38 protein-coding genes and 2 pseudogenes (2 of these 40 cut by a window edge) are annotated in these 57,671 nt (G+C 70.7%); 31 read left to right on the top strand and 9 right to left on the bottom strand.

What is annotated here, in order from left to right; all coding sequences use genetic code 11:
- From NUG21_RS17475 to NUG21_RS17465, 3 genes are all read right to left on the bottom strand, one after another.
- Nucleotides 1-1,921, bottom strand: partial view of a valine--tRNA ligase gene (locus NUG21_RS17475; protein ID WP_263391523.1) — the 5' portion only. 920 nt of this gene lie to the left of the window's left edge; only the first 1,921 of its 2,841 coding nucleotides appear in the window; the start codon lies at nt 1,919-1,921; its stop codon lies beyond the left edge, outside the window.
- A gap of 108 nt (nt 1,922-2,029) precedes the next feature.
- Nucleotides 2,030-2,455 (bottom strand): DNA polymerase III subunit chi, encoded by a 426-nt coding sequence (locus tag NUG21_RS17470; RefSeq protein WP_242081849.1) that lies wholly within the window; start codon nt 2,453-2,455, stop codon nt 2,030-2,032.
- 124 nt (nt 2,456-2,579) lie between these two features.
- Nucleotides 2,580-4,064, bottom strand: a complete 1,485-nt coding sequence (locus tag NUG21_RS17465; RefSeq protein ID WP_160948124.1) for a leucyl aminopeptidase — start codon at nt 4,062-4,064, stop codon at nt 2,580-2,582.
- A gap of 107 nt (nt 4,065-4,171) precedes the next feature.
- Between NUG21_RS17465 and lptF the strand changes: the two genes are divergently transcribed.
- Nucleotides 4,172-5,257 carry an LPS export ABC transporter permease LptF gene (lptF, locus tag NUG21_RS17460; RefSeq protein WP_019796734.1) on the top strand — a complete coding sequence of 362 codons (1,086 nt, stop codon included), beginning with the start codon at nt 4,172-4,174 and terminating at the stop codon, nt 5,255-5,257.
- Nucleotides 5,254-6,360 (top strand): LPS export ABC transporter permease LptG, encoded by a 1,107-nt coding sequence (gene lptG / locus NUG21_RS17455; RefSeq protein WP_160948122.1) that lies wholly within the window; start codon nt 5,254-5,256, stop codon nt 6,358-6,360. Before lptF ends, lptG begins: the two co-directional genes overlap by 4 nt.
- A 305-nt stretch (nt 6,361-6,665) precedes the next feature.
- Here the strand turns inward: lptG and NUG21_RS17450 are convergent, their stop codons facing one another.
- The gene (locus NUG21_RS17450; RefSeq protein WP_263391522.1) at nt 6,666-7,142 is read right to left on the bottom strand and encodes an RDD family protein; all 477 of its coding nucleotides are present in this window, start codon (nt 7,140-7,142) and stop codon (nt 6,666-6,668) included.
- A gap of 184 nt (nt 7,143-7,326) precedes the next feature.
- On the opposite strand from NUG21_RS17450, the gene xerD reads away from it, so the two are divergent.
- The 3 genes from xerD to purL all read left to right on the top strand — a co-directional run bounded on the left by xerD (nt 7,327) and on the right by purL (nt 13,721).
- Complete coding sequence (gene xerD / locus NUG21_RS17445; protein ID WP_263391521.1) at nt 7,327-8,301, top strand: site-specific tyrosine recombinase XerD; 975 nt, start codon at nt 7,327-7,329, stop codon at nt 8,299-8,301.
- 98 nt (nt 8,302-8,399) lie between these two features.
- The gene (locus tag NUG21_RS17440; protein WP_263391520.1) at nt 8,400-9,203 is read left to right on the top strand and encodes a DsbC family protein; all 804 of its coding nucleotides are present in this window, start codon (nt 8,400-8,402) and stop codon (nt 9,201-9,203) included.
- A 432-nt stretch (nt 9,204-9,635) separates the two neighbouring features.
- Nucleotides 9,636-13,721: a phosphoribosylformylglycinamidine synthase gene (purL, locus tag NUG21_RS17435; protein WP_263391519.1), complete on the top strand. Its 4,086-nt coding sequence runs from the start codon at nt 9,636-9,638 to the stop codon at nt 13,719-13,721.
- A 229-nt stretch (nt 13,722-13,950) separates the two neighbouring features.
- Here purL and NUG21_RS17430 read toward each other — a convergent pair whose 3' ends face one another.
- Nucleotides 13,951-16,572, bottom strand: a complete 2,622-nt coding sequence (locus NUG21_RS17430; RefSeq protein WP_263391518.1) for a methyl-accepting chemotaxis protein — start codon at nt 16,570-16,572, stop codon at nt 13,951-13,953.
- A gap of 160 nt (nt 16,573-16,732) precedes the next feature.
- Between NUG21_RS17430 and NUG21_RS17425 the strand changes: the two genes are divergently transcribed.
- From NUG21_RS17425 to NUG21_RS17345, 17 genes and pseudogenes are all read left to right on the top strand, one after another.
- On the top strand, nt 16,733-17,827 hold the full coding sequence (locus NUG21_RS17425; protein WP_263391517.1) for a putative porin: 1,095 nt from the start codon (nt 16,733-16,735) through the stop codon (nt 17,825-17,827).
- A 71-nt stretch (nt 17,828-17,898) separates the two neighbouring features.
- A pseudogene (locus tag NUG21_RS17420) lies at nt 17,899-18,197 on the top strand (phosphoribosylformylglycinamidine synthase subunit PurQ); the annotation flags it as partial.
- A gap of 1,095 nt (nt 18,198-19,292) precedes the next feature.
- Nucleotides 19,293-20,654, top strand: a pseudogene (locus tag NUG21_RS20985) (ESPR-type extended signal peptide-containing protein); the annotation flags it as partial.
- Between the two features lie 894 nt (nt 20,655-21,548).
- Nucleotides 21,549-27,527 (top strand): hypothetical protein, encoded by a 5,979-nt coding sequence (locus tag NUG21_RS17410; protein WP_263393115.1) that lies wholly within the window; start codon nt 21,549-21,551, stop codon nt 27,525-27,527.
- A 157-nt stretch (nt 27,528-27,684) separates the two neighbouring features.
- Nucleotides 27,685-29,580: a S8 family peptidase gene (locus NUG21_RS17405; protein ID WP_263391516.1), complete on the top strand. Its 1,896-nt coding sequence runs from the start codon at nt 27,685-27,687 to the stop codon at nt 29,578-29,580.
- 280 nt (nt 29,581-29,860) lie between these two features.
- Nucleotides 29,861-31,591 carry a type II secretion system ATPase GspE gene (gene gspE / locus NUG21_RS17400; RefSeq protein WP_160948310.1) on the top strand — a complete coding sequence of 577 codons (1,731 nt, stop codon included), beginning with the start codon at nt 29,861-29,863 and terminating at the stop codon, nt 31,589-31,591.
- Nucleotides 31,592-31,712: 121 nt separating this feature from the next.
- The gene (locus NUG21_RS17395; RefSeq protein WP_019798209.1) at nt 31,713-32,927 is read left to right on the top strand and encodes a type II secretion system protein XpsF; all 1,215 of its coding nucleotides are present in this window, start codon (nt 31,713-31,715) and stop codon (nt 32,925-32,927) included.
- 414 nt (nt 32,928-33,341) lie between these two features.
- Nucleotides 33,342-33,779 (top strand): type II secretion system major pseudopilin GspG, encoded by a 438-nt coding sequence (gene gspG / locus NUG21_RS17390; protein ID WP_026143220.1) that lies wholly within the window; start codon nt 33,342-33,344, stop codon nt 33,777-33,779.
- 78 nt (nt 33,780-33,857) lie between these two features.
- Nucleotides 33,858-34,307, top strand: coding sequence for a type II secretion system protein XpsH (locus tag NUG21_RS17385; protein WP_237473368.1), 450 nt, complete (start codon nt 33,858-33,860; stop codon nt 34,305-34,307).
- The gene (locus tag NUG21_RS17380) at nt 34,304-34,720 is read left to right on the top strand and encodes a type II secretion system protein XpsI (protein ID WP_263391515.1); all 417 of its coding nucleotides are present in this window, start codon (nt 34,304-34,306) and stop codon (nt 34,718-34,720) included. Before NUG21_RS17385 ends, NUG21_RS17380 begins: the two co-directional genes overlap by 4 nt.
- The gene (locus tag NUG21_RS17375) at nt 34,717-35,370 is read left to right on the top strand and encodes a type II secretion system protein J (protein WP_263391514.1); all 654 of its coding nucleotides are present in this window, start codon (nt 34,717-34,719) and stop codon (nt 35,368-35,370) included. Before NUG21_RS17380 ends, NUG21_RS17375 begins: the two co-directional genes overlap by 4 nt.
- Nucleotides 35,367-36,224, top strand: coding sequence for a type II secretion system minor pseudopilin (locus tag NUG21_RS17370; protein ID WP_263391513.1), 858 nt, complete (start codon nt 35,367-35,369; stop codon nt 36,222-36,224). The genes NUG21_RS17375 and NUG21_RS17370 overlap by 4 nt, the downstream gene beginning before the upstream one ends.
- Entirely contained in the window at nt 36,221-37,345 is a 1,125-nt protein-coding gene (locus tag NUG21_RS17365) for a PilN domain-containing protein (RefSeq protein ID WP_242081799.1), read from the top strand. Before NUG21_RS17370 ends, NUG21_RS17365 begins: the two co-directional genes overlap by 4 nt.
- A complete protein-coding gene (gspM, locus tag NUG21_RS17360) occupies nt 37,326-38,150 on the top strand; it encodes a type II secretion system protein GspM (protein ID WP_263391512.1) in 825 nt (274 codons plus the stop codon). Before NUG21_RS17365 ends, gspM begins: the two co-directional genes overlap by 20 nt.
- Nucleotides 38,140-38,913 (top strand): type II secretion system protein XpsN, encoded by a 774-nt coding sequence (gene xpsN, locus NUG21_RS17355; RefSeq protein ID WP_184502389.1) that lies wholly within the window; start codon nt 38,140-38,142, stop codon nt 38,911-38,913. The genes gspM and xpsN overlap by 11 nt, the downstream gene beginning before the upstream one ends.
- A gap of 11 nt (nt 38,914-38,924) precedes the next feature.
- Nucleotides 38,925-41,216: a type II secretion system secretin GspD gene (gspD, locus tag NUG21_RS17350; RefSeq protein WP_263391511.1), complete on the top strand. Its 2,292-nt coding sequence runs from the start codon at nt 38,925-38,927 to the stop codon at nt 41,214-41,216.
- A gap of 4 nt (nt 41,217-41,220) precedes the next feature.
- The gene (locus tag NUG21_RS17345) at nt 41,221-42,054 is read left to right on the top strand and encodes a glycosyltransferase (protein WP_263391510.1); all 834 of its coding nucleotides are present in this window, start codon (nt 41,221-41,223) and stop codon (nt 42,052-42,054) included.
- 639 nt (nt 42,055-42,693) lie between these two features.
- Here NUG21_RS17345 and NUG21_RS17340 read toward each other — a convergent pair.
- From NUG21_RS17340 to NUG21_RS17325, 4 genes are all read right to left on the bottom strand, one after another.
- Nucleotides 42,694-43,425 (bottom strand): UTRA domain-containing protein, encoded by a 732-nt coding sequence (locus NUG21_RS17340; RefSeq protein WP_263391509.1) that lies wholly within the window; start codon nt 43,423-43,425, stop codon nt 42,694-42,696.
- Between the two features lie 159 nt (nt 43,426-43,584).
- The gene (gene pnuC / locus NUG21_RS17335) at nt 43,585-44,157 is read right to left on the bottom strand and encodes a nicotinamide riboside transporter PnuC (RefSeq protein WP_242160630.1); all 573 of its coding nucleotides are present in this window, start codon (nt 44,155-44,157) and stop codon (nt 43,585-43,587) included.
- A gap of 335 nt (nt 44,158-44,492) precedes the next feature.
- On the bottom strand, nt 44,493-46,673 hold the full coding sequence (locus NUG21_RS17330; RefSeq protein WP_263391508.1) for a TonB-dependent siderophore receptor: 2,181 nt from the start codon (nt 46,671-46,673) through the stop codon (nt 44,493-44,495).
- 104 nt (nt 46,674-46,777) lie between these two features.
- Entirely contained in the window at nt 46,778-47,929 is a 1,152-nt protein-coding gene (locus NUG21_RS17325) for a phosphotransferase enzyme family protein (protein ID WP_263391507.1), read from the bottom strand.
- 408 nt (nt 47,930-48,337) lie between these two features.
- On the opposite strand from NUG21_RS17325, the gene NUG21_RS17320 reads away from it, so the two are divergent.
- The 9 genes from NUG21_RS17320 to bcsA all read left to right on the top strand — a co-directional run.
- Complete coding sequence (locus NUG21_RS17320) at nt 48,338-49,183, top strand: glycosyltransferase family 2 protein (protein ID WP_263391506.1); 846 nt, start codon at nt 48,338-48,340, stop codon at nt 49,181-49,183.
- Between the two features lie 147 nt (nt 49,184-49,330).
- Nucleotides 49,331-50,281: a hypothetical protein gene (locus tag NUG21_RS17315; protein WP_263391505.1), complete on the top strand. Its 951-nt coding sequence runs from the start codon at nt 49,331-49,333 to the stop codon at nt 50,279-50,281.
- Nucleotides 50,282-50,343: 62 nt separating this feature from the next.
- Nucleotides 50,344-52,215, top strand: coding sequence for a glycosyltransferase family 2 protein (locus tag NUG21_RS17310; RefSeq protein WP_237473367.1), 1,872 nt, complete (start codon nt 50,344-50,346; stop codon nt 52,213-52,215).
- Nucleotides 52,163-53,677, top strand: coding sequence for a hypothetical protein (locus tag NUG21_RS17305; RefSeq protein ID WP_263391504.1), 1,515 nt, complete (start codon nt 52,163-52,165; stop codon nt 53,675-53,677). Before NUG21_RS17310 ends, NUG21_RS17305 begins: the two co-directional genes overlap by 53 nt.
- On the top strand, nt 53,668-54,633 hold the full coding sequence (locus tag NUG21_RS17300) for a glycoside hydrolase family 113 (protein ID WP_263393114.1): 966 nt from the start codon (nt 53,668-53,670) through the stop codon (nt 54,631-54,633). The genes NUG21_RS17305 and NUG21_RS17300 overlap by 10 nt, the downstream gene beginning before the upstream one ends.
- A 577-nt stretch (nt 54,634-55,210) precedes the next feature.
- Complete coding sequence (gene pncB, locus NUG21_RS17295; protein ID WP_160948290.1) at nt 55,211-56,395, top strand: nicotinate phosphoribosyltransferase; 1,185 nt, start codon at nt 55,211-55,213, stop codon at nt 56,393-56,395.
- A 218-nt stretch (nt 56,396-56,613) separates the two neighbouring features.
- Nucleotides 56,614-57,072, top strand: coding sequence for a cellulose biosynthesis protein BcsD (locus tag NUG21_RS17290; RefSeq protein ID WP_184502388.1), 459 nt, complete (start codon nt 56,614-56,616; stop codon nt 57,070-57,072).
- Between the two features lie 47 nt (nt 57,073-57,119).
- Nucleotides 57,120-57,527, top strand: a complete 408-nt coding sequence (locus tag NUG21_RS17285; RefSeq protein WP_263391503.1) for a hypothetical protein — start codon at nt 57,120-57,122, stop codon at nt 57,525-57,527.
- Nucleotides 57,528-57,621: 94 nt separating this feature from the next.
- On the top strand, nt 57,622-57,671 hold the beginning of the coding sequence (gene bcsA / locus NUG21_RS17280; protein ID WP_160948288.1) for a UDP-forming cellulose synthase catalytic subunit. It continues 2,101 nt past the right edge of the window; 50 of the gene's 2,151 nt are visible here — the first part of the coding sequence; the start codon lies at nt 57,622-57,624; its stop codon lies beyond the right edge, outside the window.

The raw sequence follows: 57,671 nt of genomic DNA, 5'->3' as shown, positions 1-57,671 counted from the left end.
GCTTGTTGCAGAAGTTCTTGTAGCCCTCGGCGCGGCCCAGATCGAACTTGATGTCGCGGCCGTGGCCGGCCAGCGCGGCGATGGTGAAACGCAGCGCATCGGCGCCGTGGGCGATGATGCCCTCGGGGAACTCCTTGCGCGTGGCCTTCTCGATCTTCTCGGCCATGCGCGGCTGCATCAGCCCGGTGGTGCGCTTGGCGACCAGGTCCTCGATGCTGATGCCGTCGATGATGTCCAGCGGATCGAGCACGTTGCCCTTGGACTTGGACATCTTCTGCCCGTCCTTGTCGCGGATCAGGCCGGTGATGTAGACGTCGCGGAACGGCACCTTGCCGGTGAAGCTGTCGGTGGCCATGATCATGCGCGCCACCCAGAAGAAGATGATGTCGAAGCCGGTGACCAGCACGCTCGACGGCAGGTAGCGGTCGAAGCCGCGCTCGGCCATCGCCTGCGGATCGGGCCAGCCCATGGTCGCGAACGGCCACAGCTGCGAGGAGAACCAGGTCTCCAGCACGTCGCTGTCCTGGTGCAGGGCGACGTCGGCAGCCAGGCCACCCTTGGCGCGCGCCTCGGCCTCGTCGCGACCGACGTAGCAGTTGCCGGCGTCGTCGAACCAGGCCGGAATGCGATGGCCCCACCACAGCTGGCGGCTGATGCACCAGTCCTGGATGTTCTCCATCCAGTGGCGGTAGGTGTTGATCCAGTTCGGCGGCACGAACTGGATCTGCCCGGACTCGACCAGCTCCAGGCCGCGCTTGGCCAGCGCGTCCATCTTCACGAACCACTGGTCGGTCAGATACGGCTCGATCACCTGGCCGGTGCGGTCGCCGCGCGGCACCTGCAGCTTGTGCGGCTTGGTCTCGACCAGGATGCCGAGGTCTTCCAGATCGGCCAGCACCGCCTTGCGCGCGTCGAAGCGGTCCAGGCCGCGGTACTTTTCCGGGACGCTGTCGTTGAGCGCGGCGGTCGGGGTGAACAGGTTGATCATCGGCAACCCATGCCGCACGCCGACCTGGTAGTCGTTGAAGTCGTGCGCCGGGGTGACCTTGACCACGCCGGTGCCGAACGCGCGGTCCACGTAGTCGTCGCCGATCACCGGCACGCGGCGGCCGGTCAGCGGCAGCGTCACCGTCTTGCCGATCAGGTGCGCGTAGCGCGCATCCTCCGGGTGCACCATCACCGCGGTATCGCCGAGCAGGGTCTCCGGGCGGGTGGTGGCGACTACCAGGTAGTCGCGGGTCTCGCGCAGCGTCTCGTTGCCGTCGGCGTCGTGCTCGACGTGTTCGTAGCTGGCGCCGTCGTCCAGCGTGTAGGCGATCGACCACAGGAAGCCGTCTTCCTCCACGTTCTCCACTTCCAGGTCGGAGATCGCCGTCTTCAGCACCGGGTCCCAGTTGACCAGGCGCTGGCCGCGGTAGATCAGGCCCTGTTCGTGCCAGCGCACGAAGGCCTCGACCACCGCCGCCGACGGCTGCGGGTCCATGGTGAAGGTGCTGCGCGACCAGTCGGCCGAGGTGCCGAGGCGGCGCATCTGCCGCTCGATGGTGTCGCCTGAGTGCTGCTTCCACTCCCAGACCTTGGCGATGAAGCCGTCACGGCCCAGCGAATCGCGGGTCTCGCCCTTGCCTTCCAGCGTCAGGTTGCGCGACACCACCATCTCGGTGGCGATGCCGGCATGGTCGCTGCCGACCTGCCACAGCGTGTCGAAGCCGCGCATGCGGTGGTAGCGCACCAGCGCATCCATCAGCGTCTGCTGGAAGGCGTGGCCCATGTGCAGCGTGCCGGTCACGTTCGGCGGCGGCAGCAGCACCGTGTACGGCGTGCCCTGCCCGGACGGCGCGAAGTAACCGGACGCTTCCCATTGCGCGTACAGGCGCGATTCGAAGGACTTGGGATCGTAGCTGGAGGCGAGGGTGGTCATGGAAAAGCCGGGATTGGGGATTGGTGATTCGGGATGTCTTGCCGTGCGGTGCCGATGAGGGAGCGGGGCAGGAACGCATCCGAATCCCCAATCCCGAATCCCGGCTCCTCACATATCGTGCTTGGTGACCGCGTAGCCCTGCGCCTTGTACTGTTTCCAGCGCTCGCGCAGCGGTTCGCGCGCGGATGGGTCGGCCGGGACCACTTCCAGGACGCGCTCGCAGGCGCCGAGGTAGGGCGCATCGCGCAGGTTGATCACCAGCGGGCGCTCCGGCGCGTCGACGCCAGGCGGCACGATCAGCACCTGCGCCTCTTCCTCGTCGGCATCGGCGTCGGCGATCTGGTGCGGGATGTAGGCGTCGGCATCGAACGCCCACAGCAGTTCGTCCAGCTCCTCGGCCTGGGCCATGTCGCGCGCCAGCACCAGCGTCCACAGGTTGGCGTCGTTGGCCTTGCGCGCCAGCTCGCACACCAGCCGCAGCGGTTCGTTGAGGAACCGCGGCTTGGCGATCAGATAGAAGTCGGCGCGCATCAGGGTTGGGATTCGTTATTCGGGATTGGGGATTGGCAACCGCGGATCACGGTCGCCTGCGCGAGCAAGGGGCACGGGAAAGAAACGCGGAGGCGCCTTTCGCGAATCCCCAATCCCGACTCCCCAATCACGCCGCGCCGCCCGCGGCGCGGTCGAGCAACCACTGCGACAGCAAACCCACCGGGCGGCCGGTGGCCATGCCGCGCTTGCCTTCGTCGCTGGCCACGCCGGCGATGTCCAGGTGCGCCCAGCGCTGGCCTTCGGTGAAGCGCGACAGGAAGCAGCCGGCGGTGATCGCGCCGGCCCAGCGGCCGCCGATGTTGTAGACGTCGGCGAAGCTGGAATCCAGCAGGCCCTGGTACTCGTCCCACAGCGGCAGGCGCCAGGCGCGGTCGAACACGTGCTCGCCGGCGGCCAGCAGTTCGGCGGCCAGGTCGTCGTGCTTGCTCATCAGGCCGGCGGTCTGGTGGCCGAGGGCGACCATGCAGGCGCCGGTGAGGGTGGCCACGTCGATCAGCGCCGCCGGCTTGAAGCGTTCGGCGTAGGTCAGCGCATCGCAGAGGATCAGGCGGCCCTCGGCGTCGGTGTTGCCGACCTCGATGGTCTTGCCGGACATGCTGGTGATCACGTCCGACGGGCGGTAGGCATTGCCGTCGATCGCGTTCTCCACCGCCGGCACCACCACCACCAGGTTCAGCGGCAGGCGCGCAGTGGCCGCGGCGACGAAGGTGCCGATGACGTTGGCGCCGCCGCACATGTCGTACTTCATCTCCTCGATGCCGCCCTGGGTCTTCAGGTTGACGCCGCCGGTGTCGAAGGTGATGCCCTTGCCGACCAGCACGTAAGGCTGGGCGTCGCCGCCGCCGTTCCACTTCAGCACCAGCAGCCGTGGCCGGTTGGCCGAGCCGCGCGCCACCGCCAGCAGCGAGCCCATGCCCAGTTCCTGCATCTGCGTCTCGTCGAGGATTTCGGCTTCGGCGCCGTCCACGCCCTGGGCGAAGGCGGCGGCGGTCTCGGCCAGGTAGGCCGGGGTGCACAGGTTCGGCGGCAGGTTGCCCAGTTCGCGGGCGAACTTCACGCCGGCGGCGATCGCCTCGCCCTGGGCCAGCGCGGTGGCGTCGTCGCCGTGCACGGCCAACTGCGCCAGGCCGCTGTCGTCGGGCTTCTTCTTGCCGAGGGTGGCGGTGTAGCGGTAGCAGGCGTGGTCGCTGGCGATCACCGCCTGGCGGATCGCCCAGGCCTGGTCGCGGCCCTTGACCTCCAGCTCGCTCAGGGTCAGCAGCGCGCTGGTCGCCGGCCCGCTCTTGAGGGCGCGCGCGGCGTCGCCGACCGCCTTCAGGTATTGCGGCACGCCGAACTTGGCGGCGTCGCCCAGGCCCACCGCGAGCACGCGCGGCGCCTTCACGCCGGGCAGGTCGTGGAGTAGGGCGGTGGCGCCGGTCTTGCCGCTGACGTCGCCGCGTTCGGCCAGCGCGGTCAGGCGTCCGCCGCTGGCCGCGTCCAGGGCCTGGGCGGCCGGGGACAGGCGCTTGTCGGCGAACACGCCGACGACGATGCAGTCGAACGCCGCGGTGGCCGGGGCGTCGTGGTTCAGGGTGAATTCCAGGGCCATTGATCAGATTCCGTTGGCAAATCCGTACAATCGCGGACTCTTTACCCCCAGTCGGATAGGCTGGGTCCGCCGCGAACGAATCCGAGAGTTTAAATCAACCCACCCCCATGCCGAAGCTCGATCGATACCTGCTGCGCGATTTCGTCCAGAGCTTCTCGGCCACCCTGATCGTGCTGCTGGTGGTCAGCGTCGGTGGTGTGCTGGTGGACATCCTGGGCAACATCGCCGATGGCCGCATCCCGGCCAAGTTGTTGTTTTCACAACTGGGCCTGCAGTTCGTGGTGTACCTGCCGCTGATTCTGCCGCTGGCGCTGATGCTGGGCCTGCTGCTGGCGCTGGCGCGGCTGTACCGGGATTCGGAAATGGCGGTGATCACCGCCATCGGCGTGGGCCCGCGGCGCCTGCTGCGGCCGATCCTGATGCTGGTGATCCCGGTGGTGAGCCTGGTCGGCATGTGCTCGCTGTGGCTGGGCCCCTGGGCCGACCGCACCTCCGACCGGCTGATCGACGAGGCCAACCACAGCCTGCTGATGGCCGGACTGGAGGCCGGGCGCTTCACCCCGTTGTCCGATGGCGGCATCGTCTACATCAGCACCCTGTCTGGGGACGGCACCAAGCTCAGCAAGGTGTTCATGCAGCGGCAGAAGGACGGCCGCCTGGACGTGGTCACCGCGCAGCGCGGCGCCATGTTCTTCGAGGGCAAGGCCGACCGCTACCTGCGCCTGGAGGACGGTTACCGGGTCGAGGGGCCGCTGGCCGGCGACGGGCTGGACTACCGGATGATGCGCTTCGTCAGCAACGACGTGGCGCTGCCGGACCGTGACGCCGCGCGCAAGGACGACGATCCGGAGCTGCTGCCCACCGCCAAGCTGATCGGCGATCCGCGGCCGCAGGCCAACGCGCAGTTGCATGCGCGCCTGGCGCCGCCGCTGCTGGCGCTGGCCTTCGCCCTGCTGACCCTGCCGCTGTCGCGCAGCTCGCCGCGACAGCAGCGCTATGGCCGGATCATGCTGGCGTTCCTGGCCTACCTGGTCGGCACCAACCTGATGTTCCTCGGCACCCAGTGGCTGAGCACCGAGAAGCTGCCGCGCGCGCTCGGCTTGTGGTGGCTGACCCTGCCGCTGCTGGCGTTGTCGGTGTGGATGTACTTGCGCGATGGCCGGCTGTCGCGGCCGCGGAGGCAGCCGGCATGAGGCTGCGTCCGAACCTGCACGATGTGTACGTGGGCCGCGCCGTGCTCGGCACGGTGCTGCTGACCTGGGCGGTGCTGCTGGGCCTGGACGTGATCATGGCCCTGTCCAACGAGTTCAAGACGATCGGCACCGGCAGCTACAGCCTGGGCCACGCCGCCGCCTTCGTGGCCTACACGGTGCCGCGCCGCGCCTACACCCTGTTCCCCACCGGCGCGGTGATCGGCGTGCTGATGGGCCTGGGCCAGCTCGCCGCCACCTCCGAACTGACCGCGCTGCGCGCGCTGGGCCTGTCGCGGCGCCGGCTGAGCTTGGCCGCGGCGGCAACCATGGCGGTGCTGACCGTGGCCATGGTGGTCAACGGCGAGACCCTGGCGCCGTGGGCGCAGAACCAGGCCGATGCGATCAAGGCCAACGCCAAGTACAACGGCGACATGAGCATGGCTCGCTATTCCGGGCTGTGGGCGCGCGAGGGCAACACCTTCCTCAACGCGCAGGCCGGCGAAGAGCACCTGGAAGACGACGGCGGCACCTGGCTGGAATTGCGCGACGTGCGCCTGTACACGCTGGACGACAACGGCCGGCTGGCCTCGCTGACCCATGCCGCCATCGCCGAGCACCGGCACAGCGGCTGGACCCTCAAGCAGGCCTACCGCGACACCTTCGCCGAGCGCTCGGTGCAGCGCGAGAAGTTCGACAGCCTGCCGTGGCAATCGCGGCTGGATGCGGCGGCGCTGGCCTCGGGCCTGGCCAAGCCGCGCAACCTGTCGGCGCGCGACCTGCACACCAGCATCGAGTACCGCCGCCGCAACGGCCTGGACGCGCGCGACTACGAGGACCAGTACTGGAGCCGCTGGTTCTATCCGCTGAACGTGCTGGCGCTGTGCTTCGCCGCGATCCCGTTCGCGTTCGGCGCGCTGCGCAGCGGCGGCATGGGCAAGCGCCTGTTCCTGGGCATCCTGTTCGCCCTGGTGTTCTGGCTGCTGCAGCTGTTCTTCGGACGCATGGCCGGCGCGCTGAAGTTCGACTACCGCATCGCCTACGCCTTGCCGCCACTGGTGATGCTGACCGTGTCCTGGTTGCTGTTCCGCAAACGCAGCAGTTAGCGCGCGGCGACGATCCCGACGCGACGGATGCATATGGCGCGCCGCCGCGCGCACGTTTGCTGTAGTCAGGGCTTGGTTTTCGGCAATCGCGTTAAGTAGGTGCCGCTGGCGCGGTCGTACCGCGCCGCAGTGGTCCCGATATGGCGGGAGTGGTTGGCGCGCCGCCGTGCGCCTATGTACTGCGGTCAGGGCTAGGCTTTCGGTAATCGCGTCAAATGGGTGCCGCTGGCCCTGTCGTGCCGCGCCGCAGTGGTCCCGATATGGCGTGAGCGGTTGGCGCGCCGCCGCGCGTCCATATGCTTCGGTCAGGGCTTGGCTTTGTGCTGGCGCGTAAGACGGGTGCCGCTGGCGCGGTCGTGCCACGTCAATCGCTCCCGATCGACCAGCGCCCACCAGAACCCCAGCCCGCCCAGCAGCAACGACACGCTGCCGACCAGATAGCGCCGCCACAGTGCACCCCAGCTCGGCGTGGTGCCGTTGGCACCGTGCAGGCGCAGCCGCCACGGGCGCATCCCCAGGGTCTGGCCGCCGCGGCGCCAGCTCAGCGTGGCGTACAGCCCGGCCACCGCCCAGCAGCACAGCCACAGCAGCCACTGCAGGGCGCTGAAGGGCGCGATGTTCTCGCGCGGCGCATGGCCCTCCAGCGTGTAGCCGAGGGTGAACAGCGCCGAGACCACGAACCACAGCGCCAGCACCGGCCAGGCGTCGTAGAACAGCGCCAGCAGCCGCCACAGCAGCAGCGTGCGTGGACGGGGGGCGGAAGCGGGAGACGATGCGCTCATCTGCACAGCTTAGAGCCAGTCGCGCGCTTTGCGGTGGACCGTGCGCCTCGCAGTCGTGCTGCTGGCGCACGCCATCCCGGTGCGCTGCGCGGCCACGTCGGCCTTGCGCCCCCAGGCAAAGCGGCTAGGCTTTTCCAATCCCCAATCCCCAATCCCCAATCCCCAATCCCCAATCCCACCCAGCATGCCCTCCCTGCATTCCCCCGCCGAGCGCCGCCAGCAGACGCAACGGCTCGCGCCACTGCGCGAGGCCGATGCGGTGGCGATCCAGCAGTTCCTGGATGCGGCCTGGGCCGAGCAGGGCTTGGCGCGGCAGAGCCTGGACAGCTACCGCCGCGACCTGGAGGGTTTCGCGCGCTGGCGCGACGGCGCGGGCGGTGGCCTGGCGGGCGCCGATCGGCAGGCGCTGTTCGACTACCTGGCCTGGCGCACCGAACTGGGCTATTCGCCGCGCAGCAATGCGCGCTGGCTGTCGTCGCTGCGCGCGTTCTTCGCGCTGCGCGTGCGTCGCGGCGAGCGCAGCGACGACCCGACCGCGCTGCTGGAACCGCCACGGCTGCCGCGTTCGTTGCCCAAGGCGCTGGCCGAGAGCCAGATCGATGCGTTGCTGGCGGCGCCGGACGCGACCGCGCCGGCCGGGCTGCGCGACCGCGCCATGCTCGAGTTGATGTACGCCGCCGGCCTGCGCGTCAGCGAGTTGGTGAACCTGCCGGCCAATGCGGTGAACCTGCGCCAGGGCGTGCTGCGTGTCACCGGCAAGGGCAGCAAGGAGCGACTGGTGCCGCTGGGCGAGGAGTCGCAGCACTGGCTGCAGCGCTACCTGGACAGCGCACGGCCGGCGCTGGCGGCCGGGCAGGCGGTGCCGGCCAGCGACGGCGTGGTGCCGCTGTTCATCGATGCCGCCCGGCGCGCGCTGACCCGGCAGCAGTTCTGGGGGCTGGTCAAGCGCTATGCCGTGGTGGCGGGGATCGACCCGGCGCGGATCAGCCCGCACGGCCTGCGCCACAGCTTCGCCACGCATCTGCTCAACCGCGGCGCCGACCTGCGCGCGCTGCAGATGCTGCTCGGCCACAGTTCGCTGTCCACCACCCAGATCTACACCCTGGTCGCGCGCGAGCACCTGCAGAGCCTGCACCGCAAGCATCATCCGCGCGGGTGAGCGCAGTCGCGGCGCGCGATGGCCGCTCAGCCTGTCTACATGGACCGCGCCGGGGGGTATGCGACAATCGGGCGATTCGCAGCCCTCATGGATCGCCAATGCTCCGTTTTGCTCTTTGCGCGCTGCTGGGCGCGGCTTCGCTCTCCGCCTGCGCACAGTCCACCTCCCCGGCGCCCGGCGCCGCCGCGGCCAAGGCCGCCCCCGCCGCCAGTGGCGCCGCGGGCGAACAGCGCGTGCGTGCGGCGCTGCTGCAACTGGACCCGAACTTCAAGCCCGACTACATCGGCGCCGCGCCGTTCCCCGGCTTCCGCGAAGTGGTGGTCGGCGGCCAGGTGCTGTACGTCTCCGACGACGGCCGCTATCTGTTCCAGGCGCAGCCGTTCGACATCCAGGAAAAGCAGTTCGCGTCCAGCGAGGGCCTGCTGAGCTACCGCCGCAAGCTGCTGGAATCGGCGCCGCGCGCCGACCGCATCGTGTTCGCCCCGGCCAATCCCAAGTACACCATCAGCGTGTTCACAGACATCGAATGCGGCTATTGCCGCAAGCTGCACAGCGAGATCGGCGAACTCAACAAGCAGGGCATCGCCGTGGAATACCTGGCGTTCCCGCGCATGGGCCTGGGCAGCCAGGACTACAAGGACATGGTCGCGGTGTGGTGCGCGGCGGACAAGAAGCAGGCGCTGACCGACGCCAAGGCCAGCGGCAAGGTGCCGAGCGCGGCCAACTGCAAGAACCCGGTGACCATGCAGTACAACCTGGGCCAGCGCCTGGGCGTCAACGGCACCCCGGCGATCTTCGCCCCGGACGGCACCCAGCTAGGCGGCTACCTGCCTCCGGCCAAGCTGCGCGAAGCCTTGGACAAGCGCGCGGCGGAAGCGACCAAGGCGGGCGGAAGCCGTTAAGGGCCGCGCGCGGGGATTCGGCATTCGGGATTGGGGATTCGCTGGAGCGCTGCTTCGGCGAACTCCCTTGCGCAGACGCCCCGCTTGCGGATCCGGGCTGCTGATTTAGACATCTACTGCGATCAGGACGCCGCCGGCGCGTCCGATGGCGAGCGCGCCCAGCCGGGACGCGGTTACCGCCGCGCTCGATCCCGCAACCCCGCCACGGCGGGCCATCGTCAGGGCGTTGTCGGGTGCGCACCCGCGCACGGAGCGCCGCCTTTGCCAATCCCAATCCCCAATCCCACAATTCCGACCCGCCATGGCGGGCCACGTCGGAGCGTTGCAGGGAGCGCACCCGCGCACGGAACACCGCCTTTACCAATCCCAAATCCCGAATCCCCAATCCCGGCTTACAATAGCCAGCCCGTTTCCTCACACGGTTCCCCGGACATGATCGTCCTCGAGGGCGCTTCCGCCCTTTCGCCGTTCCGTCGCGCTCGGCTCGAAACCCGCCTGCAGTCCCTCGTTCCCGGTGTGCGCATCGCCGGCGCCTGGCACGTCTACTTCATCGACGGCGGGAACGCCGCATCGCTCGACTTGGTCGCGGCGCGGCGCATCCTGCAGGCGCAGGACGCACCGGCGCCGGCCGAAGCCGGGACCTGCTCGCGCTACGTGGTGCCGCGGCTGGGCACGCGCTCGCCTTGGTCGAGCAAGGCCACCGAACTGGTGCGTGGCGCCGGGTTGGCGATCCGCCGGGTCGAGCGCGGCACCCGCCTGGACCTGGCCGGCTGGCCCGCGGCGGCGGCCGATCAGGCTGCGCTGGCCAAGCTGCTGCATGATCCGATGACGCAATCGCTGCTGGACAGCGCCGCGCAGGCGCAGGCGCTGTTCCAGGCGCCGGTGCGGGGCGAGGTCGAGCGCATCCCGCTGGACCAGCTGGAAGCGGCCAATGCGCGCCTGGGCCTGGCCCTGGCCCAGGACGAGATCGACTACCTGCGCCAGCGCTTCGGCGAGCTCGGCCGCGATCCGGCCGACGTGGAACTGATGATGTTCGCGCAGGCCAATTCCGAGCACTGCCGGCACAAGATCTTCAACGCCAGTTGGACCATCGACGGCAAGGAGCAGGACCGCTCGCTGTTCCGGATGATCAAGCACACCCACCAGCAGACGCCGCAGCACACGCTCAGCGCGTACAGCGACAACGCGGCGGTGGTGGAAGGGCACCCGGCCGCGCGCTACCGCCCGGATCCGGCCAGCGGCGAGTACCGTAGCGAGGCGGTGACGCCGTCGGCGTTCTGCATCAAGGTCGAGACCCACAACCACCCGACCGCGATCGCGCCGTTCCCGGGCGCCTCCACCGGCGCCGGCGGCGAGATCCGCGACGAGGGCGCCACCGGCCGCGGCGGCAAGCCCAAGGCCGGCCTGACCGGCTTCAGCGTCTCGCACCTGCGCATCCCCAGCCTGCCGCAGCCGTGGGAGGGGACGCGTCCGCTCAATCCGCGCATGGCCCCGGCGCTGGAAATAATGCTGGACGGCCCGCTCGGCGGCGCTGCGTTCAACAACGAATTCGGCCGGCCCAACCTGCTCGGCTATTTCCGCAGCTTCGAGCTGCCGGAGACGCAGGACCTGACCCGCGCCTACGACAAGCCGATCATGCTGGCCGGCGGCCTGGGTGCGATCGACCGCGTGCAGGTGGAGAAGATCCCGCTGCAGCCCGGCGATGCGGTGATCGTGCTCGGCGGCCCGGCGATGCTGATCGGCCTGGGCGGCGGCGCGGCCAGTTCGGTGGCCTCCGGCGACAGCGCCGAGGACCTGGATTTCGCCAGCGTGCAGCGCGACAACCCGGAGATGGAGCGGCGCGTGCAGGAGGTCATCGACCGCTGCGTGGCGCTGGGCGCGGACAACCCGATCCGCTGGTTCCACGACGTCGGCGCCGGCGGCCTGTCCAACGCCATTCCCGAACTGCTGCACGACTCCGGCGTGGGCGGGATCATCGACCTGGACCGCGTGCCCAGCGACGACCCGTCGCTGTCGCCGATGCAGCTGTGGTGCAACGAATCGCAGGAACGCTACGTGCTCGGCGTGCCGCAGGCGCGCCTGGCCGAATTCGCCGCCCTGTGCGAGCGCGAGCGCTGTCCGTTTGCCGCTGTGGGTGTGGCCACCGCCGAGGAACGGCTCGTCGTGGGCTACGGGGTGCTGCGCACCGGGATTGGGGAGTCGGGATTGGGGATTGGCAACGGCGCAACGTCGGCCGGCTCCACCGCGTCTCACGAATCCCCAATCCCCAATCCCGAATCCCCGCACCCCATCGACCTGCCCATGGACGTGCTCTTCGGCAAGCCGCCGAAGATGCACCGCGACGCCCGCCAGCCGCCGGCGCCGCGCTGGCCGGAGCTGGACACCGATGCGCTGGACCTGCGCGAGGCCGGGCTGCGGGTGTTGGCGCATCCGACGGTGGCGGCGAAGAGTTTCCTGGTCACCATCGGCGACCGCAGCGTCGGCGGCCTGACCGCGCGCGAGCAGATGATCGGCCCCTGGCAGCTGCCGCTGGCCGATTGCGCGATCACCCTGGCCGGCTTCGACACCCACGCCGGCGAAGCGATGGCGATCGGCGAGCGCACCCCGCTGGCCCTGCTCGACGCTGCCGCGGCGGCGCGGATGGCGGTGGGCGAAGCCATCACCAACCTGTGCGCGGCGCCGGTGCAGGCGCTGGACCAGGTCAAGCTGTCGGCGAACTGGATGGCCGCGGCCAACCACGACGGCGAGGACGCGCGCCTGTACGCCGCGGTCAAGGCGGTGGGCATGGAACTGTGCCCGCAGCTGGACCTGAGCATCCCGGTGGGCAAGGACTCGCTGTCGATGCAGGCGCAGTGGGGTGTGGCCGGGATTCGGGATGGCCGGCCTGCGGCCGTCGAAGAGCGAACGGGATTGGGGATTGGGGAGGGTGCTGCGCGCGCGGAGGGCGCTTCTGCCAATCCCGAATCCCCACTCCCCACTCCCGGCGCGAGCGCCACGCACAAAAGCGTCTCGCCCGTCTCGCTCATCGTTTCCGCGTTCGCGCCGGTGGCCGATGCGCGCGCGCAGCTGACGCCGTTGCTGGCGCGCGAGGCCGAGAGCGAGCTGTGGCTGATCGGGCTGGGCGGCGGCAAGCAGCGCCTGGGCGGTTCGGTGCTGGCGCAGGTGCATGGCGACGGCGCGCTGCCGGCGTTCGGTGGCGCGGTGCCCGACCTGGACGATCCGCAGCGGCTGCGTGCGTTCTTCGAACTGATCCGCGATGCGCGCGAGGCCGGCTTGCTGCTGGCCTATCACGACCGCAGCGACGGCGGCGCGTTCGCCGCGCTGTGCGAGATGGCGTTCGCCTCGCGGCAGGGCCTGGACATCACCCTCGATGCCTGGGGCGACGATCCGTTCCGCAGCCTGTTCAACGAGGAACTGGGCGCGGTGGTGCAGGTCGCCAAGGAAGACCGCGCCGCGTTCGCCGACCTGATCGAGCGCCATGCGCTGACCGAATGCGCGCAGCGCATCGCCCGCCCCAGCACCGCCGCCGCGGTGCGCGTGGGCCTGGGTGGCAAGACCCTGGCCGAATGGCGCTGGGACGAGCTGTTCGATGCCTGGTGGTCGGTCACCCATGCCATGCAGACTCTGCGCGACAACCCCGACAGCGCCGCCGAGGAGCGCGCGTTGGCGCGCGATTTCGCCGCGCCCGGACTGAAGCCGAAGCTGGCCTTCGACCCGGCCGAGGACATCGCCGCGCCGTTCATCGCCAGCGGCCAGCGGCCGAAGGTGGCGATCCTGCGCGAGCAGGGCGTCAACGGCCAGATCGAAATGGCCAACGCGTTCGAACGCGCCGGGTTCCGCGCCTTCGACGTGCACATGAGCGATCTGATCGCCGGCCGCGTGCAGCTGGCCGACTTCGTCGGCCTGGCCGCCTGCGGCGGCTTCAGCTACGGCGACGTGCTCGGCGCCGGCCGCGGCTGGGCCACCTCGATCCTGGAGCGAGCGGCGCTGCGCGATGCCTTCGCCGCGTTCTTCGCGCGCAGCGACAGCTTCGCCCTGGGCGTGTGCAACGGCTGCCAGATGCTCAGCCAGCTCAAGGACATCATTCCCGGTGCCGAGCACTGGCCGCGCTTCCTGCGCAACCGCAGCGAGCAGTTCGAGGCGCGCACCAGCCTGCTGGAGGTGGTGGAATCGCCGTCGATCTTCCTGCGTGGCATGGCCGGCTCGCGGATCCCGGTGGCGGTGGCGCACGGCGAAGGCCGCGCCGAATTCGACAGTGCCGTGGACCAGGCCGCCGCGCGCGTGGCACTGCGCTTCGTCGACGGCCATGGCGCCGTCGCCACGCAGTACCCGCTGAACCCGAACGGCTCGCCCGACGGCATCACCGGCCTGACCAGCGACGACGGCCGGGTGACCATCCTGATGCCGCATCCGGAACGCACGTTGCGCTCGCTCAACCTCAGCTGGCATCCGGCCGAGTGGCCGGACGAGGCGCCGTGGCTGCGCATGTTCCGCAACGCGCGGGTGTGGGTGGGCTGAGCCGCCTCTGCGCCACGTCCGCCAGCGCGGACGTGGCGGGTCGAGAGTGGCGCGGCAGCCAGCCGCTGCAGGTGTGCGATGCCCTGGGAGGCCGCGGGTGCGAGAGCGATGACGCACGCGTAGCGTGTGCGCTGCGTCTCCCTCGCCGTCAGGCCGGCCGCGTCGTGCCCTGGCTAGGCCAGGTGCTGTGATGGACCATGCCGGCGCAGGCGGAGCGCCCGCGACTGTTTCAGAACTCCTTCCAGTTGCTGTCGCTGTCGGGCGTGGCCACCACCGTACGTAGCCGGGGCGCTGCAGGGCGCGTGGCCGTCGGACGCTTGGCTGGAGATGCCGCCGGGCCGGAAACCGCCTGCCGCGCAGCCGCATGCGCGGCATCGAGCTTGAATACCGCCACCGCTTCGGTGAGCTGCACTGCCTGGTCCTCGAGCGAGCGCGCGGCGGCAGTGGCTTCTTCGACCAGCGCGGCGTTCTGCTGGGTGGTCTCGTCCATGTTGGTGATGGTCTGGTTGACCTGGGCGATGCCGGCCGACTGTTCCTGCGATGCTGCGGAAATCTCGCCCATGATGTCGGTGACCCGCTGCACGCTGGCCACCACCTCGCTCATGGTCGCGCCGGCGCTGTGCACCAGGGTGGAGCCTTCGGCCACGCGCTGCACCGAGTCTTCGATGAGATCCTTGATCTCCTTGGCCGCGCCGGAGGAGCGCTGCGCCAGCATGCGCACTTCCGATGCCACCACCGCGAAGCCGCGGCCCTGTTCGCCGGCACGCGCCGCTTCCACCGCCGCGTTCAAGGCCAGGATATTGGTCTGGAACGCGATGCCGTCGATGACGGAGATGATGTCGGCGATCTTCCTGGACGAGGCTTCGATGCCGCGCATGGTCTCCACGACCTGATCCACGACCTGGCCGCCTTGCGCGGCCACACCGGCCGCGCCGATGGCGAGCTGATTGGCCTGGCGCGCGCCATCGGCATTCTGCTTGACAGTGGAGGTGAGCTCCTCCATCGACGCCGCAGTTTCCTCCAGGTTGGCGGCCTGCTGCTCGGTGCGCTGCGACAGGTCCTGGTTGCCGGCGGCGATCTCGCTGGCGGCGCCCTTGATCGACGCGGCCGAGGTCTGGATGCTGCCGACGATCTGCGCCAGCTGGCTGGCCGTGGCATTGGCGTCGTCGCGCATCTGCGCGAACACGCCGCGGAATTCGCCGTTCATGCGCACGGTGAGGTCGCCGCTGGCGATCGCCTGCAGCAGGCGCGACAGCTCCGCGAGATTGGTATCGGTGGTCTGCATCAAGTTATTCAACCCTTCCACCATGCCGCGGAAATCGTGGTCGAACGCCTGCGCATCGCCGCGGGTGGCAAAGTTGCCGGCCGCGGCGGCCTGCGCCAGGGCGAGGATCTGCCGGTTGATTGCCTGCAGGTTGCGCTTGGTCGCCGCCATCGCATCGCTGAGCGCCGCCTTTTCGCCTGGCAAGGCGCGCATGTCGGGCTGCATGTCGCCGACCGCGTAGCGCGACATCACCGCCACCAGTTCGCGCTGCACCTGCACGTGCGCATCGACCAGGTCGTTGGTGCCAGCCACCATGCGGCCGTACTCACCGGGGAAGCGCGCCGCATCCATCCGATAGCTCATCTCGCCAGCGTCGTGCTGGCGGGCCATGTCGTCCTGCGCTTCGATCACCGCGCGCAGCTGTGCCTGCATGCTGCCCATCGACTGCAGCAGTTGCCCCATTTCATCCATGCGGCGCGGTTCGATGCGGCTGTTCAATTCGCCAGAGGACACCGCTGCGGACACCTTGACCGCCTCGGCAAGCGGTGCCAGCACCTGGCGCCGCAGCAGCAGGTACAGCGAGACACCGAGCAACGCGGCCGAGAGCAGGCCCACTGCCAGGATGACCCACAGCAAGGTGCGGGCCTGCGCCATCACGTGGTGCTTGGGCACCATGATGCCGAGTGCGAACACCTGTGGCGCCTTGCCCAGGCGCATCGGCACGAACACGCGCAGCCAGTCCTCGCCGGCCACCCTGGCCTCGTCGGTGCTGACCTGTCCCGCGCGCACTTTTGCCAGCATGGCCTGGGTGCCGGCGTCGGACAGCGTCTTGCCCACCTGCTTGGCATCGGCGCTGGCCATCACTGCGCCGGTCGGCGACAGCAGCATCGCCTGGCCAACGTCCATCGGATGCAGCGTCGCCACGCGCTTCTGCAGCGCATCCAGTGACATGGTGATGTTGACCGTGCCCAGGAACTTGTCGCCTTCCATGACCGGCGTGCTCAACGTGGTCATCAGCGTATCCACGCCGGCTACCGGGTAATAGTAGGGTTCGATCACCACCGGCGCGTGACTGTTGCGCGCTGCGAGATACCAGTCGCCCTCGCCGGGCTTGTCGTAGCTGTGCAACGCCTCGCGCACCAGCTCGCCCTTCTGGTACGACCAGTACACCATGAAGCGCCCGGTCGCATCGTGGAAGGGCGCGTTGACATTGGCGGCATCGTGTCCATCGAACGCGTTCGGCTCCCACAGCGTGCTGATGCCAAGCCAGCGCTTGTGAAGACGTAGTTGCTCATGCAGCACGGCAGCGGCCGAGTCCCGGCTCACGCCGTTGGCGCCGCGCTGAATGCGGAAGGTATTGGCCAGGGTCGCGCCGGCATCGAAGGCCGAGCCGATGTCCGAGGATATCTCGCTCGCCTCGTGGCGCGCTGCTTCGCGCAGCACGGCCTGCGACGAGTCGAGCAAGGCATGGCTGCTGCGCCAATAGGTGATGGCGGCGGTCATGCCGAAACACAGCAGGGCGATGATGCCGGTGCCGATCATCAAACGACTGGCGACGCTGTGACGGCGGACGAGGGTCCTGCTCATTGCTGCTCCCGTTGTGGATGAGGGCGACCCTGCTGGGCACACCGCTGCGCTGATGTATCGACGTCCCCGCGGCAAACTTGACCTCCGTTTTTCTGCTCATGCTGGGCCCGCCGCGGCCGATACTGGTCTGGCGACAACCACCAGGGAGGCGGTCACGCTCATGTCCTTTCGTTCCGGGCTTTTACTCATGTTGGCGGCTGCCTTAAGCGGTCAGGCAGACGCACAGGACACTCGGAGCACCGAGACCTACTTCAAGCTCGGCGGAGCGGTCCGTTTCAACTACGGCTGGCTGGATTACGGCCCCACCCGCGGGCTCGATCTGGAACTGCTGCGGGTCGACCTGAATGCGGGAGACGGCCCATTCTTCGTGTCCGCGCAACACCGCTGGTATGACGGATTCAACGCCATCCATCACGCGTTCGTCGGTTGGAACATCGACGATCGCACGGTGCTGAAGGCCGGCATCCAGCAGGTGCCATTCGGACTATTGCCGACCGCGTCGAACAGCTTCTGGTTCGGCTCCGGCTACTACCTTGGCATCGAAGACGATTACGATCCGGGCGTTGTGGTGTCGCGCACATTCGGCAATGACACCGTGCACGTCGGCTGGTTCTCGGGCGACGAATACGGCGACGGGGCGCGGACGGCGCGCTATTCGTTCGATGTCGCCGAAACGGCGCGCTATCCCTATCGCGAGTACCATCGCGTGCATGTGCGGTACGAACACCGCGTCGAGTTGCAGCACGGCAGCCTGCTGTTGGGTGCGTCGGCGTTTTCCGGGCAGATCCTGGACGTGGAGGATCGCCGCCGCTATGGGCATCGCGCAGCGGCGTTGCACGCGCAGTGGAGCAGCGGCGGGTGGACCAGTCAGGTGCAATGGGCGCGCTACCGCTACGCGGTCCCAAGCGACCGCATCGCCATGTCGGCCTTCCTGGCGCCGTTCGAGATCGCCGCCGAAGCCGACGTCCCCACCGCCAACATCGCCTATTCGTTCGGCAAGGGGCACTGGCTGGACGACGTGACCTGCTACAACAACTTCAGCATGACCCTTCCGACCCACGATCGTCCCGACCTGCGTTCCTCCACGCAGAACGTCACCGGGTGCAGCATCAAGAAGGGCGTCATGCTGACCTACCTGGACTGGATCGCGGGCAAGAACATGTGGTTCGCGGGCGGCGATGGCATTGCCATCGACGATGGTGACCGGTCCAAGTGGCACTCGCGGTTCAACCTCAACATCGGGTTCTACTTTTAGCGGGTGCTGTGCAGCGTTGCTGGGAGGAAAGGAGAGCTTCCAGTGCTTCGACCCGCGCCATTGACTCGGCGGCTGTGGCGCTTGGTCAAAGCCGCGCCGAATTCGACAGTGCCGTGGACCAGGCCGCCGCGCGCGTGGCACTGCGTTTCGTCGACGGCCATGGCGCCGTCGCCACGCAGTACCCGCTGAACCCGAACGGCTCGCCGACGGCATCACCGGCCTGACCAGCGACGACGGCCGGGTGACCATCCTGATGCCGCATCCGGAACGCACGTTGCGCTCGCTCAACCTCAGCTGGCATCCGGCCGGGTGGCCGGACGAGGCGCCGTGGCTGCGCATGTTCCGCAACGCGCGGGTGTGGGTGGGCTGAGCCCGGTGTGGCCCTGGCCCGCGCGCCGTGGTGGCGACGCGCCTACCTGATTGGTTCCGACGGTGACGAGTTCGGCGACCTGATCGCGCCCCGACGATGGCGCCCGCCAGGGCGCCGTCGGCAGCACCTGCTGCGGCGATGCCGGGCCGGCGCTGTCGGCTGCGTGGGTCGGGGGTCTGCGCCGCGCTGCCATCGCTGTGGGATGCAGAATGCGCCGCGATTGTGGCGTGGCGCATGCGCCGACTCGCGCGTCGCTGTGCCCCATGTGGGAGGGACTTCAGTCCCGACGCAGAACCCTGCCCAGGCCGGCCGAGCCGACGGTTTGACGGGCCGATGCCGTGATTTTTCCTGTGTGTCGAGTGGGTTTCCTCGGCCATCCCGCCTTCGGATGATCTGACCGTGCCCGGTCGCGGCTGAAGCCGCTCCTACGCAACATCGCGGTGCGTCGCGCCTTGCGCGTCGCGCGCTGGCGTCATTGCGTCAGTGTGCTGGATCCGCCGTCGCACCCAGGCGTGCGTCGCGCGCGCCCACTCGCGGCGCTCTGCACTGTGTCGCCGCAACCCGGCAGCATCTATCCGTTGCCCGGCACCCAGGTCGCTCCGCCACGCGACCGCTCGCCCCATTTCGCGCAGTCGGCCCCATCCGCCTCCGTCTGGAGCGCTTGCCCGGCGTGTCCCGGCAGCCCCGCGCGCCCTTACCAGGCGTCTGCGTCAAGTCCTTGACAAGCAACGAAATCGTTCGACGCGCGGCATGTCAAGGCTGGCAAGGTTCGTGCCGAAAAATTGGCGCGACCTGGTTGTTTTCATTGATATTTATCGAAAAATTAACGAAACCGGGCTGAATTCGCGGTCTTTGTCACGGCGCATGGCGCATTAAGTCAAAAACTTGACGTACTTGAGAGGCCGGGTTAACACTCGAGTCAGTTCCGCATTCCACCTCGGTTCATCTACAGCTCCGAGCAGCGACAGGCGTGAGCCTCTCGCGTCCCGGTCGGGACGTGCGGCACCAAAAAACCGACAGGGGGTCGGCCGGCCGGAACGCCGGGCGAGGGTGGCTTTTTGACCAAAAACCAGCCGAATTGAGGAGCAGTCGTCGATGAATCGGATTTATCGCAAGGTCTGGAACAACGCGTTGGGGATGTGGGTGGTGGCATCGGAACTCGCCAGCGGCGATGCGCGCGGCGCGGTCGTCCGCGATCGCCGTGCCGCACGCGCACACGGCCTGGCCCTGGCCGGCGCGATCGCCCTGGCGCTGGGCGCCGGCGCCGTGGCGCTGCCCACCAGCGCCCAGGCGCAGGCCCTGCAGATCGGCGACAACGCCAGTGCCAGCGGCGACTACGCCACCGCGGTCGGCGCCGAGAGCAACGCCAGCGGCGCGCAGAGCACCGCGACCGGCGCGGCCAGCAATGCCAGCGGCGACGGCAGCGTGGCCAGCGGCACGCTCAGCGAAGCCAGCGGCGTGGAGGCCAGCGCGCTCGGCTACTACAGCACCGCCAGTGGCGATGGCGCGACCGCGCTGGGCGCCGAGAGCATCGCCTCCGGCGCCGCCAGCGCCGCGGTCGGCGTGGCGGCCGACGCGACCGGTGCATACGCCACCGCGGTCGGCGGCTTCTCCAGCGCCAGCGGCTTCAACAGCACCGCGCTGGGCAACAGCGCGGTCGCGCAGGGACGCAACAGCGTGGCGCTGGGCGCCGACGCGGTGGCCGACCGCGACGACAGCGTCTCGGTCGGCAAGGCCGGCGGCGAACGCCAGATCACCAACGTGGCCGCGGGTACCGAGGCCACCGATGCGGTCAACGTGGCGCAGCTCGACGCGGTCAGGCAGACCGCCGACACCACCGCCAAGTACTTCCAGTCCAGCGGCAGCGATGCCAGCGATGCCGGCGCCTACGTCGAGGGCGCCAATGCGATCGCCGCCGGCGAAGGCGCCAACGCCATCGGCAACGGCGCCAGTGCGCTGGGCAGCGGCGCCACCACCGTGGGCGGCAATGCCACCGCGGTCGGCAGCAACGCCACCGCCGTCGGCGCCTCGGCGACCGCGGTCGGCGGTGCGCTGTCGATCGTCGACGAGAACGGCGAGGTGCTGCTGGAGGGCACTACCACCGCCGCCGAGCAGGGCGCCAGCGCGTTCGGCGCCGGCGCGCAGGCCAATGGCGCGTTCTCCACCGCGCTGGGCACCGCCGCGCGCGCCGACGGCGTGCAGAGCACCGCCACCGGCTTCTCCGCCGCCGCCACCGGGCTGGCCGCGACCGCCACCGGCGGCTTCAGCCAGGCCGGCGGCGACTTCGCCTCGGCCTTCGGCTACGGCGCCAACGCCAGCGGCGGCGACGCCGTGGCGGTGGGCTTTTCCAGCCTCGCCAGCGGCGTGTCCAGCACCGCCGTCGGCGGCAGCGTGCTCGGCCTGTTCACCACCGAGGCGCAGGGCGAAGGCGGCAGCGCGTTCGGCGCCGGCGCCTGGGCCAACGGCGATTTCTCCACCTCGGTCGGCTGGTTGAGTTCGGCCGACGGCGCCTCCAGCGCCGCGTTCGGCGCCGCGTCCTGGGCGCAGGCCGACGACTCCACCGCGCTGGGCTATGGTGCCAAGGCCGCGGCCAGCGGCAGCGTCGCGCTCGGCCAGGGATCGGTCGCCGAGCGCGCCAATACCGTCTCGGTCGGCACTGCCGGCAAGGAGCGGCAGATCGCCAACGTCGCCGCTGGCACCGAGGGCACCGATGCGGTGAACCTGGACCAGCTCGACGCGGTCAAGCAGGTGGCCGACGGCACCGCGCGGCTGTTCGCCGGCAGCGGCGACGGCATCGCGCTGGCGCAGGGCCAGCAGGCCACCGCCGCCGGCGCCGATGCGCTGGCCGATGGCGACTACACCACCGCACTGGGTTCCACCAGCACCGCCGCCGGCCTCGGCGCCTCGGCGCTGGGCAGCGGCGCAGTCGCCAGCGGCGACCACGCCAGCGCGGTCGGCACCGATGCCACCGCGGCCGGCACCTCGGCCACCGCGATCGGCAGCACCGCGACGGTGTACGAGTACGACGCGGACGGCTTCATCGTCGGCAGCCGCGAGCAGACCACCCAGGCCCTGGGCGTGGCCGCGACCGCGGTCGGCGGCGGCGCGCAGGCGCTGGATGCGCTGACCACCGCGGTCGGCACCGGCACCTCGGCCAGCGGCGTGCAGAGCACCGCGCTGGGCTATCACGCGCAGACCTTCAACGACGGCGCCACCGCGGTCGGCGGCCTGTCGGAAGTGGCCGGCGACCTGGGCACGGCGGTGGGCTACAGTTCCCGCGCCGCCGGCGATTACGCCACGGCGATGGGCATCGGCGCGCGCGCCACCGCCACCAGCACGGTGGCGGTAGGCATGAACGCGCTGGCCAGCGGCACCGACAGCGTCGCCGTGGGTGGCGTCAGCACCGCCGCGGCCAGCGCCGGCAACAGCATGGGCATCGCTGCCGCCACCGGCGTCGGCGGCATCGCCCTGGGCGCCGGCGCGCAGAGCCAGTCCGACTACGCGATCGCGCTTGGCTACAACGCCAACGTGTTCCCGAACCTGCCGGGCAACGTCGATTCGGTGGCGATCGGCCACAGCGCCGGCTCGTTCGCGCCGCGCACGGTGTCGCTGGGCAGCTACGCGCTGGCCTCCGGCGACGGCGGCATCGCGCTGGGCTACAAGGCCACCGCCTGGAACGCCGACAGCGTCGCATTGGGTGCACGTGCGGTGACCTCGACCTTCAACAGCAACGGCACCGCGCTCGGCACCGACAGCCAGGCCAATGGCAGCGACGCCACCGCGATCGGCTACGGCGCGCGGGTCAGCACCTGGCTCGACGACGCGCGCGACCAGGCGCCGACCAATGCGGTCGCGCTCGGCGCGCACTCCTATGCCGCACGCGACAACAGCGTGTCGGTCGGCGACGTGGCCAACGGCCTGACCCGGCAGATCACCAGCGTCGCCGCCGGCACCGAGGCCACCGATGCGGTCAACGTGGCGCAGTTGCAGGAGGCCGGCAAGTACCTGCAGGCCAGCGCCGGCAACAGCGATGCCGGCGCCTACGTCGAAGGCGACGACGCATTGGCCGCCGGCGAGGCCGCCAATGCCATCGGCAACGGCAGCACCGCGCTCGGCGCGGGTGCCGACGCGCTCAACAGCGGCGCCACCGCGGTGGGCAGCGGCGCGGTCGCGGCCGGACAGAACAGCGCCGCCTTCGGCACCAACGCGCAGGCCACCGGGCCGGCGGCGGTGGCGGTCGGTGGCGTGGCGGTGGACGCCAATGGCGAGCCGCTGATCACCAAGAGCGGGGTGGCGGTGGATACCGGCGCCACCAGCGCCGGGGTCGGCGGCACCGCGCTGGGCGCCAGCGCCGATGCCGGCGGGTTCGCCGCCTCGGCGGTGGGCGTGGGCGCCTACGCCGGCGGCGCGCAGGCATCGGCCTTCGGTGCGGTGGCCAATGCCACCGGCGACTACGCCACCGCGGTCGGCACGCAGAGCGTGGCCACCGGTACCAGCAGCGTCGCGGTCGGCGGTCCGGCCGACCTGATCCCGGGCCTGGGCCTGTTCGTGCAGACCCAGGCCAGCGGGGCCAATGCCGCCGCGTTCGGCGCCGGCGCGATCGCCTCGGGCGACGAATCCACCGCCAACGGCAGCATGACCGAGGCCTCCGGCCTGCAGAGCACGGCGCTGGGCTACTTCGCCTACGCGCCGGGCGACTTCGCCAGCGCGGTGGGTGCGCAGTCCTGGGCCAGCGGCGCCAACAGCACCGCGCTCGGCTACTACAGCACCGCATTTGCGGCCGACAGCGTGGCGCTGGGCGCCAACTCGGTGGCGCGCCGCGCCAACACGGTGTCGGTCGGCGATGCCGGCAGCGAGCGGCAGGTCGTCAACGTCGCCGCGGGCACGCAGTCCACCGATGCGGTCAACCTCGCGCAGCTGGATGCGGTGCGCGCCACCGCCGAAGGCACCTCCAAGTTCTTCGCCCATGGCGGCAGCGGCGCAGTCGGCGCCTATGCCGACGGCGAGGGCGCGCTGGCCGCCGGGGATGCGGCCAATGCCTACGGCGCCGGTGCGGCAGCGTTCGGCAGCGGCGCGGCGGCGATGGGCGATGACGCGGTGGCGCTGGGCAACGGCAGCAGCGCCAGCGGCACCGGCGGCACCGCCATCGGCGGCCGCGGCCAGGCCTACGACCAGTACAACCAGCCGATCGTCGATGCCGACGGCAAGCCGGTGCTGGTCGGCGCCAATGCCGGCGAGAACGCCACCGCGCTCGGCGCGGGCGCGCAGGCCACCGGCAGCGTCGCCACCGCCACCGGCTACGGTGCGCAGGCCACCGGCGACCACAGCACCGCCGGCGGCTACAAGGCGCGTGCGACCGGCAACTACAGCCTGGCGCAGGGCGACAACGCCTGGGCCAGCGGCGAGGACGCCAGTGCGGTCGGCGCCTACGCCTGGGCCACCGCCGATGGCGCCTCGGCGTTCGGCACCTCGGCCTGGGCCACCGGCACCAATGCTTCGGCGTTCGGCACCGGGGCGTGGGCCAGCGGCAGCGGCGCCACCTCGATCGGCTTCGACAGCTGGGCGCCGGGGCTGAGCGCCACCGCGGTCGGCCGCGGCGCCTTCGGCTACGGCAACTACAGCGTGGCGCTGGGCTTCCAGGCGCTGGGCAACCAGGTCAACACCATCGCCATCGGCACCAACACCGTGGCCGATGCGGAAAGCGCGATCAGCATCGGTGCCGGCAGCGAGGCGACGGCGTCCAACGCGGTGGCGCTGGGCGCCGGGGCGGTCGCCGACCGCGCCTACAGCGTGTCGGTGGGCAGTGCCGGCCAGGAGCGGCAGATCACCAACGTCGCTGCCGGCACCGAGGCCACCGATGCGGTCAACGTCGCCCAGCTGGACGCGGTGAAGCAGGCGGCAGCGACCACCAGCAAGTACTTCCAGGCCAGCGGCAGCGCCGACAGCGATGCCGGCGCGCTGGTCGATGGCGACAACGCGCTGGCCGCCGGCGAGGCGGCCAACGCCACCGCCGACGGCGCCACCGCGCTCGGCGGCGGCGCCAATGCCGTGGCCGCCGGGGCGACCGCGATCGGCTTCAATGCCGTGTCCAGTGGCGTCGATGCGGTCGCGCTGGGCAATGCCAGCCAGGCGGCGGGCGAGAACAGCATCGCCATCGGCAGCAATGCCCAGGCCAGCGAGACCGGCGCCACCGCCAGCGGCGCCGGCGCGCAGGCCAGCGCCACCTACGCCACCGCCACCGGCAACGAAGCGGTGGCCTCGGACAACCAGGCCACGGCCACCGGCTTCCGCAGCACCGCCTCGGGCACCGGCGCCACCGCGCTCGGTGGCTATAGCGAGGCCACCGGCTACCTGTCCTCGGCGCTGGGCTATGGTGCGCTCGCTTCGGGCAGCTATGGCACCGCGGTCGGTGTGTCCTCCACCGCCTCCGGCAGCGGCAGCGTCGCGGTGGGCGAGTACAGTGTGGCCTCCGGCGAGGAAAGCGTGGCGGTCGGCGGCACCTCGTTCTTCGGCCTGATCCCGGCCGAGGCCTCGGGCGCCAACAGCGCCGCGTTCGGTGCGGGTGCCGGCGCCACCGCCGACTTCAGCAGCGCGCTCGGCAGCCTCAGCTACGCCAGTGCCGACAGCGCCAGTGCGTTCGGCTACGGCGCGTATGCGTCCGGCGTCAACAGCGTGGCGCTGGGTGCGAACTCCGAGGCGGCGCGCGACAACACCGTCTCGGTGGGCAGCGCCGGCAAGGAGCGGCAGATCACCAGCGTCGCCGCCGGCACCGAGGCCACCGACGCGGTCAACGTCGCCCAGCTGGAAGAGGTGAAGCAGTCGGCCGATGCCACTGGCAAGCAGTTCAAGGCCAGCGGCGGCAGCGACCCGGCCGACGATGTCGGCAGCTACGTGGAAGGCACCTACGCCACCGCCGCCGGCGAGGCCAGCAACGCCTACGGCACCGGTGCCTCGGCGTTCGGCAGCGGCGCGCTGGCCGGCGCTCGCTATGCCACCGCGTCCGGCTACAACGCCACCGCCACCGGCGAATCCAGCACCGCGATCGGCGGCTCGCTGTACTACACCGATGCGGACGGCAAGGTGCTGCTCGACGGCACCACCACCGCCAGCGCCGCCGGCGCCACCGCGCTGGGCGCGGGTGCGCAGGCCAGCGGCACGTTCAGCAGCGCCAGCGGTGCCGGCGCCATCGCCAGCGGGCTGCAGGCCACCGCCGACGGCTACAAGGCCACCGCCGGCAGCGACTACAGCACCGCGGTCGGTGCCTTCAGCACCGCCAGCGGCACCCGCACCAGCGCGTTCGGCTACGGTGCGGCCGCGGCGGGCAACTACGCCTCGGCACTGGGCTGGGGCAGCACCGCATCCGGCGCGTATGCCGCGGCGTTGGGCTACAGCGCCCGCGCCACCGGCGAGGACGCGACCGCGCTCGGTGCCTCGGCCTGGGCCACCGCGGCGCAGACCACCTCCGTCGGCCAGTTCGCCTGGGCCACCGCGCAGGGCGGCACCGCGATCGGCCAGAACGCCTTCGCCTACGGCGGCACCAATGCCACGGCGCTGGGCATCAACGCCTCGGCCAGCGGCGCCGGCAGCGTCGCCTTGGGCTCGGGCGCGCGTACCAGCGAAGCCAACGTGGTGTCGGTGGGCGGCGGCAACGGCGTCACCGCGCCGGCCACGCGCCGCATCACCAATGTCGGGGCCGCGGTCAACGCCACCGATGCGGTGAACAAGGCGCAGTTGGACGCGGTCGCCACCGCCGCTGGCGACACCAGCGCGCGCTTCCAGAGTTCAGGCACCGCGATGGCCAGCGCCAGCGGCGTGGACAGCACGGCGGCCGGTGCCGGCGCCACCGCCAGCGGCCTGCGCAGTTCCGCGCTGGGCGTGGGTGCCGTCGCCGCCGGCGCCGGTGCCACCGCCAACGGTGCCGGCAGCTCGGCGACCGGTGCGCGCAGCACCGCGATCGGCCTGCAGACCAATGCGATCGGCGAGAACGGCGTGGCGATGGGCTACAACAGCTTCGTCCGCAACAGCGGCAGTAATGGCGTCGCGCTCGGCGCCAATGCCGGCGTCTCCGCGGACAACGCGGTCGCGCTCGGTGCCGGTTCGCGGGTGTACGAGGCCGACACCGTGTCGCTGGGCAGCGGCAACGGCCGCGGCGGCCCGGCCACCCGGCGTATCGTCAACCTGACCGCCGGCAGCGTCGCCGCCGGCAGCACCGAGGCGATCAACGGCGGCCAGCTGTATCAGTCGCTGAGCAACATGGCGACGTTCCTGGGCGGCGGCGCCGGGCTCGGCGCGCAAGGGGTGTTCGTGGCGCCGACCTACGTGATCCAGGGCGCCAGCTACAACAACGTCGGCGCGGCGCTGGCGGCGCTGGACGGCAAGGTCAGCGAACTGGATGCGCGCAGCGGCGGCAGCGCCACCGCGGCACGCAGCGCGCGCATGGTCGGCGCCAGTGCGGTGGCCGCGCAGGCTACCGAAGCGGCGCCGGGGACTGCGACCGAGACAGCGGCGACCGCGGCGACGGCCACGACCGCGTCGGTGTCCGGCAGCATCGGCACCGCACAGGTCGGCGAAAGCACGGCGGTGGCCTCCAGCGCCACCGCGGTCGGCACCGCCGCACGCGCCAACGACGCCACCGGTACCGCGATCGGCGGCAGCGCGTATGCGCATGGCGCGAACGACACCGCGATCGGCAGCAATGCCAAGGTCAACGCCGACGGCAGCACCGCGGTGGGCGCCAACAGCCACATCGCGGCGGTGGCGACCAACGCGGTGGCGATGGGCGAGGGCGCCAGTGTCAGCGCGGCCTCGGGCACCGCCCTCGGCCAGGGCGCCAGCGCCACGGCGCAGGGCGCGGTGGCACTGGGGCAGGGGTCGGTGGCCGATCGCGCGCAGACGGTCTCGATCGGCAGCGCCGGCAACGAGCGTCAGCTCGCCAACGTCGCCGCCGGCACCCAGGCCACCGATGCGGTCAACAAGAGCCAGCTCGACAATGGCGTGGCCACGGCCAAGTCGTACACCGATGCGCGCTTCGGCACCATGGCCGACAGCTTCGAGGTGCTGCGCGGCGACGTCGATGCGCGGTTGCGCGACCAGGACCGCCGCATCGACCGCCAGGGCGCGATGAGCGCGGCCATGCTCAACATGGCCACCAGCGCCGCCGGCATCCGCACCCAGAACCGGGTCGGCGCCGGCATCGGCTTCCAGAACGGCGAGTCGGCGCTGTCGGTGGGCTACCAGCGCGCCTTCAGCGACCGCGCCACGGTGACCATCGGCGGTGCCTTCAGCAGCGACGACAGCTCCATCGGCATCGGTGCCGGTTTCGGCTGGTGATCCATTGCGGACGGCGGCGCGTGCCGCCGTCCGCCACGCAATGGCCTGAGGGGGCAGACCACAGGACCTTGGCTGGGCCGGCCAACGGATTCGAAAAAGGGAGTTTTTACGGCCGCAACTGTCGCCTGATCCACGAAACTTTGAAGAGGACGTCAACGTGATCGACAAGCAAAACCTTCGTATCAATGCCATCGCCGCCGCCATGCTGGCGATGTCGCTGGGAGCCTCGAGCGCGATCGCGGCCGGCGCTTCGGCGCCGCTGCCGGTCAAGGAACCGGGCAGGTCCGCGCCGGCCGATGCGGTGACCTCCAACCGCATCCTGGTGCGCTACAACGCCGGTACCGCCGCGGCCAGCGACCGCAGCGCCAAGCTGTCGGCGGTGCAGTCGGCGGTGGGCCGCGCCAGCCTCGGCGGCGGCAACGGCATCTCGCGCGCGGCCGCGGCCAGCGTGCGTGCCGAGTATGTGCGCACCCTGGGTATCGGCGCGGACCTGATCCGCCTGACCGGCAAGCTGAGCAAGGCCGACCTGGACAAGGTGGTGGCCGAGATCGCCGCCGACCCGGCGGTAAAGTACGCGCAGGTCGACGCCAAGCTGCGGCCGGTCGAGGTGCTGCGCGCCAAGGCGCAGGTGCAGCCGCAGTTCGTGCCCAACGATCCGCTGTACGCGCAGTACCAGTGGCATTACAGCAACGCCACCGGCGGCATCAACGCGCCGGCGGCGTGGGACGTGTCCAAGGGCGACGGCGTGGTGGTGGCGGTGCTCGATACCGGCATCCTGCCGAACCATCCGGACGTGGCGGTGAACCTGCTGCAGGGCTACGACTTCATTTCCGACGCGGCGACCTCGCGGCGTCCGACCGACGAGCGCGTGCCGGGCGCGCTGGACTACGGCGACTGGGTCGAGAACGACAACGAGTGCTACGCCGGTTCCGTCGCCGACGACAGTTCCTGGCACGGCAGCCATGTCGCCGGCACTGTCGCCGAAGCGACCAACAACGGCGTCGGCATGGCCGGCGTGGCGCCCAATGCCACCGTGCTGCCGGTGCGCGTGCTCGGCAAGTGCGGCGGCTACACCTCCGACATCGCCGACGCCATCATCTGGGCCTCGGGCGGTACCGTATCCGGCGTGCCGACCAACCAGAACCCGGCCGAGATCATCAACATGAGCCTGGGCGGCGGCGGCGCCTGCGACAGCGTCACCCAGGACGCGATCAACGGCGCGGTGTCGCGCGGCACCACGGTGGTGGTGGCCGCCGGCAACAACACCGCCAACGCCGCCAACTTCAGCCCGGCCAGCTGCGACAACGTGATCGCGGTCGGCGCCACCCGCATCACCGGCGGCATTACCTATTACTCCAACTATGGCGCCAAGGTGGACCTGTCCGGTCCCGGCGGCGGCGGCAGCGTCGACGGCAACCCGGGCGGCTACATCTGGCAGAACGGCTACAGCGGTGCGACCACGCCGACCTCCGGCAACTACACCTATATGGGCCTGGGCGGCACCTCGATGGCCTCGCCGCACGTGGCCGCGGTGGCGGCGCTGGTGCAGAGCGCCCTGATCGCCGCGGGCAAGGCGCCGTTGACCCCGGCTGCGCTGGAGACCCTGCTCAAGCAGACCGCGCGTCCGTTCCCGGTGTCGATCCCGTCCAGCACCCCGATCGGCACCGGCATCGTCGATGCCAAGGCCGCGCTGGACAAGGCGCTGGAAGAGCCGTGCGATCCGGCCACCGAGCAGTGCGCGCCGACGGCCACCGCGCTGACCAACAAGGTGGCGGTGGCGGGCCTGGCCGGCGCCGCCGGCAACGAGGCGCTGTACAGCTTCGAGGCCAAGGCCGGTGCGGTGCTGAGCTTCCTCACCTACGGCGGCAGCGGCAACGTGTCGTTGTACGTGAGCTTCGGCAAGGAGCCGGGCACCGGCAATGCCGACGCCAAGTCGACCCGCCCGGGCAACAACGAGACGGTGCGCTTCACCGCGCCGCAGGCCGGCACGTACTACATCAAGCTGGTCGGCGAGAGCACCTACACCGGCGTCAGCCTGGTCGCGCGCCAGTAAGCGCACGCGGCGCAGGGAGGCGCCATGTCGTCCCAGGAAACCCGGCTCCGGCCGGGTTTCCTGCGTCTGGGGACAGCGCCGTGCCGGCCCGCCGTGCGGCGGAGGTGGGCGCGTCGCAACAGGCCACCATCGCCTGCGAGGATGTCAGGCCGATGACCGTCGCGGGCCTGCCGGTGCCGGCATCCCTGCCTCTCGGTAGACAGCGACGGGGGAGCGCGCCGGATTCGGCGTCGGGTCATGCCGAACTGCTAAAGTCGCACGGTCATCTGGGAGGGATCGCGTGAATGCGCTCGTGAAGGACACTGCCGTCGCCGTGGAGACGCCCGAAAGCCGCATCATCGCGGCGCTGCTGGCCAAGGGCCGGCTCAAGGACGGCGACCTGGCGCGCGCGCGGCAACTGCAGCGCGAGTCCGGCGGCGGCCTGCTGGCGCTGCTGGCGCGCCTGGGCCTGGTCTCCGAGCGCGACCATGCCGAACTCAGCGCCGAGGTCCTGGGCCTGCCGCTGCTCGACGCCAAGCAGTTGCCGGCCACCGCGCCGGAGAGCCTGCCCGAGGCGCAACCGCTGTCGCTGCGCTTCCTCAAGCAATTCCATGTGTGCCCGCTGGGCGAACACGACGGCGTGCTGGAACTGTGGATGGCCGATCCGCACGATGCCTATGCCGCCGACGCGGTGCGCCTGGCCACCGGCCTGCAAGTGCTGCCGCGGGTCGGCCTGCGCTCGGAGATCGACGACCTGATCGAGCGCTGGTTCGGCCAGGGCCGCAGCGCGATGGGCGCGATCGTGGAAACCGCCGACGGCGACAGCGTCGCCGCCGACGACATCGAGCACCTGCGCGACCTGGCTTCCGAGGCGCCGGTGATCCGCCTGGTCAACCTGGTGATCCAGCGCGCGGTGGAACTGCGCGCCTCGGATATCCACATCGAACCGTTCGAGAGCCGGCTGAAGGTGCGCTACCGCGTCGACGGCGTGCTGATCGACGGCGAGAGCCCGCCGGCCAACCTGACCGCGGCGGTGATCAGCCGCGTCAAGATCATGGCCAAGCTCAACATCGCCGAGCGCCGCCTGCCGCAGGACGGCCGCATCATGCTGCGGGTGCAGGGCAAGGAGCTGGACCTGCGCGTGAGCACCGTGCCCACCGCGCACGGCGAGAGCGTGGTGATGCGCTTGCTCGACCGCGAGACCGTGGTGTTCGACTTCCACCGGCTCGGCTTCACCGACGCGTTCCTGCCGCAGTTCCGCAAGGTGCTGGAGCAGCCGCACGGCATCCTGCTGGTCACCGGTCCCACCGGCTCGGGCAAGACCACCACGCTGTACACCGCGCTGAGCCAGCTCAACACCGCCGACGTCAAGATCATCACCGTCGAGGATCCGGTCGAATACCAGATCGAGGGCATCAACCAGATCCAGGCCAAGCCGCAGATCGGCCTGGATTTCTCGCATGCGCTGCGCAGCATCGTGCGCCAGGACCCGGACATCATCATGATCGGCGAAATGCGCGACCTGGAGACGGCGCGCATCGCCATCCAGTCCGCACTGACCGGCCACCTGGTGCTGTCCACCCTGCACACCAACAACGCCGCCGGCGGCATCACCCGCCTGCTCGACATGGGCGTGGAAGACTACCTGCTGACCTCCACCATCAACGGCATCCTCGCCCAGCGACTGGTGCGGCGGCTGGAGCCGACCCATGCCGAGCGTTATGCGGCTTCGCCGGAGGAGATCGAGAAGTTCGAACTGCGCCGGCTGCAGCCGGAAGGCGAGATTTTCCTGTACCGCCCGCGGCCTTCGGCGATCGCGCCGACCGGCTACGTGGGCCGCACCACCATCATGGAATTTCTGGTGATGAACGACGTGCTGCGGCGTGCGGTGATGCGCCACGCCGGCATGGGTGAGATCGAGCAACTGGCGCGCGAGGCCGGCATGCGCACCATGTACGAGGACGGCCTGGCCAAGGCGCTCAGCGGCCAGACCACGATCGAGGAAGTGCTGCGCGTGACGGAGGAAACCTGATGTCGCTGTCGCGCAGGTTCGTCGCACCCTGCTGCTCGCTCGCCGCTTTGCGCCGGTGCGCGCGCGATGCGTCATTGCTGTTTTCCGGGTCCCGAGTCCCGGGTCCCGGGTCCCGCACCTGATGCCGCTCTATCGCTACAAGGCCCTGGACTCGCACGGCGAGATCCTGGAAGGGCAGATGGAAGCCGCCAGCGAGGCGGAAGTGGCGCTGCGCCTGCAGGAGCAGGGGCACATGCCGATGCAGGCCAGGCTGGCCGCCGAGGGCGGCGGCACCTCGCTGCGCGGGCTGTTCCGGCCCAAGCCGTTCGACGGCGCGGCGCTGGTGCAGTTCACCCAGCAGCTGGCGACCCTGCTCGGCGCTGGTCAGCCGCTGGATCGCGCGCTGTCGATCCTGCTCGAGCTGCCCGAGGACGAGCGCTCCAAGCGTACCGTCGGCGACATCCGCGATGCGGTACGCGGCGGCGCGCCGCTGTCCACCGCCCTGGAGCGCCAGCACGGGCTGTTCTCGCGCCTGTACATCAACATGGTGCGCGCCGGCGAGGCCGGCGGCAGCCTGCACGACACCCTGCAACGCCTGGCCGAGTACCTGGAGCGCAGCCGCGAGTTGCGCGGGCGGGTGATCAACGCGCTGATCTACCCGGCGATCCTGGTCAGCGTGGTCGGCTGCGCGCTGCTGTTCCTGCTCGGCTACGTGGTGCCGCAGTTCGCGCAGATGTACGAGAGCCTGGACGTGGCCCTGCCGTGGTTCACCCAGGCGGTGCTGAGTGTGGGCCTGTTCGTGCGCGACTGGTGGATCGTGCTGCTGGTGGTGCCGGGCGTGACCATCCTGGCGGTGGATCGTAAGCGCCGCGATCCCGCCTTCCGTGCCCGCTTCGACGCCTGGCTGCTGCGCCAGCGCTTCGTCGGCGTGCTGATTTCGCGGCTGGAGACCGCACGCCTGACCCGCACGCTCGGCACCTTGCTGCGCAACGGCGTGCCGCTGCTGGCGGCGCTGGGCATCTCCCGCAACGTGCTGTCGAACCTGGCGCTGACCGCCGACGTCGGCGCCGCCGCGGACGACGTCAAGAACGGCCACGGCCTGTCGGCCTCGCTGTCCAAGGGCAAGCGCTTCCCGCGCCTGGCGCTGCAGATGATCCAGGTCGGCGAGGAATCGGGCGCGCTCGACATCATGCTGCTGAAGACCGCCGACACCTTCGAACAGGAGACCGCACAGGCCATCGACCGCCTGCTGGCGGCGATGGTGCCGGCGATCACCCTGGTCCTGGCCTCGGTGGTCGGCCTGGTGATCATCTCCGTCCTCGTCCCCCTCTACGACCTCACCAATGCGATTGGGTGAGGCCATGCGCTTGCGAACCGCAGGTTCGCGCATGGCCGAACGCCCGGCCATGGATGGCCGGGCCGGTCTATCCGGAGCCGGCAATGCGACGCCATGGATGGCCGCGGCCTCGCCTGACACGTCCGGGCACCGCGCCATGGCGCATGTGGCGCCGAACGCCCGGCCTTGGCCGGGCCTCAGGCGACTGCCGTGGACTGTGACGCCGCGCGTTCCCGTGCGGGAACCTTCGGCCGCCGCCCCTGTCCCATTGCCAGCGGCGCCGTGCGCGCCGGCCGCGGCCGTGCGTGCGCGCGGCACGGATCCTCCGGCAGGTGTGACGGCGTGCGTGACGCGCCGCTGTACCGCCGGCCGGCACCGGCTGCCATCGTCACCGTGTTCGGCTACATAGGTCTTCCACCGCAAGGATCCGATGCAATGCGCACTCTCCGCCGCTCCCTGACCCGTTCCCCGTCCGCCGCACGCCAGGCGGGCATGAGCCTGCTGGAAATCATCATCGTCATCGTGCTGATCGGCGCGGTGCTGACCCTGGTCGGCAGCCGCGTGCTCGGCGGCGCCGACCGCGGCAAGGCCAACCTAGCCAAGTCGCAGATCCAGACCCTGGCCGGCAAGGTCGACAACTACCAGCTCGATACCGGCAAGCTGCCGTCCAAGCTCGACGACCTGGTCACCGCGCCGGGCGGCGTCAGCGGCTGGCTCGGCCCCTACGCCAAGCCCGCCGAACTGAACGACCCCTGGGGCCACCCGATCGAATACAAGGTGCCCGGCGAAGGCCGTCCGTTCGACCTGATCAGCCTGGGCAAGGATGGCCAGCCCGGCGGCAGCAGTTACGACGCCGACATCAAGTACGAGTGATCCGGCGCCGTGATCCGGGCCCCTGCCGGCGCGCTGCGCTTCGGCGCGCCGGCGTGCGTGCCGGCGGCGCGTGCGCGCATGCGCGGCGTGTCGCTGCTGGAGATGCTGCTGGTGGTGGGCCTGATCGCGATCGCCGCGCTGTTGGCGGCCTCGGTGCTGACCGGCGGCATCGACGGCATGCGTCTGCGCTCGGCGGCCAAGGAGATCGCCTCGCAACTGCGCTACACCCGCACCCAGGCGATCGCCAGCGGCCAGCCGCAGCGCTTCCTGATCGACCCGCAGGCGCACCGCTGGCAGGCGCCCAACGGCCGCCACGGCGAGATTCCGCCGTCGCTGACGATCCGCTTCACCGGCGCACGCCAGGCGCAGCGCCGCGACGGCGAGGGCGCGATCCAGTTCTTCGAGGACGGCGCGTCCACCGGCGGGCGCATCGAGCTGCAGGCGCGGCAGGCGCGCTGGCGCATCGACGTGACCTGGCTGACCGGCGAGGTCACGGTGGGGCGTGCGCCGGAGCAGGCGGCGCCATGAACCGTCAGCGCGGCTACACCCTGATCGAGGTGATCGTGGCGTTCGCCTTGCTGGCGCTGGCGCTGACCCTGCTGCTCGGTTCGCTGTCCGGCGCGGCGCGCCAAGTGCAGCGTGCCGACCAGTTGAGCCGCGCCACCCTGTATGCGCAGTCATTGCTGGCCGCGCAGGGCGTGGAGCAGCCGCTGCAGCCGGGACGCAGCCAGGGCACTCTGGACCAGGGCCACTACCGCTGGACCCTGGACGTGGCGCCCTACGCGGACCCGCGGCGGCCGCCCGATGCCGCGGTGGTGCCCGGCGCGCCGACCCTGCTGCAACTGACCCTGCAGGTGCGCTGGGGCGATGCGCAGGCGCAGGCGCTGCAGTGGAAGACGCTGCGCCTGGTCGCGCCGCAGGCCGCCGGGGTGCCGCAATGACCCGGCGTGCGCCGCGCCGCGCCGCCGCGCGCGGCTTCACCCTGATCGAAGTGCTGCTGGCCACGGTGCTGCTGGTCGGCGGCCTGACCCTGGCCTTCGCCACGCTGCGCTCGGCGATGGCGATCAGCGGCCGCGGCGAGGCGATCGCTGGGCGCAGCGAACGCATGCGCGCGGTCGAGGGTTTCCTGCGCCGGCGCCTGAGCGGCGCGCAGTCGCTGCCGCTGGACATCGACACGCAGACCCTGCAGCCGGTGCGCTTCGTCGGCGAAGCGCAGCGCATGCAGTTCGTGGCCGATCTGCCCGATTATCTCGGCCGCGGCGGCCCCTACTTGCACGATCTGCGGGTCAGCGGCGAGGGCGACCATCGGCAACTGGCGATCGCGCTGGTGCAGGTGCAGGCCGGCAAGCAACTGGCCGAGACCCCGCCGCGCCCGCCCGAGCCGCTGGCGCGCGACCTGCGCGAGGTGCGCTTCCGCTACCGCGGCCTGGACCCGGAGCGCGGCAGCATCGGCCCCTGGCAGGAACGCTGGGAACGCACCGACACGCTGCCGCTGCTGGTCTCGATCGAATTGCGCAGCGGCGACGGCACCGCGTGGCCGCCGCTGGTGGTGGCGCTGCGCCAGGCCGGCGGCGCGGAGATGCGGCAATGAGCGCGTCGCGTCGCGACCGCGGCGCCGCGCTGGTACTGGTGCTGTGGCTGATCGCGCTGCTGACCGCGTTGATCGGCGCCTTCGCGCTGACCGCGCGCACCGAGAACCTGCAGGGCAAGGTGCTGGGCGACGGTGCCGAGGCGCAGGAGCGCGCCCGCGCCGGCCTGGAATACGCGCTGACCCGGCTCGCCGGCACGCCCACCCAGCCGGGCTGGCGTGCCGACGGCCGCCGCTACCGCTGGCAGTACGAAGGCGCCACGGTCGACCTGCGCGTCACCGACGAGAGCGGCAAGGTCGATCTGAACATGGCCGATGCGACGCTGCTGGCGGCGCTGGTGCGCGCGGTCGGCGAGGATCCGCAGCGCGCCGAGCGCATCGCCGCGGCGATCGTGGACTGGCGCGATCCGGACAACCTGACCCAGCCCAACGGCGCCGAGGATCCCGACTACGCTGCGGCTGGCCTGCCTTACGGCGCCAAGGACGCCCCGTTCGAGAGCCTGGCCGAGCTGCAGCTGGTGCTGGGCATGGACCCGGAGCTGTACGCCAAGCTGCTGCCCAACCTGACCCTGTACGGCGGGGTGTCGCGGCCGACGCCGGACTTCGCGCCGGGACCGGTGCTGACCGCGCTCGGCCTGGACGCGCAGCAGGTGTTGGCGCAGCGCGAACGCACCGACCAGACCCAGCTCGGCATGGTCGGCATGGGCGGGGGCGGCACCTACAGCATCGAAAGCCGGGCACGGCTGGGCAATGGCCGCGAGGGGGTGTTGCGCGCGGTGGTGCGCCCAGGCTCGTCGGCGCTGCCGGGCTCCGCCTACACTGTGTTGCGTTGGGAAGAAGGAACGACGGTGCGATGACGGCGTGGCGCGACACGATGGACAAACTTGGCGTACGCATCGCCCCCGGTGCGGGCGGGCTGCTGGCCTGGTGGCAGCGCTCGCTGATGGCGTGGCTGCCGCCGCGCTGGCAACTGCAGCTGGGCTGGTCGCAGGCGCGGCTGCTGCTGTGGCGCGAGGGCGAGCAGCTGATGCTGGCGCGGCAGGTCGAGTCCGAACTGGGCGCGCCGCTGGCGCTGCCGTGGCCGCTGCTGCCCGCCGAACTGGAGGCGCTGCTGGGGCCGCGCCTGGCGGCGTTGCCGCGGGTCTGGCTGCTGCCGGCCGAGGCGGCGCTGCAACGCCGGCTGCGCCTGCCGGCGGCGGCCGCCGAGCACCTGCGCGAGGTGGTGAAGTTCGAGATCGACCGGCAGACCCCGTTCCAGGCCGACCAGGTGATCTACGACGTGCGCGCCGACGGCCGCCGCGACGACGCCCAGCTCGAGGCCGAACTGGTGGTGGCCCCGCGCCGCGTGCTGGACGACCTGCAGGCCAGTGCCGGCGCGCTGCGCCCGACCCTGGCCGGCATCGACGTCGCCGGCAGCGATGGCGCGCCGCTGGGGGTGAATCTGCTGCCGCAGGAACAGCGCCATCGCCGCGCCGACCCGATGCGGCGCTGGAACGCGATCCTCGCCGCCACCGCACTGCTGGCGCTGTGCGCGGCCGGCTGGCAGCTGCTGGACAACCGCCGCGACGCGCTGGAGCACCTGCGCACGCAGGTGGACAGCGGCGCGCAGCGCGCGCGCGGGGTCGCCGCGCAGCGCCAGCAACTGGTCGACCTGGTCGAAGGCGCCGCCTTCTTCGATCAGTTGCGCGCCGAGCGCCCGGCCTCGGTGGAGGTCTGGAACGAACTGAGCAAGCGCCTGCCGGAGGGCACCTATCTGGAGAAGTTCTCGATCGAGGGCAACCAGCTGCAGTTGATCGGCCTCAGCAGCGAAGCCTCGTCGCTGGTCGGGCGCCTGGAAGGCTCGCCGCTGTGGCGCACGCCGTCGCTGACCGGCGTGCTGCAGGCCGACCCGGGCAGCCACCGCGACCGTTTCACCCTCACCGCCGAACTGGCCGGGACCAAGCGCAAGGAGGCCGCCGATGCCGGTGCAGGTCGATAAGCGCGACCGCTGGCTGGCGCTGGGCCTGCTGCTGGCGGCGCTGGCGCTGGGCTACCTGGTGCTGGTGCATCCGTGGTGGACCGTGCCGATGCGCGAGGTCGATACGCAGATCCAGGAACTGCAGCAGCGCGAACTGCGCGTGCGCATGCAGTTGCAGCAGGCGCCGCAGGTGGCGCAACGGCTGCAGCAGGCGCAGCGCGAACTGGCCACGCGCCCGGGCTTCCTGCGCGAGACCTCGGCCGAGCTGGCCTCGGCCGGCTTGGTGCAGCGCCTGGAAAGCGCAGTGGCCACGGCCAGCCCCGGCAACCGCAGCTGCGCGATCAGCAACCGCTCGCCGCTGGCCGCCGACAACCGCAGCGACCGCTTCACCCGTGTCGCGGTGCAGGTGCGCCTGCGCTGCGGCACGCCGGAACTGGCGGCCGTGCTGCATGCGCTGGAGAGCGGCACACCGGCATTGTTCATCGACAACCTCAACGTGATGGCGCAGCGCTACCAGCTCTCGCCGGGCGAAAGCGGCAACGGCCTGGACGTGGCGTTCGAACTGGCCGGCTACCTGCGCCCGAACGCGATGCCGGCGCCGCCGGCCGCGTCCGCCACGCCGGACCCGTCGGCAGCGGCGGCACCTGCCGCGGCCACGCCGGTGATGAATGCCGGCGGTTCCGCCGGCGCCGGGCCGAGCGAACCGGCCGCCGCGCCGGCGCCGCCGGCCGCGCCCAGCGCGACCAACCTGCCGGGCACGCCTGGCGCCGCGAATGCCGCACCGGCGGACCTGCCGCAACAGGTGGAGGGACGCCATGCGAATTGAAGCGATGGGCCTGCGCACCGTGTGGCTGGGCACGCTGGCGCTGTGGGGGCTGCTGGTCTGGGCGCTGGGCCTGGGCGGGCTCGGCGAACGCGTGGCGCCGCTGCCCGACGATCCGTCGATGCTGCAGCGGCTGCCGGGCCTGCCCGCGGCCACTGCGCATCGCCTGGGCGATTTCTCGCAGTATGGCGAGATCGCCGCGCGCCCGGTGTTCGCCGAGGATCGCCGCCCGCATCCGTTCTTCCTCAGCGCCGACAACGGGCAGGCCGCCGCCCCCAATGTGCGCCTGACCGGCGTGCTGCTCACCGACCGCTTCAAGATGGCCACGCTGACCACCGAGCAGGGCGAATCGCTGCGCCTGCAGGAAGGCGGCGACGCGGTGCAGGGCTGGCGGCTGCTGTCGCTGGCGCCGCGCCAGGCGACGGTCAGCGGTTCCGGCGGCACCCAGACCCTGGAGTTGAAGGTGTTTGACGGCAAGGGCGGGCAACCGCCGACCGTGCTCGGCCAGGCCGGGCGCGCGGCCGCCGCGCAGGGGCAGATGCCGGGAGTTGCGCCCAACGGCCAGTCCAACGCCACGGCGCCGCGCCCGCCGACCCAGTCCGCTCCCAATCCGGTGCCGAACCAGGCACCGACCCCGAGCGCACCCGCGCCGTCGTCGCCGGCTCCCTCGTCGGAGCAACTGCAGGCCATCCGCGAGCGGATCGAAGCGCGGCGCCGGCAATTGCAGCAACAGCGCCAGAACAACCCCTCAGGTCAGAACCCTTGAAGAGTGATCGCATGACGCCGCGTCTGTTTTCCCTGTTCCTCGCCATCGGCCTGGTGGCCGGCTGCGCCACCACGCCCTCGCCGGACATCCGTCGCGGCGCCGCGATCAACCCCCAGGTCGGCGCGGCCGGCAGCACCCAGACCGACGGCCAGGGCGGCCCGGCCGACCCCAATGCCTTGCCCGAGCGCGCCACCCCGGTGATCCGCCGCGGCAGCGGCACCATGATCAATTCCGCGGCCGCCGCGGCGCCGGCGCCGTCGCTGGGCAACGCCAGCAGCGGCAGCGCCACCTTCAACTTCGAGGGCGAATCGTTGCAGGCGGTGGTCAAGGCCATCCTCGGCGACATGCTCGGGCAGAACTACGTGATCGCGCCGGGCGTGCAGGGCACGGTGACCCTGGCCACGCCCAAGCCGGTATCGCCGGCGCAGGCGTTGAACCTGCTGGAGATGGTGCTGGGCTGGAACAACGCGCGCATGGTCTACAGCGGCGGCCGCTACAACATCGTCCCCGCCGACCAGGCCCTGGCCGGCACGGTGGCGCCGAGCACCGCCTCGCCGGCCAACGCGCGCGGCTTCGAGGTGCGCGTGGTGCCGCTGAAGTACATCTCCGCCAGCGAGATGAAGAAGGTGCTGGAGCCGTACGCGCGGCCGAACGCCATCGTCGGCATCGACAGCTCGCGCAACGTCATCACCCTGGGCGGCACCCGCGCCGAACTGGAGAACTACCTGCGCACGGTGCAGATCTTCGACGTCGACTGGCTGTCGGGCATGTCGGTGGGCGTGTTCCCGATCCAGTCGGGCAAGGCCGAGCAGGTGGCGGCCGACCTGGAGAAGGTGTTCGGCGAGAACAGCAAGACCCCCAGCGCCGGCATGTTCCGCTTCATGCCGCTGGAGAATGCCAACGCGGTGCTGGTGATCACCCCGCAGGCGCGCTACCTGGACCAGATCCAGGAGTGGCTGGACCGCATCGACAGCGCCGGCGGCGGCGCGCGGCTGTTCTCCTACGAACTCAAGTACATCAAGGCCAAGGACCTGGCCGACCGCCTGGCCGAGGTGTTCGGCGCCGGTGGCGGCAACCGCGGCGACTCCAACGCCTCGCTGATGCCGGGCTCGCAGATGAGCCAGTTGAACGGCGGCGGCCTGGGCGGCTTCAACGGCAGCGACAGCAGCAGCCTGGGCGGCGGCAGTTTGGGCGGCAGCCTGGGCAGCAGCAGCGACAGCCTGGGCGGCAGCAGTTCCTCCGGCAGCAGCGGCGGCGGCCTGGGCAATGGCAGCCTGCAGCTGTCGCCGCGCACGTCCGGCAACGGCAGCGTGACCCTGGAAGTGCAGGGCGACAAGGTCGGCGTGTCGGCGGTGGAGGAAACCAACACCCTGCTGGTGCGCTCCACCCCGCAGGCCTGGCGCTCGATCCGCGATGTGGTCGAGAAGCTCGACGTGATGCCGATGCAGGTGCATATCGAGGCGCAGGTGGCGGAAGTCAACTTGAAGGGCCAGCTCAAGTACGGCGTCAACTGGTACTTCGAGCAGGCAGTGAATGCGTCGTCCACTGCGAACAACATCGGCTTCAGCGGCGGTGGTGCGAATCTGCCCAGCGCGGCCGGCCGCAAGATCTGGGGCGATATCGCCGGCGCCATCACCGGCAGCAGTGGCCTGGGCTGGACCTTCCTCGGCAAAAATGCCGCGGCGGTGATCACCGCACTGGATGAGGTCACCGACGTCAAATTGCTGCAGACGCCATCGGTGTTCGTACGCAACAACGCCGAGGCGACCCTCAACGTGGGCACGCGCATCCCGATCAATTCGGTCAGCGTCGATACTGGCCTGGGCGCCGGCACCACCTACTCCTCGGTGAACTATCTGGACACCGGTGTGATCCTGAAGGTACGTCCGCGGGTGACCAAGGACGGCATGGTGTTTCTGGACATCGTGCAGGAAGTCAGTTCGCCCGGCGCGGCGTCGACCAATTGCGGCACCAACGCCGGCACCAGCACCGCCTGCAACGTGCCGATCAACACGCGGCGGGTCAAGACCGAGGCGGCGGTGCAGAGCGGCGACACCATCATGCTGGCCGGCCTGATCAACGACAGCACCACCGACGGCAGCAACGGCGTGCCGTACTTGAGCAAGTTGCCGGTGGTCGGCGCGCTGTTCGGGCAAAAGACGCAGGACACAAACCGGCAGGAAGTGATCGTGCTGATCACCCCCTCGATCGTGCGCAACCCGCAGGAAGCGCGCAATCTCACTGACGAGTACGGAGCGAAGTTCGAGGCCATGAAGCCGCTGCCGGCACGCGGCAAGAAGTAAGCGGGTGAGCCTGCCCATCGTGCTGCTGGCGGTCGGCGTCGACGACGTCGCGCTGGACGCCTGCCTGGGCGCGCTCGAAGCGAACACGCCGGCCGGCACCCGCGTGTGGCTGGCCGACGATGCGCAGGCCGGCCCGCGCGGCATCCGCGTGATCGAGGCCTGGCTGGCGCGCACGCGCCTGCAGGCCGACTACACGCGGCGGCCGCGCATGCTCGGCGAGGTCGCGCATGTGGACGAGATGCTGCGCGCCTGCGGCGATGCCGACGTGGCGGTACTGGCCGCCGACGCGCAGCCCACGCCGGGCTGGTTGCTGCAGTTGAGCGCCTGCCTGGCGCGCGATGCGGCCATCGCCAGCGCCACGCCGTGGAGCAATGCCGGCGAGGCCTGCGCGTGGCCGCGGCTGGGCGAGATCAATCCGCTGCCCGAGGATCCCGAGCGCCTGGCCCGCGCCTGCGCGGCCCTGCCGCCGCTGCATCCGGAACTGCCGTCGGCGGTGTGCCATGCGGTGGTGCTGCGCGGGGTGGCGCGGCAGCGTGCCGGCGGCCTGGACGCCAGCAGCTACGGCTCCTGGTATGCGGCACTGACCGACCTGTCGCTGCGCATGGCCGGACTCGGCTGGCGCAACGTGCTGTGCGAGACCGCGCATGTCGCGTGCAGCGGCGAAGGCCGCGCCGCCGACGGCGACATGGACGCGCTGGCCACGCGCTGGCCGGCCTGGCACGCGCGCCTGGCCGGCTTCCTGATGCACGATCCATTGCGCGCCTGCCGCGAGGAGTTGCAGCGCCTGTACGACACGTTGCCGCCGCCGGATCCGCAGCGCGCGCTGTTCGATGCCTAGTGCGTCTCGTGTCGAGGTCGCTCCTACAATTCAGCCATGTGACAACAAGTGCAAGAGCAAAGCTTTCGCCTTACGGCGAGTTACTTTTCTTTGCTCGCGCAAAGAAAAGTAACCAAAAGAAAGCGCGCCCTGCCTCGCGCCCTACGCGCTGCGCGCTCCGGGTCCGCGTCCATCGCGGGGATCCGCGGAAGGGGCATCCTGCCCCTGCCGCGGACGGCGCACATCCCTGTGCGCCGCCCCTTCGGGGTTTTCCCCGCGCTGGCCGCCGCTTCGGAAGGGAACCCGGTAAGTCAAAAGCAAGGGCAAGAGCAACAACCAAAGCCAAGCGACCGCGACTCCCGCAGGGACTGGCGGTGATCGGTGTCCGGGCGCGATGTGGGAGGGAATCTCGTCTCCTTTTTGTGGGATCCAGTCCCGACGGCTTCCGAGGTCCGATCGTCCACCTACTCCGTTCGTCGTGGTTGCAGGACAGTTGACTCCCACAGCGGCTTGCGGCAAGCCCGCCGGATGCACTGTGGGAGGGACTTCAGTCCCGACGCATTGCGCCATCGGAAAGCACGCACCGCTTTGCGCGTCGCGGCTGCATGACAGTTGACTCCCACAACCTCCCGTGCCTGGTTGACATCGCCGCAGATCGGCTTACTTCGGCGGCGCGTATACATCCACCGACACTTCCAGCACGTCGTGGCGCCAGGATTCGATGTCGAACTCCACGGCGCGTCCATCGGGATCGTAGCTGACGCGTTGCAGGCGGAAGCAGGGCGTGCCGGCGGTGGATTGCAGCAGCGCGGCCTGCTCGGCGTCGAGCGTGGCCGGATACATCGACAGCCGGCTGCGCGCCTGCCGCAAGCCCAGACGCTGGGTCAGCACCGCGCTCAGCGAGCCGGCCAGGTCGTGGTCGAGCAGGCGCGGTGCCCACGCGGCGAGGATCGCGTTGGTCTCCAGCAGCACCGCGCGGCGCCCGATCCAGCGGCGGCGGCGCAGCACGAACACCTCGGTCGTGGGATCGTGCAATTGCAGGTGCCGGGCGAGCGCCGGGCCGGCCGGCTGGCGTTGCGCGGCGAGCAGTTCGGTGCGCGGGACGCCGCCCTGTGCGGCCACGTACTGCATGAAGCCGGCGATGCTGTTGGGGTCGTGGCGTACCCGCGGCGCGCTGACGAACCAGCCGCGGCGGTTCTCGCGGTAGATGTGGCCGTCCGATTCGAGCTGCTGCAGGGCTTCGCGCAGGGTGATGCGGGTGCAGCCGAACAGCGCGGCCAGTTCGCGCTCCACCGGCAGGCGCTGGTCCGCCCGCCATTCGCCGGCGGCGATGCGCGCCAGCAGCGCATCGGCGATGCGCTGGGCGAAGCCGGCGGGGGTGGCGAAGCTCATGCGAAGTCCAGGGTGAGGCGCAGCGTGGCTGACAAGACTACGCTGCCGGCAGGCATGCGGGCGATGTGGGGCGCCTGACGGGTGAGGGCTTCCGGTGTGCCGATTGCCCGACCTTCGCTCGTGCAGTGTTGTTGAAAGCACGGAAGGACCTGGGCGCACTCAGCTGATCGCACGCGCGCGACGCAGATCCGCCTGCCACAGGCGCAATCCGTACACCGCCAGCACCACGAATCCGGCGTACAGCGCCGCGGTGGGGTACAGCCCCTTGTACAGGAACACGCCGACGTAGACGCAGTCCAGCACGATCCACAGGCCCCAGTTGGCGATGCGCTTGCGCGCGGCCCAGACGCTGGCGACCACGCTGAATGCCGACAGCGCGGCATCCAGCCACGGCAGCGCCGCATCGGTGTGCCGGTGCATCCACCAGCCCAGCAGCACCGCGCCGGCGGCGCCGGCCAGCACCGAGCGCAGGCCTTCGGCCCAGGGCAGCGGCCCGACCTGGACCTTGCCGTCGTCGCCGAGCCCTTTGCTCCAGCGCCACCAGCCGTAGCCCTGCAGGACCACGTACAGGCCCTGCAGCAGCATGTCCGAGTACAGCTTCCACTGATAGAACAGCCACGCGTACAGCAGCACCGCGACCACGTTGACCGGCCAGCACCAGCGCACTCGCCGCGCGGTCAGCCACACACCCACGACGTTGACCAGCACGGCGAGCAGTTCGAGGGGAGACATGGTGGGGAGGCCGGGATTGGGGAGTGGGGATTCGGGATGGAGGGTGGTTCGCGAGTGCAGTGCAGTGCGCTCGGTTGTAGGAGCGGCTTCAGCCGCGACAAGCGTTAGCAGGAACGCCCGTCGCGGCTGAAGCCGCTCCTACAACGGCATCAGCGCGCCTGGCATTCAAGGAGAGGGCGGTGGATGAAGTCATCGTGGATCAGTGCATCTGAATCAGGACGTTTCGCAAACGCATGGAATCATGGGTGTTGTAGGAGCGGCTTCAGCCGCGACCGTCGCCATGTCTGCTTCCGGCTTTTACGAATCTCCAATCCCGACTCCGCAATCCCCGCTCCTCAAAAATCGAACTGCACCGCCAACCGCGCCGTCCGCGGCGCACCGAGGAACAGATAGTCGTCGCCTTCGTAAGCACCGACGTCGCGCCAATAACGCTTGTCGGTGAGGTTGTCCACGCTCAGCCGCAGCGTGGTCGGCACCGCGCCCAGCCGCGTCGCGTAGCGGGCGCCCAGGGTGTAGACGCTGTAGCCGCCGACGGCGACCTGGCCGCTGCGGTCGGCGTACTTGGCGCCGCTGTACTGCGCGCCGCCCAGCAGCGCCAGGCCGTTGATGCCGGGCACGTCCCAGGTGGCCTGCGCGCTGGCGCGCAAGCGCGGCACGTTCAACGCCTGGTGGCCTTCGTCGCCCGGCGTGCCGGTGTCCTCGGCGCGCGCGCGGATGCCAGCGACGCTGGCCTGCAGGTGCAGGCCGGCGCCGAGCGTGCCGGCGGCGGACAGTTCGATGCCGCGGTTGTGCAGGCGGCCCTGCTGCACGAACAGGAAGCTGCCGTCGGCCTGCGGTTGCGCGTACTGGTACGCCTGGCGCATGTCGAACAACGCCGCGCCCAGGGTCACGCCGTCGCGCTCGTACTTCATGCCGGCCTCGCGCTGGTAGGCGCTGGTGGGGGCGAGGATGCTGTCGGCGTTGCTGGCGAACCAGGGCGCGGTGCCGCCCGGGGCCAGGCCCTTGGCGAAGCTGGCGTACAGCGACAGCGAGGGCTGCACCTTGAACAGCAGCGCCGCCTGCGGCAGAAACACGGAGCGACGGGTGCGCCGGGTCAGGGTGCCGTTGCGGTCCCAGGCGCGTTCGTCGTAGCGCACCTGGCGCGCGCCCAGCAGCAGCTGCCAGGCATCGCCGATGCCGATGCGGTCGCTGGCCAGCAGGGCGGTCTGCGCGCTGTCCAGGCGCCGGCGCTTGGGGCCGAGGACCGCGTCGGCCGGCGCCAGCAGCGGCGGATCGGCGTCGATGTTGCCGCTGCCGATCATTTCATTGATCGAGCCGTGGCGGTCGATGGTGCGATGCAGATAGTCGACGCCGACCTGGAACTGGTGCTGCAACACGCCGGTGCTGGCGCTGCCGCTGGCGATCGCCTGCAGTTCGTCGTTGCGGCGGCTGTCGGCGGGGCTGCGGTAGTCGTAGATGTCGTAGTCGCCTTCGCGGCTGAAGTGGTTGGGCACGGCGTCGCTGGCGCAGCTGGCCGCGCCGTAGCAGCCCCAGGCGAAGCTGGAGTAATCGTCGATCAGGGCGCGGCTGTGCGACGCGGCGACATGCACGTTCCAGGCGTCGCTGAAGCGGTATTCGTAGCGCACCTGTGCATTCAGCGCCTCGATGCCGACCGGCCTGGACCACGGCTGGTAGGCGAGCAGGCGATGCACCGACACGCCGCTCGGCAGCTGCGTGCCGCCGAGCAACTGGTAGCCCGGCACCGAGCGCTGCTGGCGGTCCTGGTATTCCACGTCCAGTTGCAGGGTCGATTGCGGATCGATGTTCCAGTCCGCGGCCAGCGACAGGAAGTTGCGGTGGCCATCGGCGTGGTCGACATAGCTGCGCAGGGTCTCGTGCGCGGCATTGACGCGCAGGCCGAACTGGCGCTCGCTGCCGAACCAGTCGCCCAGGTCCACCGCCGCGCCACGGCTGCCGTCGTCGTCGCCGCTCAGCACCAGGCTGCGCACGTGCTGCGGGCGCTTGGTCTGGTAGTCGATCACCCCGGCCGGGGTGGTGATGCCGGACAGCACCCCGGACAGGCCCTTGAGCACCTGCACCTGCTCCTTGTTCTCCAGCGCCACGTTCTGTTCGCCGGCGATGGTCAGGCCGTTGATGCGGTAGCTGTTGGCCGCATCGAGCGAATAGCCGCGGACCAGGAAGTTCTCGTAGTAGCCGATCGGCGCATAGCTGTCGCCGACCGCGGCGTCGGCGCGCAGCACCTCGCTGAGCACGCGCACCTGGCGGTCGGCCAACTGGGTGCGGTCGATGGTGTCGATCGCCATCGGCGTGTCCAGCAGCGGCGCGTCGCCGTAGCCGCTCAGGCTGCTGCGGTTGTGCGGCTGGCGGCCCTGCACGTTGATCGCGTCCAGTTCGACCGGGGTCTGCGCGGTGGCGGATGCCGGCGCATCGTCGGCGGCCAGGGCCGGCAGCGGCAGGGCGATGGCCAGGCCCAGCGCAAGCGCGTGCGGGGTGGGGAAGCGGCGGGTGGGCAGCATGCGGAACGACCTCGGGCAAACGAAACGAAAGAGGGAAGCGGCAGCGCCGCGCGGCGTGCGCGCGGCAGCCGTGACGGCGGATGGATTGGTGTGGATGCGTCGGTTCATGGCGCGGCCGCGGCGTGCCGCTGCAGGTGCCGCAGCAGGCGCTGACCCTCGCGCTCGCCGTACCAGGTGGCGTGGCCGAGCAGGTAGCGGCGGTAGGCGATCTCGGCGTGCGCATCCGAGCCGGTGATGCCGGCGAAGTAGTCGATCTCGCTGAGCGCGAAGTCGGCATGCACCAGCGGCAGCAGCGCGGTCAGCAAGCGCAGTTGCGTCGCGTCCAGCGGCAGCAGCGTGGTGTAGCCGTGCAGCAGCGCATCGAGCTGGTCGAGTTCGGCGACCGCTTCGCCGCCGTCGTCCAGTTGCAGCCACGGGATCAGGTTGCGTTCGATCGCGGTGGCCAGGTCGAACAGGGCGAAGGTCCGGTCGGCCAGGCCGAAATCGAACACCGCGCTGACCGTGCTGGTGGCGCCGTGGCCGCGCCACAGCAGGTTGGAGGCGTGCCAGTCGCCATGCGTCCACAGCGCCGGCGGCGGCGCCTGCAGCAGCGGCCATGCCTGCGCGTGCCAGGGCAGCAGGTGCGCGCGCAGGTCGTCCTGCCAGTCGTGCCGCTGCAGCCATGTCGCCAGTGCCGGGCGCCGCGCCAGATCCTGCTGCAGCGCCTGCACCGGCTGCGGCTGGGCGAACAGGCGCAGGTTGGCGACCAGCACCGTGGTGCTGCGCGGAGGCGCGGTGTAGCCGGCGGCGGCGCGGTGCAGTGCCGCCAGGGCGCGGCCGGCGGCGGCGGCATGGGTGGTGTCGGCGAACGGCGTCCACGACACCGCCTCACGGTAGCGATCCTCGCCGTCGCCGGCGCGCATCACCTCGTAGGTCCAGTGGCCGTGCCGCACCGCGCTGGCGCCGTCGCGGTCGCGCAGCACCTCCGGCACGGGCACGCCCTGCGCGCGCAGGTGGGCGATGAAGGCGTGTTCCTCGCCCAGCGCGTGCAGGTCGCGCACGCGGCGGTGGTGGCGCTTGACGAACAGCGTGCCGGCCGCGGTCTCGACCTCCGCCGCCGCGGAGAACGGGCGCGGGCTGTGCCAGCGCAGTGCGCGCAGCTGGCCGGGCGAGGCGTACTGCTGCAGCAGCGCCTCCACCTCGCCGTCGGACAGCGGCGGCCAGTCGGCGGCCACGGTCTGCAGGCCCATGCCGTGCATCTGGTGGCGGGCGCTCATGCGCGTCTCTCGCGGTGTCGGTGCGCCCGGGCGCGCCGCATGCCGGGTGCGCGATGCGCATCGTCGCGGCGGCTGTGCGCGATTGGTCTAGACCAGGGGCGGGGAGGCCTGAGGCAGGGCCCGGTCGCACGATCGGGAGCGGGGACGGTGGCGCCGCCGGCGTCTCGGCATGCGCGCGGTCTCAGTCGGCGCGCGCGGTCTGCGGGGTGGGGCGGCAGCCTGGGACAGGAAACAACGCTGACCGGCATCTGCACTGGGCGAAGGAAAGGACACGGATCGCTCCGTCTCCCGCACGTGCGGGCCGCAAACGGCCGCGCAGCGCACGGGGCGCAGAGTATGCGCGGCAATCGCCGCCGCCGCCATGCCTGTCGCGCGCGTTGCGGACGGCGCATGCGGGATAATCGGCGGATGAGCGAACAGCAGATAGCCGTGGTGGTGGTGACCTACGAGAGCGGCAGCACCATCGATGCCTGTCTGCAGCGGCTGCGCGCGGCCGCCGAGGTGGCGCAGATCCGGGTGGTCGACAACGCCTCGCGCGACGACACCCTGGCGGTGGTGCAGCGGCATGCGCTGGACGATGCGCGGGTGCGCTTCATCGCCAATCCCGACAATCCCGGCTTCGCCACCGCCTGCAACCAGGGTGCCGCGGCCAGCGATGCGCCGTGGCTGGCCTTCGTCAATCCCGACCTGATGGTCGAGTCCGACACCCTGTCCCAACTGCGCGCGCAGGCCGCCGCGCTCGGCGAGGCGCTGCTGGGCGTGGAGCAGGTCGACGAGCACGGCCGCGCCGACGCCGCGGTGCGGCGCCGCGATCCGGACTTCGCGGCGATGCTGCGGCATCCGCTGGCCGGCTCGCGGCTGGCGCTGGCGGCCGATCCGGCGCAGCCGCTGCAGCCGGTGCCGGCGCTGTCCGGTGCGCTGATGCTGTTGCCGCGCGCGCTGTTCGCGCGCATCGGCGGTTGGGACGTCGGCTACCGGCTGCATGCCGAGGACCTGGACCTGTGCCGCCGGGTCCGCCAGGCCGGGGCCACGGTGGCGGTGCTGAACAGCCTGCGCGTGCTGCACGTGCGCGGCGTGTCCAGCCGCAAGCGGCCGTGGTTCGTCGAGTGGCACAAGCACCGCGGGCTGTGGCGCTACTTCCGCAAGTTCGAGGCGCCGAGCCGGGCTTGGCCGGTGCGGGCGGCGGTGTGGGCGGTGATCTGGCTGCACGCCTGGGTCACCTTCGCCCGGCTGTGCTGGCGGCGCCCAGGCTGAACGAAATCTGCCGCGTTGCGCGCGCGTGCGGCATGGCAACATAAATTCGCTATATTGGGAAGTGCGTCACTTAACAAGTGCCGTGTTCCGCCGATCACCCCTGCACCGTGCCCGCTCTGGTGCGGGGGCCCCACCAGGAACTCAACCATGTTTGATCTCGACGGCGTGCGCTCGCGCACCCACGCGCGAGCCTGCGCGTCCGCTATGCCCATGGCCGCTGCCGGCAGCGCCACGCCTGCGCGCCGCGCGCGGCTGGCACTGGCCCTGCTCGCGCTGGCGGCCGGCCCCTGCTACGCCAGCGCCTGGGTCGACGAGGCCGGCCACGGGCTGGTGATCCTCAAGGCCAGCCATACCGATGGCGGCGCGGTGTTCAACAGCCACGGCCAGTCCGGCAACTTCCCCGATGCCGGGCGCAGCCGCCAGGACCAGCTCAATCTCTATGGCGAGTACGCGCTGAGTTCGGATCTGACCCTGGTCGGCAACTTCTATTTCAGCAAGGTCGGCTACCGCAACGACAGCGGCTACGGCGACCGCCACAGCAGCGGCTGGTCCGACCAGGAAATCGGCCTGCGCTACCGGCTCGACCCGGATGGCCGCGACGGTCCCTGGCAGGGCGCGCTGCAGGTGCTGGCGCTGGTGCCCGCCTATGCGCGCCAGCGCGACGGCGCGCGGCCGGCGCTGGGCCAGGGCGACTACGGCGCCGAGCTGCGCTACAGCGTCGGCCGCGGCTACCGCCTGGGCGAGCACGACGGCTATGTCGACCTGGGCACGGCGGTGCGCCTGCGTGGCGGCGACGCCTCCGACGAGGCGCGGCTGGACGTGTCCAGCGGCCTGGCGCTGGCGCCGCGCTGGATGCTGATCGGCGAGTTCAACGTGATCCAGAGCCTGGGCAACGGCAAGGGCCCGAACCGGATCTACGCGCCCGGCGACAATACGCCGATCCGCGGCAACAACTTCGATTTCAGCAAGCTGCAGGCCTCGGTGCTGTACACGCTGCCCGGCGGCACGCAGCTGCAGCTCGGCTACCAGCAGCCGGTGGCCGGGCGCAACACCGGCGGCGCGGGCGGTCCGTTCGTGGCCGCCTGGTGGCGGTTCTAGCCGTGTCCGGCGAACACGACAGCGTCGCCGCAGAGGCGAGCGCCCCCGGCCGGCTCGGGCGGCTGCCGACCGAGGGCGGCCTGCAGGCGCCGATCGGCGAGGCGCTGGTCGCCGCGGGGGTGATCGATCCGCCGCAGCTGCAGAATGCGCTGACCCTGCAGTCGCGCTGGCGCTCGCGGCTGGGCGACGTGGTGCTGGCGCAGCGTGGGGTGGCCGCACTGCGCTTCTACACGGTGCTGGCGCAGCATTTCGGGCTGCATTTCGTCAATCTGCTCCAGCAACCGATCGATCCGGCCCTGTTCCAGCCGGAGCGGCTGGCCGACTACGCGCAGCGCCTGGTGCTGCCGTGGCGCGAGGAGGACGGCCAGCTGGTGCTGGCGGTGGCCGATCCCGGCCCGGAGATCTTCGCCTGGGCGCGCGCCACCTACGGCGAGCAGGTGCGCTTCGTCGGCACCTCCAAGTTCGACATCGTCTGGAGCCTGCAGCAGCACGCCGACGCGCAGCTCACCCACGACGCGCTGAACCTGCTGGCCGAACATGCACCGGAGCATTCGGCGCGGCAGGTGATTACCCGCGCGCAGTCCGCCTTCCTGGTGGCATTGACCGTGGTGCTGGCCGCGGCCCTGGCGCTGTGGCCGCTGGTCACCCTGATCGCGCTCAACACGCTGATCGCGGTGGCGTTCCTGGCCACCTTCGGGCTGAAGCTGGTGCTGGCCTGGCGCGGCGCGCGGCGCCGCATCGACATCAAGGTCAGCGACGAGGAAGTGGCCGCGCTCGGCGACGAGGACCTGCCGGTCTACACGGTGCTGGTGCCGATGTACAAGGAACCGGACGTGCTGCCGATCCTGGCCAACGCGCTGCGCCGGCTCGACTACCCGACCTCCAAGCTGGACGTGAAGCTGGTGCTGGAGGCCGACGACACCGAGACCATCGAGGCGGCCAAGGCGCTGGGCCTGGAGGCGTTCTTCGAGATCATCCGGGTGCCGCCGTCGCAGCCCAAGACCAAGCCCAAGGCCTGCAACTACGCGCTGCGCTTCGCCCGCGGGCAGATGCTCACCATCTACGACGCCGAGGACAAGCCGGAGCCGGACCAACTCAAGCGCGTGGTCGCCGCATTCCGCAAGTCGCCGGCCGACGTGGCCTGCATCCAGGCGCGGCTGAACTACTACAACGCCGACGAGAACTGGCTCACGCGCATGTTCACGCTGGAATACACGTTGTGGTTCGACTTCTACCTGCCGGCGCTGGAAACCCTGCGCATCCCGATTCCGCTCGGCGGCACCTCCAACCACTTCCGCCTGGACATCCTGCGCAAGGTCCACGCCTGGGATCCGTACAACGTCACCGAGGACGCCGACCTGGGCGTGCGCCTGACCCAGCAGGGCTACCGGGTCAGCGTGGTCAACTCGACCACGTTCGAGGAAGCCAACGTCAGCATCCCCAACTGGATCCGGCAGCGCTCGCGCTGGCTCAAGGGCTACATGCAGACCTGGCTGGTGCACATGCGCAACCCGGTGCAGCTGTACCGCTCCACCGGCGTACGCGGGTTCTGGGGCTTCCAGCTGTTCGTCGGCGGCACCTTCTTCACCGCACTGGCCGCGCCGCTGATGTGGCTGAGCTACGGGCTGTGGCTGGCGGTGGGCTCGAAATTCTTCGATCCGTTCTTCCCGCCGGCGCTGCTGTACCTGAGCCTGCTCAACCTGCTGCTCGGCAACGGCTTCCTGATCTACATGACCCTGGTGGCGGCGTTCAAGCGCGACTACTTCCGCCTGGCGCCCTACGCGCTGACCGTGCCGCTGTACTGGCTGCTGCAGTCCATCGCCGCCTACAAGGGCCTGTGGCAGCTCATCCGCAACCCGTTCTACTGGGAAAAGACCACCCATGGCATCAGCAAGCACATGGCCGAAGAGCGCCGCGCCGCGCTCGACGACTGACGCGCCGCCGCGCGCGCGTGGCACCGCGGTGTTCGTGCTCACCGCGGCGCTGCTGGCGCTGCTGTGCCACCGGTTGCTCGCGCATGGCTACATGAGCGACGACGCGATGGCGCAGTACGCCAAGCTGCTGCTGTTGCGCGACGCGGCCGGCTTCCGCATCGAGTACCTGGGTTTCCTGTACGCGCAGGCCTCGCTGTACCTGGGCGTGCTGATCGGCGGCCTGCCGGGGTTGTCCACGCCGCTGCTGCCGTATCTGGTCGACGTGCTGGCCGGGGCGACATTGGTGACCCTGCTGTGGCGCGACATCGCCGCCGGGCTGGGGCGCGGCTGGGCGTGGGCGCTGAGCGCGAGCCTGGTGCTGCAGCCGTTCTTCCTGTGGCCGACGTTGTCCGGCAACAACCAGGGCCTGGGCCTGCTGGTGTTCTACGTGGCCGCGCGCGCGCTGCGCCACTTCCGCGACGATCCGGAAGCCTTCGCCTACCTGCGCCTGGCTGCGAGCCTGTGCCTGCTGTTCTTCGTCGACGAGCGCGCCTGCTTCCTGGCGGTGGCGCTGGCGCCGTGGCTGTTCCTGATCGCGCCGCCGCGGCTGATGCGGCAGGCGCCGCTGGCGTTCTACCTGGTGTGCTACCTGCCGTTCCTGTTCGCGGTGGCGGCCTGGATGTACCTCAACTACATGTTCTTCGGCGACCCGCTGCTGTTCGTGCGCGACGCCAACTCCGCCTTCCGCGGCATCTATGCGCAGGCGGCGCTGCAGCCGTGGCTGCAGCAGGCCGCGGCGCAGCCGTGGTGGCCGCCGTTGTGGCTGTCGCTGGCCGGGCTGGTCAGCGCGCCGCTGTTGCTGTTGCTGCGCCACACCCGCGCCGGCGACACCTGGCGCAGCGTGCTGGCCGCCACCTTGACCGTGATCGGCGCCGGCACGCTGGCCACCTGGGCGCGTTTCACTGCGCAGCCGCTGGACTTCCTGGCCCTGCTGCTGGTGCCGTTGGCGCTGGTGCTGGGCGACCTGCGCCGCGACCTGCGCTGGCTGGGCCTGGTGTTGCTGCTGGCCGGCGCGGTGTCCAGCGGCTGGGTGATCGCCCGCACCGCCACCTCCACCACCCGCGACTGGATCGCCGCGCTGCAGGCGCCGGCGCCGCCACGGCATGCCGACGCCGCACGGCTGGGCGCGTGGCTGGCCGAGGCGCGGCAGCCGACCCTGCTCGACGACCGCGCCAGCTACCCGGTGATCGTCGCCCGCGGCGACGCCAGGCAACTGATCCTGCCGTTCGACCCGCGCTTCAAGCAGGCGCTGGTCGATCCGCGGCAGATGCCGGCGCAGGTGGTGGTGAGCGACCCGGCCAGCCAGGCCGGCGCCCTGGACAGCCTCAACCGGCGCTTCCCGCAGCTATGGCAACAGGGCCTGCCGGGCTACAGTCTGGTCTACCACCAGGGTATCTACCGGGTATGGCGCCGATCGCCGTGAGACTGCTGGCTGCACTGTTGCTGGCGCTGAGCGCCGGCGGCTGCAGTGCGGCGCCGGCGCCGCCGTGGCTGGGCGCCAACGTCAAGGTCTCGCCGCAGGCGCCATGGGGCAGCGCGGCGGCGCAGCAGTCGCTGCGGCAACTGGCCGATGCCGGCGCCTCGCGCGCGCTGCTGGTCGCCTTCGTCTGGCAGGCCGCGCCGCAGTCCTCGGCGCCGGTGCTGGGCAGCGACAGCAGCCCGGCGCTGATCCGCGCCGGACTGCGGCAGATGCGCGCCGCGGGCCTGCAGCCGGTGCTGAAGGTGCATCTGTGGATTCCCGGGCACTGGGCCGGCGAGGCCGCGCCGGCCGATCGCGATGCCTGGTTCGCCGCCTACCAGCGCGCGCTGCTGCAACTGGCGCAGGTCGCCGCCGAGGAACGCGCCAGCGCGCTGATCGTCGGCACCGAACTGCGCCAGTTGCAGGATGCGCCGCAATGGCCGGCCCTGCTGGCGGCGGTGCGCCAGGTCTATCGCGGCCCGATCGGCTACGTCGCCGACGGCCTGGAGCAGGCCGAGCGCTTCGGTTACTGGGACCGTTTCGATTTCGTCGGCACCAGCCTGTACCCCGCGCTTTCCGCCACACCGGCGCAGCGGCGCGCGCAGATGCATGCGGTCGCGGCGCGCGTGCAGACGCTGGGAGAGCGCAGCAGCCGCCCGGTGTGGGTGGCCGAAGTGGGCTTGCGCTCGGCGCGCGGCAGCCTCGCCGCGCCGTGGGAAAGCCCGGAGCAGCGCAGCGCCGAGGTCGATACCGCGTTGCAGGCGCAGGTGCTGCGCGAGTGGCGCGAGGTGCTCGACGCGCAGTCGCGCATCGCCGGCATCGCGCTGTGGTGCTGGTACACCGACCCGGACGCCGGCGGCGCGCAGGACAGCGATTTCACCGTGCAGCACAAGCCGGCGCAGGCGGTGCTGAAGCGGTGACGCATGGTGCATGGCCTTTCGTCCGCGGTGGGGGCTGCAGGACACTTCCAGTAACGCAATTTTTCACTGCTCAGCGGGACATCGCTTACTTGTAGGAGCGGCTTTAGCCGCGACCAACGTAATCGATTAGGCATGTCACGTTTGAAGCTGCTTCTGCGATTAGAACGAAGCTCAAGCACAAGCTAACGCAAAGGCAAATGCTTTCGCCCTGCGGGCGAGTCACTTTTCTTTGCTTGTGCAAAGAAAAGTAACCAAAAGAAGCGCTTCACCACAGCCGAAGGCTGGTCAAGCACACCCCGAAGCGCGCCCTCCGCGCTACGCGCTCCGGGTTCGCAGCCACGACGGACATTTTTCGACGGCACATCCATGTGCCGGCGAAAAACGACGCGCATCCTGCGCGCCGCCCTTCGGGTATTCGCCCGCCGTGCCTGCCGCGATGAGGGGGTCGTCAAAGCAAAAGCAAAAGCAATAGCAATAGCAGGAGCCAGAACAGGTGTGGCGATGCGGTGGCGATTGCGATGACCGCTTTTGCAAAGGGCGACAACTTGGCGCAACGCATCGGGCGCATAATCGCGCGATGATCATCGACTCGTTGCTGGACACCGATCTCTACAAGTTCACCATGATGCAGGCGGTGCTGCATCAGCATCCTGGCGCGCAGGTGGAGTACCGCTTCAAGTGCCGTACCCCGGGCATCGACCTGGCGCAGTACCTGCCGCAGATCTCGGCGGAGATCGACGCGCTGTGTGCGCTGCGCTTCCGCGAGGAGGAACTGGACTACCTGCGTGCGATGCGCTTCATCAAGCCGGACTTCGTCGATTTCCTGGCGCTGTTCCACCTGGACCGCAAGTATCTGCAGGTGCAGGCCTCGACCAGCGTGCCCGGCGAGATCGAACTGCACATCCGCGGGCCGTGGCTGCACACCATCCTGTTCGAGGTGCCGCTGCTGGCGATCGTCAACGAGGTGTGGTTCCGCAATGCCGGCGGGGGAGAGCATGCCGAAGGCCTGCGCCGCCTGCAGGCCAAGATCGCGCTGCTGCGCGATACCCCCGGATACGACGGCTGCGCCATCGCCGACTACGGCACCCGCCGCCGCTATTCGCGGGCCTGGCACGGCGAGCTGCTGCCGGTGCTGCAGCAGACTTTGGGCAAGCAGTTCGTCGGCACCAGCAACGTGCATTTCGCCCGCCGTTACGGGCTGACCCCGCTGGGCACGATGGCCCACGAGTACCTGCAGGCGTTCCAGGCGCTGGGGCCGCGGCTGCGCGACTCGCAGGCGGCGGCGCTGGAATCGTGGGCGCGCGAGTACCGCGGCGACCTCGGCATCGCATTGTCGGACGTGGTCGGCCTGGACGCGTTCCTGCGCGATTTCGATCTGTACTTCTGCAAGCTGTTCGACGGCATGCGCCACGATTCCGGCGACCCGTTCGAATGGGGCGAGCGGATCCTGGCGCACCTGCAGCGGCATCGGGTGGATCCGCGCAGCAAGATCCTGGTGTTCAGCGACGGCCTGGACATCGACAAGGTGATGCGGCTGTACGCGCATTTCCGCGACCGCTGCATGCTGGCGTTCGGCGTCGGCACGCACCTGACCAACGACCTGGGCCTGGTGCCGCTGCAGATCGTGATCAAGATGGTCCGCTGCAATGGCCAGCCGGTGGCCAAGCTCAGCGACTCGCCGGGCAAGACCCTGTGCGACGACCCGGCCTACCTGGCCTACCTGCGCCAGGTGTTCGAGGTGCCGGCCGAGGACCCGCGCTGAGTGCTGCGGCAGTGCGCCGACGCGGCGGACGCCGCGGTCCCGGGACGGCCGGACAGGCGTCGCAGTTCGGCGCATCGGGACTTTGCGGTGAAGAGGGAGTGAGATACACTGCGCGATAAAGTGAGAACTGTGTCGCAATAGTGGCGGTCGGCGACGGCCGGCCAGGCGCCGCAGCCGCTACGCCGTTGTCGTTCCGTCCCTGCCCAGAGACTTCCTCGATGAGCGCTCACGCGTTGCAGACCCATTACCGCACCCATGCCTGTTCGCGGCAGTGGCGCGGCTTTCTGCGCGCGTTGGCCGAGGAGTTCGCCGCCGAACTGGGGGCCGAGGACCTGGCGCTGTTGATGGCGCGCATCGGCCGCCGCTTCGCCGCCGAACATCCGGTCGGTGCCTGCGCCACCCTGCAGGACCTGGAGCAGGCGGCCAACCGTCTCTGGGACCAACTGGAATGGGGCTATGCGCGGTTCGAGGAACACGCCGACCGCGTCGAACTGCTGCACGCCGGTTCGCCGCTGCACATCGGCCTGGCCGGGCAGGCCACCGGCGCCGACGGGTTCCTGGAGGGGGTGTATCAGGCATGGTTCGTGCAGGTCGGCATGTCGGCCGGGCTGGGCGTGCGTGCGTTGTCGTCCGGGAACGAAGACCTGCGGCGCTTCGTGCTGGCCAGGATCGGCTGAGCGCGGCGGCAGCGACCGACTATTTTCAGATCGTCATGAGGGGAGTCATGTCCAAGAAGTCCAAGCAGACGGGTGCCGAAACCGGCGACGACGTCTCCAGCCTGTTCGCCAAGCTCGGCAGCAGCGGCGCTACCGCCTACCAGGATTTCTCCGCCGACCGGCTCAGCGCGATGGAGCCGGTCGCGGTGCCGCCGCCGCCGCCGGCGCCCGCCGTCCCGGCACCGGTGCTGTCGGTGGTGCGCGCCGCGGTCGAGCCCAGGCCGACCGCCCCGTTGCCGGTTGCGCCGCCGCCGCCAGCGCCTGCCGCCCCGGCTGCGCCGGCGCCGGCCGCCGCCGTGGCGGGAACCGGCAGCGGCACGCCGTTGCAGCAGTTGTTCCAGCGTCTGCTCGAGGCTGGCCGCGAGGCCGCCGTGCCGGCGCCGGGCGGTCCGCTCAAGCGCTTCTTGACTCGTTGATGCCGCGCGGCGCCTCGGGCGCCGCCCTGTTTGCCGTCGCCGCGTGGTGGGGAAGACCGCGCGCCGACCTCCTCCCCCTTGTTAGGAACCGCCGATGAGCGCTGCCTCCGCGTCGCATGCCGCGCGCCCGCTGCATGTCCTGGC

The sequence above is a fragment of the Xanthomonas sp. CFBP 8445 genome (assembly GCF_025666235.1).
GTDB lineage: Bacteria > Pseudomonadota > Gammaproteobacteria > Xanthomonadales > Xanthomonadaceae > Xanthomonas_A > Xanthomonas_A indica.
The sequence above is the reverse complement of the archived record's forward strand: the minus strand, read 5'-3'. Positions and strand labels throughout refer to the sequence as shown.

Bases quoted from the DNA above. Each gene is read 5' to 3' on its own strand.
- NUG21_RS17465 (WP_160948124.1), bottom strand. From the start codon at position 4,064: ATGGCCCTGGAATTCACCCTGAACCACGACGCCCCGGCCACCGCGGCG.
- lptF (WP_019796734.1), top strand. From the start codon at position 4,172: ATGCCGAAGCTCGATCGATACCTGCTGCGCGATTTCGTCCAGAGCTTC.
- lptG (WP_160948122.1), top strand. From the start codon at position 5,254: ATGAGGCTGCGTCCGAACCTGCACGATGTGTACGTGGGCCGCGCCGTG.
- NUG21_RS17450 (WP_263391522.1), bottom strand. From the start codon at position 7,142: ATGAGCGCATCGTCTCCCGCTTCCGCCCCCCGTCCACGCACGCTGCTG.
- xerD (WP_263391521.1), top strand. From the start codon at position 7,327: ATGCCCTCCCTGCATTCCCCCGCCGAGCGCCGCCAGCAGACGCAACGG.
- NUG21_RS17440 (WP_263391520.1), top strand. From the start codon at position 8,400: ATGCTCCGTTTTGCTCTTTGCGCGCTGCTGGGCGCGGCTTCGCTCTCC.
- purL (WP_263391519.1), top strand. From the start codon at position 9,636: ATGATCGTCCTCGAGGGCGCTTCCGCCCTTTCGCCGTTCCGTCGCGCT.
- NUG21_RS17430 (WP_263391518.1), bottom strand. From the start codon at position 16,572: ATGAGCAGGACCCTCGTCCGCCGTCACAGCGTCGCCAGTCGTTTGATG.
- NUG21_RS17425 (WP_263391517.1), top strand. From the start codon at position 16,733: ATGTCCTTTCGTTCCGGGCTTTTACTCATGTTGGCGGCTGCCTTAAGC.
- NUG21_RS17410 (WP_263393115.1), top strand. From the start codon at position 21,549: ATGAACGCGCTGGCCAGCGGCACCGACAGCGTCGCCGTGGGTGGCGTC.
- NUG21_RS17395 (WP_019798209.1), top strand. From the start codon at position 31,713: ATGCCGCTCTATCGCTACAAGGCCCTGGACTCGCACGGCGAGATCCTG.
- gspG (WP_026143220.1), top strand. From the start codon at position 33,342: ATGCGCACTCTCCGCCGCTCCCTGACCCGTTCCCCGTCCGCCGCACGC.
- NUG21_RS17385 (WP_237473368.1), top strand. From the start codon at position 33,858: ATGCGCGGCGTGTCGCTGCTGGAGATGCTGCTGGTGGTGGGCCTGATC.
- NUG21_RS17380 (WP_263391515.1), top strand. From the start codon at position 34,304: ATGAACCGTCAGCGCGGCTACACCCTGATCGAGGTGATCGTGGCGTTC.
- NUG21_RS17375 (WP_263391514.1), top strand. From the start codon at position 34,717: ATGACCCGGCGTGCGCCGCGCCGCGCCGCCGCGCGCGGCTTCACCCTG.
- NUG21_RS17370 (WP_263391513.1), top strand. From the start codon at position 35,367: ATGAGCGCGTCGCGTCGCGACCGCGGCGCCGCGCTGGTACTGGTGCTG.
- NUG21_RS17365 (WP_242081799.1), top strand. From the start codon at position 36,221: ATGACGGCGTGGCGCGACACGATGGACAAACTTGGCGTACGCATCGCC.
- gspM (WP_263391512.1), top strand. From the start codon at position 37,326: ATGCCGGTGCAGGTCGATAAGCGCGACCGCTGGCTGGCGCTGGGCCTG.
- xpsN (WP_184502389.1), top strand. From the start codon at position 38,140: ATGCGAATTGAAGCGATGGGCCTGCGCACCGTGTGGCTGGGCACGCTG.
- gspD (WP_263391511.1), top strand. From the start codon at position 38,925: ATGACGCCGCGTCTGTTTTCCCTGTTCCTCGCCATCGGCCTGGTGGCC.
- NUG21_RS17340 (WP_263391509.1), bottom strand. From the start codon at position 43,425: ATGAGCTTCGCCACCCCCGCCGGCTTCGCCCAGCGCATCGCCGATGCG.
- pnuC (WP_242160630.1), bottom strand. From the start codon at position 44,157: ATGTCTCCCCTCGAACTGCTCGCCGTGCTGGTCAACGTCGTGGGTGTG.
- NUG21_RS17330 (WP_263391508.1), bottom strand. From the start codon at position 46,673: ATGCTGCCCACCCGCCGCTTCCCCACCCCGCACGCGCTTGCGCTGGGC.
- NUG21_RS17325 (WP_263391507.1), bottom strand. From the start codon at position 47,929: ATGAGCGCCCGCCACCAGATGCACGGCATGGGCCTGCAGACCGTGGCC.
- NUG21_RS17320 (WP_263391506.1), top strand. From the start codon at position 48,338: ATGAGCGAACAGCAGATAGCCGTGGTGGTGGTGACCTACGAGAGCGGC.
- NUG21_RS17315 (WP_263391505.1), top strand. From the start codon at position 49,331: ATGTTTGATCTCGACGGCGTGCGCTCGCGCACCCACGCGCGAGCCTGC.
- NUG21_RS17305 (WP_263391504.1), top strand. From the start codon at position 52,163: ATGGCATCAGCAAGCACATGGCCGAAGAGCGCCGCGCCGCGCTCGACG.
- pncB (WP_160948290.1), top strand. From the start codon at position 55,211: ATGATCATCGACTCGTTGCTGGACACCGATCTCTACAAGTTCACCATG.
- NUG21_RS17290 (WP_184502388.1), top strand. From the start codon at position 56,614: ATGAGCGCTCACGCGTTGCAGACCCATTACCGCACCCATGCCTGTTCG.
- NUG21_RS17285 (WP_263391503.1), top strand. From the start codon at position 57,120: ATGTCCAAGAAGTCCAAGCAGACGGGTGCCGAAACCGGCGACGACGTC.